The 50886-nt window shown below is 44.2% G+C and carries 48 protein-coding genes; 14 read left to right on the top strand and 34 right to left on the bottom strand.

Translation table 11 applies throughout. The features are described 5' to 3' along the window. The first annotated feature begins 121 nt into the window (after window positions 1–121). A complete protein-coding gene (locus HW45_RS22990; protein ID WP_038230058.1) occupies window positions 122–529 on the top strand; it encodes an H-NS family histone-like protein in 408 nt (135 codons plus the stop codon). Between the two features lie 53 nt (window positions 530–582). Here the strand turns inward: HW45_RS22990 and HW45_RS22985 are convergent, their stop codons facing one another. Next, window positions 583–1887: an inosine/guanosine kinase gene (locus HW45_RS22985; protein ID WP_038230056.1), complete on the bottom strand. Its 1305-nt coding sequence runs from the start codon at window positions 1885–1887 to the stop codon at window positions 583–585. Between the two features lie 241 nt (window positions 1888–2128). On the opposite strand from HW45_RS22985, the gene mnmA reads away from it, so the two are divergent. The 3 genes from mnmA (at window position 2129) to purB (ending at window position 5401) form a co-directional block, all read left to right on the top strand. Then, the gene (gene mnmA / locus HW45_RS22980) at window positions 2129–3238 is read left to right on the top strand and encodes a tRNA 2-thiouridine(34) synthase MnmA (RefSeq protein ID WP_038230055.1); all 1110 of its coding nucleotides are present in this window, start codon (window positions 2129–2131) and stop codon (window positions 3236–3238) included. Between the two features lie 32 nt (window positions 3239–3270). After that, window positions 3271–3888 carry a high frequency lysogenization protein HflD gene (hflD, locus tag HW45_RS22975; RefSeq protein ID WP_006074097.1) on the top strand — a complete coding sequence of 206 codons (618 nt, stop codon included), beginning with the start codon at window positions 3271–3273 and terminating at the stop codon, window positions 3886–3888. A gap of 142 nt (window positions 3889–4030) precedes the next feature. Further along, the gene (gene purB / locus HW45_RS22970; protein WP_038230054.1) at window positions 4031–5401 is read left to right on the top strand and encodes an adenylosuccinate lyase; all 1371 of its coding nucleotides are present in this window, start codon (window positions 4031–4033) and stop codon (window positions 5399–5401) included. 98 nt (window positions 5402–5499) lie between these two features. Here purB and HW45_RS22965 read toward each other — a convergent pair whose 3' ends face one another. The 9 genes from HW45_RS22965 to htpX form a co-directional block, all read right to left on the bottom strand. Continuing rightward, the gene (locus tag HW45_RS22965; protein ID WP_038230053.1) at window positions 5500–6024 is read right to left on the bottom strand and encodes a DUF3833 domain-containing protein; all 525 of its coding nucleotides are present in this window, start codon (window positions 6022–6024) and stop codon (window positions 5500–5502) included. Next, the gene (locus HW45_RS22960) at window positions 6021–6578 is read right to left on the bottom strand and encodes a chalcone isomerase family protein (protein ID WP_038230051.1); all 558 of its coding nucleotides are present in this window, start codon (window positions 6576–6578) and stop codon (window positions 6021–6023) included. Before HW45_RS22960 ends, HW45_RS22965 begins: the two co-directional genes overlap by 4 nt. After that, complete coding sequence (locus HW45_RS22955) at window positions 6568–7083, bottom strand: DUF2878 domain-containing protein (RefSeq protein ID WP_038230049.1); 516 nt, start codon at window positions 7081–7083, stop codon at window positions 6568–6570. Before HW45_RS22955 ends, HW45_RS22960 begins: the two co-directional genes overlap by 11 nt. A 35-nt stretch (window positions 7084–7118) precedes the next feature. Further along, window positions 7119–8375 (bottom strand): SAM-dependent methyltransferase, encoded by a 1257-nt coding sequence (locus HW45_RS22950; protein WP_038230047.1) that lies wholly within the window; start codon window positions 8373–8375, stop codon window positions 7119–7121. 12 nt (window positions 8376–8387) lie between these two features. Continuing rightward, entirely contained in the window at window positions 8388–9185 is a 798-nt protein-coding gene (locus HW45_RS22945) for a DUF1365 domain-containing protein (RefSeq protein WP_038230046.1), read from the bottom strand. Next, complete coding sequence (locus HW45_RS22940; RefSeq protein WP_038230044.1) at window positions 9185–10477, bottom strand: NAD(P)/FAD-dependent oxidoreductase; 1293 nt, start codon at window positions 10475–10477, stop codon at window positions 9185–9187. Before HW45_RS22940 ends, HW45_RS22945 begins: the two co-directional genes overlap by 1 nt. A 20-nt stretch (window positions 10478–10497) precedes the next feature. Next, window positions 10498–11238: an SDR family NAD(P)-dependent oxidoreductase gene (locus HW45_RS22935; protein WP_038230043.1), complete on the bottom strand. Its 741-nt coding sequence runs from the start codon at window positions 11236–11238 to the stop codon at window positions 10498–10500. Beyond that, window positions 11238–11657: a nuclear transport factor 2 family protein gene (locus HW45_RS22930; RefSeq protein ID WP_038230041.1), complete on the bottom strand. Its 420-nt coding sequence runs from the start codon at window positions 11655–11657 to the stop codon at window positions 11238–11240. Before HW45_RS22930 ends, HW45_RS22935 begins: the two co-directional genes overlap by 1 nt. 177 nt (window positions 11658–11834) lie before the next feature. Next, window positions 11835–12707, bottom strand: coding sequence for a protease HtpX (gene htpX, locus HW45_RS22925; protein ID WP_038230039.1), 873 nt, complete (start codon window positions 12705–12707; stop codon window positions 11835–11837). A gap of 388 nt (window positions 12708–13095) precedes the next feature. On the opposite strand from htpX, the gene HW45_RS29780 reads away from it, so the two are divergent. Next, entirely contained in the window at window positions 13096–13263 is a 168-nt protein-coding gene (locus tag HW45_RS29780) for a hypothetical protein (protein ID WP_006074074.1), read from the top strand. Window positions 13264–13317: 54 nt separating this feature from the next. Here HW45_RS29780 and bioD read toward each other — a convergent pair whose 3' ends face one another. From bioD to bioB, 4 genes are read right to left on the bottom strand one after another with little or no spacing between them, the layout of a single operon-like run. Then, window positions 13318–14001, bottom strand: coding sequence for a dethiobiotin synthase (gene bioD, locus HW45_RS22920; RefSeq protein WP_038230037.1), 684 nt, complete (start codon window positions 13999–14001; stop codon window positions 13318–13320). Next, window positions 13998–14801: a malonyl-ACP O-methyltransferase BioC gene (gene bioC / locus HW45_RS22915; RefSeq protein WP_038230035.1), complete on the bottom strand. Its 804-nt coding sequence runs from the start codon at window positions 14799–14801 to the stop codon at window positions 13998–14000. Before bioC ends, bioD begins: the two co-directional genes overlap by 4 nt. Next, window positions 14802–15956 carry an 8-amino-7-oxononanoate synthase gene (locus tag HW45_RS22910; protein WP_038230033.1) on the bottom strand — a complete coding sequence of 385 codons (1155 nt, stop codon included), beginning with the start codon at window positions 15954–15956 and terminating at the stop codon, window positions 14802–14804. After that, window positions 15940–16992, bottom strand: a complete 1053-nt coding sequence (gene bioB / locus HW45_RS22905; protein ID WP_006074067.1) for a biotin synthase BioB — start codon at window positions 16990–16992, stop codon at window positions 15940–15942. Before bioB ends, HW45_RS22910 begins: the two co-directional genes overlap by 17 nt. Before the next feature lie 120 nt (window positions 16993–17112). Between bioB and bioA the strand changes: the two genes are divergently transcribed. Next, a complete protein-coding gene (gene bioA / locus HW45_RS22900) occupies window positions 17113–18405 on the top strand; it encodes an adenosylmethionine--8-amino-7-oxononanoate transaminase (RefSeq protein ID WP_038230031.1) in 1293 nt (430 codons plus the stop codon). 58 nt (window positions 18406–18463) lie between these two features. Here bioA and HW45_RS22895 read toward each other — a convergent pair whose 3' ends face one another. The 6 genes from HW45_RS22895 to lrp form a co-directional block, all read right to left on the bottom strand. Beyond that, entirely contained in the window at window positions 18464–18730 is a 267-nt protein-coding gene (locus HW45_RS22895) for a DksA/TraR family C4-type zinc finger protein (protein WP_038230029.1), read from the bottom strand. Window positions 18731–18945: 215 nt separating this feature from the next. Further along, window positions 18946–20253, bottom strand: a complete 1308-nt coding sequence (gene serS / locus HW45_RS22890; RefSeq protein WP_038230028.1) for a serine--tRNA ligase — start codon at window positions 20251–20253, stop codon at window positions 18946–18948. A gap of 103 nt (window positions 20254–20356) precedes the next feature. Beyond that, a complete protein-coding gene (locus HW45_RS22885; protein ID WP_327196427.1) occupies window positions 20357–21646 on the bottom strand; it encodes a replication-associated recombination protein A in 1290 nt (429 codons plus the stop codon). Between the two features lie 68 nt (window positions 21647–21714). Next, window positions 21715–22332 carry an outer membrane lipoprotein chaperone LolA gene (lolA, locus tag HW45_RS22880; protein ID WP_038230024.1) on the bottom strand — a complete coding sequence of 206 codons (618 nt, stop codon included), beginning with the start codon at window positions 22330–22332 and terminating at the stop codon, window positions 21715–21717. 29 nt (window positions 22333–22361) lie between these two features. After that, window positions 22362–25481, bottom strand: a complete 3120-nt coding sequence (locus HW45_RS22875) for a DNA translocase FtsK 4TM domain-containing protein (RefSeq protein WP_038230023.1) — start codon at window positions 25479–25481, stop codon at window positions 22362–22364. Window positions 25482–25642: 161 nt separating this feature from the next. Further along, complete coding sequence (gene lrp / locus HW45_RS22870; protein ID WP_004734558.1) at window positions 25643–26137, bottom strand: leucine-responsive transcriptional regulator Lrp; 495 nt, start codon at window positions 26135–26137, stop codon at window positions 25643–25645. Window positions 26138–26293: 156 nt separating this feature from the next. Between lrp and ald the strand changes: the two genes are divergently transcribed. Beyond that, the gene (gene ald / locus HW45_RS22865; RefSeq protein WP_006075567.1) at window positions 26294–27418 is read left to right on the top strand and encodes an alanine dehydrogenase; all 1125 of its coding nucleotides are present in this window, start codon (window positions 26294–26296) and stop codon (window positions 27416–27418) included. A 68-nt stretch (window positions 27419–27486) separates the two neighbouring features. Here ald and HW45_RS22860 read toward each other — a convergent pair whose 3' ends face one another. Both HW45_RS22860 and cysB read right to left on the bottom strand, forming a co-directional pair. Then, a complete protein-coding gene (locus HW45_RS22860) occupies window positions 27487–28686 on the bottom strand; it encodes a methyltransferase (protein WP_038230022.1) in 1200 nt (399 codons plus the stop codon). A gap of 80 nt (window positions 28687–28766) precedes the next feature. Then, window positions 28767–29741 (bottom strand): HTH-type transcriptional regulator CysB, encoded by a 975-nt coding sequence (cysB, locus tag HW45_RS22855; RefSeq protein WP_006075565.1) that lies wholly within the window; start codon window positions 29739–29741, stop codon window positions 28767–28769. A gap of 261 nt (window positions 29742–30002) precedes the next feature. Between cysB and HW45_RS22850 the strand changes: the two genes are divergently transcribed. Beyond that, a complete protein-coding gene (locus HW45_RS22850; RefSeq protein ID WP_038230020.1) occupies window positions 30003–30764 on the top strand; it encodes a hypothetical protein in 762 nt (253 codons plus the stop codon). Between the two features lie 63 nt (window positions 30765–30827). Further along, complete coding sequence (gene miaE, locus HW45_RS22845) at window positions 30828–31598, top strand: tRNA isopentenyl-2-thiomethyl-A-37 hydroxylase MiaE (RefSeq protein ID WP_038230018.1); 771 nt, start codon at window positions 30828–30830, stop codon at window positions 31596–31598. Between the two features lie 82 nt (window positions 31599–31680). Here miaE and pyrF read toward each other — a convergent pair whose 3' ends face one another. From pyrF to sohB, 7 genes are all read right to left on the bottom strand, one after another. Beyond that, window positions 31681–32376, bottom strand: a complete 696-nt coding sequence (pyrF, locus tag HW45_RS22840; protein ID WP_038230016.1) for an orotidine-5'-phosphate decarboxylase — start codon at window positions 32374–32376, stop codon at window positions 31681–31683. 79 nt (window positions 32377–32455) lie between these two features. Then, window positions 32456–33625, bottom strand: coding sequence for a lipopolysaccharide assembly protein LapB (gene lapB, locus HW45_RS22835; RefSeq protein ID WP_038230014.1), 1170 nt, complete (start codon window positions 33623–33625; stop codon window positions 32456–32458). Between the two features lie 32 nt (window positions 33626–33657). Continuing rightward, a complete protein-coding gene (locus tag HW45_RS22830; RefSeq protein WP_038230012.1) occupies window positions 33658–33939 on the bottom strand; it encodes a LapA family protein in 282 nt (93 codons plus the stop codon). A gap of 215 nt (window positions 33940–34154) precedes the next feature. Continuing rightward, window positions 34155–34439: an integration host factor subunit beta gene (gene ihfB / locus HW45_RS22825; protein WP_038230010.1), complete on the bottom strand. Its 285-nt coding sequence runs from the start codon at window positions 34437–34439 to the stop codon at window positions 34155–34157. A 181-nt stretch (window positions 34440–34620) separates the two neighbouring features. Beyond that, a complete protein-coding gene (gene rpsA / locus HW45_RS22820; protein ID WP_038230008.1) occupies window positions 34621–36291 on the bottom strand; it encodes a 30S ribosomal protein S1 in 1671 nt (556 codons plus the stop codon). A gap of 120 nt (window positions 36292–36411) precedes the next feature. Next, window positions 36412–37092 carry a (d)CMP kinase gene (gene cmk / locus HW45_RS22815; protein WP_031496510.1) on the bottom strand — a complete coding sequence of 227 codons (681 nt, stop codon included), beginning with the start codon at window positions 37090–37092 and terminating at the stop codon, window positions 36412–36414. A gap of 177 nt (window positions 37093–37269) precedes the next feature. After that, complete coding sequence (gene sohB, locus HW45_RS22810; protein ID WP_038230006.1) at window positions 37270–38331, bottom strand: protease SohB; 1062 nt, start codon at window positions 38329–38331, stop codon at window positions 37270–37272. An 87-nt stretch (window positions 38332–38418) separates the two neighbouring features. On the opposite strand from sohB, the gene HW45_RS22805 reads away from it, so the two are divergent. Continuing rightward, complete coding sequence (locus HW45_RS22805; protein ID WP_038230004.1) at window positions 38419–39171, top strand: YciK family oxidoreductase; 753 nt, start codon at window positions 38419–38421, stop codon at window positions 39169–39171. 62 nt (window positions 39172–39233) lie between these two features. On the opposite strand, the gene HW45_RS22800 is transcribed toward HW45_RS22805, so the two are convergent. Beyond that, the gene (locus HW45_RS22800) at window positions 39234–40379 is read right to left on the bottom strand and encodes a patatin-like phospholipase family protein (RefSeq protein ID WP_038230002.1); all 1146 of its coding nucleotides are present in this window, start codon (window positions 40377–40379) and stop codon (window positions 39234–39236) included. A 223-nt stretch (window positions 40380–40602) separates the two neighbouring features. Here HW45_RS22800 and imuA point away from each other — a divergent pair, with 223 nt between their 5' ends. The 3 genes from imuA to HW45_RS22785 are packed head-to-tail and all read left to right on the top strand — an operon-like array spanning window position 40603 to window position 45826. Continuing rightward, window positions 40603–41298 (top strand): translesion DNA synthesis-associated protein ImuA, encoded by a 696-nt coding sequence (imuA, locus tag HW45_RS22795; RefSeq protein ID WP_038230000.1) that lies wholly within the window; start codon window positions 40603–40605, stop codon window positions 41296–41298. A gap of 11 nt (window positions 41299–41309) precedes the next feature. Then, window positions 41310–42734, top strand: a complete 1425-nt coding sequence (locus HW45_RS22790; protein ID WP_038229998.1) for a Y-family DNA polymerase — start codon at window positions 41310–41312, stop codon at window positions 42732–42734. 20 nt (window positions 42735–42754) lie between these two features. Continuing rightward, window positions 42755–45826 carry an error-prone DNA polymerase gene (locus tag HW45_RS22785; RefSeq protein ID WP_038229997.1) on the top strand — a complete coding sequence of 1024 codons (3072 nt, stop codon included), beginning with the start codon at window positions 42755–42757 and terminating at the stop codon, window positions 45824–45826. A 287-nt stretch (window positions 45827–46113) separates the two neighbouring features. Here the strand turns inward: HW45_RS22785 and HW45_RS22780 are convergent, their stop codons facing one another. The 4 genes from HW45_RS22780 to cydH form a co-directional block, all read right to left on the bottom strand. Then, on the bottom strand, window positions 46114–47052 hold the full coding sequence (locus HW45_RS22780) for a chemotaxis protein CheV (protein WP_038229995.1): 939 nt from the start codon (window positions 47050–47052) through the stop codon (window positions 46114–46116). Between the two features lie 119 nt (window positions 47053–47171). Continuing rightward, complete coding sequence (gene mlc / locus HW45_RS22775) at window positions 47172–48389, bottom strand: sugar metabolism global transcriptional regulator Mlc (RefSeq protein ID WP_038229993.1); 1218 nt, start codon at window positions 48387–48389, stop codon at window positions 47172–47174. A gap of 234 nt (window positions 48390–48623) precedes the next feature. Next, entirely contained in the window at window positions 48624–49811 is a 1188-nt protein-coding gene (locus HW45_RS22770; protein ID WP_038229991.1) for a patatin-like phospholipase family protein, read from the bottom strand. Window positions 49812–49818: 7 nt separating this feature from the next. Then, entirely contained in the window at window positions 49819–49911 is a 93-nt protein-coding gene (gene cydH, locus HW45_RS29385; protein WP_096441502.1) for a cytochrome bd-I oxidase subunit CydH, read from the bottom strand. 161 nt (window positions 49912–50072) lie between these two features. Between cydH and HW45_RS22765 the strand changes: the two genes are divergently transcribed. Continuing rightward, window positions 50073–50660 carry an outer membrane protein gene (locus tag HW45_RS22765; protein ID WP_038229988.1) on the top strand — a complete coding sequence of 196 codons (588 nt, stop codon included), beginning with the start codon at window positions 50073–50075 and terminating at the stop codon, window positions 50658–50660. Window positions 50661–50886 lie beyond the last annotated feature (226 nt).

The following is a 50886-nucleotide window of genomic DNA, read 5'->3' as shown; positions in this document are numbered from 1 at the left end:
ATTATCAGGTTTTTGTAAGAATTATTATATTTCTTCTCTTATCCACTAAGAAAATATTGTCAATTCAATATTTGCTGTTTATTATTAATCCGAACCAAATAATAATCTCATGGGAACTGTCATGTCTGAATTAACCAAAACTCTACTAAATATTCGTAGCCTACGTGCATTTGCTCGTGAGCTAACTATAGAACAACTAGAAGAAGCACTAGAAAAGCTAACTACTGTTGTTGGTGAAAGACAAGAAGCGGAAGCAGAAGAAAGAGCAGCGAAAGAAGCACGCGAAGCTAAATTAAGCGAGTACGCTCAAATGATTGCTCAAGACGGTATTGACGTTGAAGATCTTATCGCTGCACTATCTGGTGAATCTAAAGGTAAAGCAAAGAGTAAACGTGCTCCTCGTCCAGCAAAATACAAATATGTAGACGCTAGTGGCGCTGAAAAGACTTGGACTGGTCAAGGTCGTACGCCTTCTGCAATCCAAACTGCTCTAGATGCAGGTAAATCTCTAGAAGAATTCGAAATCTAATATCTTTAAGTAATATTAGATTTATAAAAAAAGCGCCTTTCGGCGCTTTTTTATTATCGTTCCCAATATGCCTCTTCAAGGCTATCTTCTTTCTCTGGCAGACCACGAGAAAGACGTGGAGAATGTTGAACCAGCACTTCATAGCTTGCTCGATTTGAGTATTTACATACTTGTGAGAAAGAAGAGTAAGTAAGGTATGGGTGTTGGTGCTTACTTGAGTTTGGCACATTTTCTTTATGGTATTTATTCGCTGCCATATCATGCAGTAATGCAGATAAAGCTGCGTCGCCCGCACCATTGGTATTCTTGATTTTTTCTGGCCCACCCATATAAGGAGCAATATGTGAATAAACTTTTGTAGGATTTTCACATGCAGACTTTATAGCAGGTCGGCTAAATTCATATCGGTTAAATTCAGCAATACACCCTGGTAATAATGGTAACGAAGTTTCTCTTTTGGCAGCATCCTCTGTATAACCAGCCATAAATAAACCGATTGGTCCAGCAGTACATAAAACAAGATCAACCCAATCAAGTGCTTTATCCGCAGCAGCCAATGGATCTTTTTCACCTGTTAATGCTTCAGCTTCATCCTCATTCATAGCAACAACCGAAACATGCTGTTTCAAAAAGTCTTGCCAATATTCCGGATCATCTTGAATAACGAAGCGAGTTCCCAACGTTAATACCACAGGTACGTCGTATTTCTTCGCATATTCTATTGCCTGCATGGTTGCTTCCGGCATTGGGTCACCATCTTTGCAACGAACTAAATAGGCTGTTAATACCAACGCCGAGGCTTTCTTAAAAATTTTCTCAGGAATACTCTCAGCACGAAGTTGGTTCATTTGACCTTCGCTAATTGCAAAAGTTCGCTCGCCGTCTTCAGTAATTAACGTAAAACAACGTCCAATTGCACCATCGACGCCTTGTAAATAGTTTAAGTCCATACGGCTAGAAGTATTACATAGATATCGATAGCCATAACTACCGATTCGGATATCAGCACTCATTACACCTAACAATACCGATTTGTCATCTGCCAACACGGAAAAGTTATGTAATGTATTCCCTATTGTGCCCCCAGCAAATTCATTGGTAATTAGCTCTTGCTGTTTCAGTTCGTTATACAGATTTTCAGCTGCTTGGTCATCAATAACCAGAGAGTGCCCTTTGCTCAGCCCAAATTTCTCAATAACACTACTATCCACTCGCGCTTCTATATCAACTAGTGTTTGGTCAATACCGATAATATGGGTTCTCGACATTTTTTTACTAGTTTGAGATTGGCTGACTAATGGGTCACGAGCGTGAACCGGAAAGTAATGCTTCGATTTTCTTTGGCCGGGGAATTTCATAAGGATATCTTCGTAACAGGAATGTAAGGGCGACAATTCTAACTCTGTATAGTTTACCTCGGCAACATAGGCAACCTTAGCAAACGTTTACGCTACAATTTTTTTTATCACTGGCCTTGTTTTTCACTCTATTTGTACACACATTCATGCTCTTAGAAAGTGTGATTTAGTTCGCGGATCTGTATTGCGCCTTCGGTTTCTGCTAGAATCTGCGTCCAATTGATATAGGTGGTATTTTAACATGTCTGATAACAGCCAAAAGAAAGTGATTGTCGGTATGTCCGGCGGTGTAGACTCCTCTGTTTCTGCCTACCTTCTGAAACAGCAAGGCTACCAAGTAGAAGGCCTGTTCATGAAGAACTGGGAAGAAGATGATAACGAGGAATATTGTACTGCAGCGGAAGACTTAGCCGACGCACAAGCGGTCTGTGATAAGTTAGGTATCCACCTACATACGATCAACTTTGCTGCGGAATACTGGGATAATGTATTCGAATATTTCTTGGCAGAATACAAAGCAGGTCGTACGCCAAACCCAGATATTCTTTGTAACAAAGAAATCAAATTCAAAGCATTTTTAGAATTTGCAGACGAAGTTCTCGACGCAGACTATATCGCAATGGGTCACTACGTTAGCCGTACCTTCCCTGAAAACGGTGAAAAACCACAAATGCTTCGTGGTTTGGACAGCAACAAAGACCAGAGTTATTTCCTCTATACATTAAGCCATGACCAGGTAGCTCGTAGCTTGTTCCCTGTAGGCGAGTTAGAGAAACCAGAAGTACGTCGCATTGCTGAAGAACAAGGCTTAATTACCGCGAAGAAAAAGGACTCGACAGGTATTTGTTTTATTGGTGAGCGCAAATTTACAGACTTCTTGTCTCGCTATTTGCCAGCACAACCGGGTAAAATTGAAACACCGGAAGGTAAAGTCATTGGTGAACACCAAGGTCTGATGTACCACACATTGGGTCAACGTAAAGGGTTACATATTGGGGGCCAAAAAGGTGGCGGCGGTAACGAAGATCCATGGTATGTTGCTGAAAAAGATCTTGAGCGTAATGTATTGATTGCGGTTCAAGGTGCTGATCATCCGTTACTTAAATCAAACGGACTGCGTGCATCTCAACTTCATTGGGTGAGTCGTGAAGCGATTAAAGAACCAATGCAATGCACAGTGAAAACGCGCTACCGTCAACAAGATATCCCTTGTACGATTATCCCAATTGACGATGACAACATTAAGGTGATCTTTGATGAACCACAAGTAGCTGTCACTCCGGGACAGTCTGCTGTCTTCTATAGCGACAATGTTTGCTTGGGCGGCGGCATCATCGAAGAGCGTATCTAACATTTATTCGTTTATTATCTTAGGAGAGCTACGTGGCTAATACACTTTATGACCGTACAATAGCATTTGCAGGAATTTGCCAAGCCGTTGCCCTTGTTCAACGAGTTGCTAAAGACGGTTACTGTGATTCAGACGCGTTCGAAACTTCTATCAAAGCCATTACCAATATGAACCCATCCAGTACTTTAGATGTATTTGGTGTTGAATCCGACCTTAAAGTTGGACTCGAGTGTTTGGTAAAAGGTATTGATAGCACACCAAGCGGAAGTGAGATTACTCGTTACATCATCAGCTTAATGGCACTAGAGCGTAAGCTAAATGGGCGTAATGATGCCATGTCTCAACTTGGTGACCGATTACAAATGGTCAGTCGTCAACTTGAACACTATGAGCTTCTTGACGAACAGATGATCAGTAATTTAGCTAGCGTGTATTTAGATGTCATTAGTCCGATTGGCCCTAGAATTCAAGTCACAGGCACACCGGCAGTACTTCAACAAACTGGCACCCAACAAAAGGTGCGCGCGCTTCTGTTGTCAGGTATCCGCAGCGCAGTGCTTTGGCGACAGGTAGGTGGCAAACGACGTCACCTCGTGTTCGGTCGTAAGAAAATGATCGAACAAGCTCAGATTCTACTCGCTAGAATGTAATCATCGACTCGCGACCTTGTCGCGAGTTATTTTTTCCTACCAAAATAAATTTAGCGCAAACGTTTGCGCAATATTCGTGACAAATGCCGCAGTTATTGGTATAAAGCTCACGAAATTTAGAAACCCAATTCAGGAGAACATCATGGAACTGTCAGCATTGACTGCTGTTTCACCAGTAGACGGCCGTTACGGTAGTAAGACAACTGCACTTCGCAGCATCTTTAGTGAGTTTGGCCTACTAAAGTACCGCTCTATCGTTGAAATTCGTTGGTTGCAAAAACTAGCAGCAACGGATGCAATCAAAGAAGTTCCAGCATTCAGTGCCGAAGCTAACCAGTTTCTTGACGAGCTAGCCGCTAACTTTAGCGAAGAAGATGCGGCGCGTATTAAAGAGATCGAGCGCACTACTAACCACGATGTAAAAGCGGTTGAGTACTTCCTAAAAGAGAAAGTCGCTGACGTTCCTGAACTGCACGCAGTAAATGAGTTCATCCACTTTGCATGTACTTCTGAAGATATCAACAACACGTCTCATGCTCTTATGCTTAAAGAAGCGCGTGATACTGTGGTTCTTCCTGAAATCCGCAACATCATCGATGCGATCGGCAAACTAGCTGAAGAGTACCGTGACATTCCTTTGCTTTCACGCACGCACGGCCAACCAGCCTCACCTACTACTATGGGTAAAGAGATGGCTAACGTTGCATACCGTATGGAACGTCAATACAAGCAAATCGAAGCGGTAGAAATCTTAGGTAAGATCAATGGTGCAGTGGGTAACTACAACGCACACCTATCTGCTTATCCTGAGTTGGATTGGCACAAATTTAGTGAAGAGTTCATTACTGAATCTCTAGGTGTGACTTGGAACCCTTACACGACTCAGATTGAACCACACGATTACATTGCAGAGTTGTTTGACGCTATCGCTCGTTTCAATACTATCCTAATTGACTTCGACCGTGACGTATGGGGTTACATCGCTCTTGGTCACTTCAAGCAAAAAACTGTTGCTGGTGAAATCGGCTCTTCAACTATGCCTCACAAAGTTAACCCGATCGACTTTGAAAACTCGGAAGGTAACCTAGGCCTAGCCAATGCAGTGTTCGCTCACCTAGCACAGAAACTACCAGTTTCTCGCTGGCAACGTGACCTTACTGACTCAACGGTACTTCGTAACCTAGGTGTTGGTTGTGGTTACGCGATTATCGCTTATACGTCGACATTAAAAGGCATCAGCAAACTTGAAGTTAACCGTGAAGCACTTCTTGCTGAGCTAGACAAAAACTGGGAAGTACTTGCAGAGCCAGTACAAACCGTTATGCGTCGTTACGGTATCGAAAAGCCTTACGAGAAACTTAAAGAGTTAACTCGTGGTAAACGTGTAGATGGCGAAGCAATGCGCAGCTTCATCGATGGCCTGGAATTGCCAGAAGAAGAGAAAGCACGCTTGAAGTTAATGACGCCAGCTAACTACATCGGTCAAGCAATCGAGCTCACCGATAAGCTGTAATCATTAATCAGTACATAAACTCAAAAAGGCTGCTTATATTGCAGCCTTTTTTGTGGATATCATCAACGATAAATGTTCTGGACCAACTCTATCAAATCCTACTGTTTTTGAAAAAACAGTGTGATCTTTCCTACCTCGATACCAAACTTGCGGATACTCGTTAGGTTAAATACGTGTTTATCATCTTGTCGATACAACCAATCATCGAAAGCCACAGTGTAGGTTGAGCCATCAACCTTGAGTTCGAAGTCGTACTGCCATTGCAAAGCGTTGCCTTCTTCCTTACCGGTTGCCGCGCCAATGATGTCGTCAGCTACCCCACGATAAGAGCCATCTTGGAGCTTCTCAATGGTCCAAATCCTTTGGTCTATTTCTCCGTCATCAAAAACAAAGTCTTCAACGAGGACAAGCTTGTTGTCCTGCACTGTGCCGATAATAGTGACGTCAAAGCGTCGGTTCTGTTTGTTGGTGTAGTCTTGAACCATTCCCCAAGCTTTTGTCTCTCCTTCAAAGTACCCGAACAAGTCAAATCTGGGTTCACTGTTTTTATAATCAGACAGGTCTGCACTGCACGCACCTAAAATGAGTACGAGAGGCAGTATAAGCCAACGAAATAACGTCATCTATTCATCCCTATAAGTTGGGCTCTGAGTTTCGGATACTGGCTATTTGGAGCTAGCCAAATACCAAGGAAGGCGTCGTTTAACGACTCATCATCAATGGAGCCAACCAGTTGGAGCGGCTTCTGATTCGTAAGATAATAGAATTTACCCGATTTTCCATCACTGACATAAATGAGCTGCTGTCCATCTGAGACACTTGGAAAAATATCGTATAACTTGGCAATCCATTGATTTCTTGTCGCTTTATCAACACCCATTTTTCGCCATTGGTCTAGCGTCGCATCTAAAAGTTGTTGTCTACTGATGTCTCTTTGATACTGAATTCTTAATGCTATGGGATGAGGAGAAATGTCCTCTGACACTTCGTAAACGCCTTGGGGTGCGAGCAATTGGGAACGATAAACGTCAAAAAACAACCAACTGAGTTGCGCCTCCCCTACGACTTGCCACTGGCCCCACGCTTGATAACTGACTGGGGAATCCTTTGAGGCGACTGCGTTGTGAGAACTCAGTAACAAGCTCAGCACTGCCGCCAAAATCATCTTATGTTTCATGAGTCCAACTTCTCTCGTTTGGTCTTGGATATCGCACGATTAAGTAAACGATTAAGACCCATTCAATAAAAAGGATTCCGAGAGTGACCAGCATCGAGTACTGCGTGGTTACAGCTCCAAGCTTAAAACCCGCTAAGTAACTAATCGCACCACCGAATCCGCCAATTATTGATACGAGGAGAATTGGGTAAGACGTCAAAAAAGTTTTCAAATAAAACGCATACCAAGAGAAAATTAACCAAAGCGCCATAAGCCATACTGGCAAAACGTGAGTGTCGAACACAAGTAGACTAGCGAACATGTTCAGACTATCAATTACTAAGCCAGCGACAACCAACATCAACAGTTGCATCAACCGAAGGTTTAACATTCGATACGAAACCAAAATGGTGACAATACTCAATATCAGCGCTAGCCACTGAAACCTTGTTTGACCAATGACTGACAGTAACCAGATCACCTGAAACCAACTACTGATAATGAGAAGTTTCCACCCTGGCGACATATTGTGACCTCCCCTATTTAGCCTCAAACGTTTTATTAACGACCACGCTGGAATGTAATATGAACGGTACTGATACTTTTTGCCCTAAACCCACCTTCGCAATAACAAAAATAGTAGCGCCACATACGAATAAATCGCTCGTCGTAACCCAAGGTTCTGACTCTCTCTAATGATGCTTCAAACCTTAGACGCCAATCCACCAATGTCTTTGCGTAATCCAAACCAATATCAAACAGATCTCTCACGATGAGATCCGTGTGCTTGGTACTATTAGTGGTGAGGGCTGTGATGGAAGGCAAGAAGCCCCCTGGGAAAATGTACTTCTGAATAAAATCGACATTATCGGCATAGTAATCGTATCGCTGGTCAGCAATAGTAATAGCCTGAATCGCCATCAAACCTTGAGGTCTCAGTAAAGACTGGCACTTCTGCAGATAGGAAACTAAGTATTGCTTACCAACTGCTTCGATCATTTCGATCGAAACAAGCTTATCGAATTCTCCCTCGAGTAAGCGATAGTCTTGCTTCAACAGAGTAATCTTATCTTCGAGTCCTGCTTTTTCGACCTGCTGTTTTGCATAATCAAACTGCTCATCAGAGATAGTGGTTGTGGTGACGTGACATCCATAGTTTTTGGCCATATAAATCGCCATACCGCCCCACCCTGTGCCTATTTCTATTACGTGATCTTCCGGTACCAATTGCAATTGTTGACAAAGCCGCTCCATTTTATTGAGTTGGGCTTGCTCTAGCGTGTCTGTCGGACTTACATAAATGCCCGAAGAGTAGAGCATTCTCTCATCGAGAAATGTCTCATAAAGACTGTTACCCAAATCATAATGAGCCTGAATATTCTCTTTTGATTTAGTAACCGTATTACGGTTCACCCAGTGTCCAAGTTTATACATCACTTTCGTGAGTAGACTTGATTGATCTTCAATAGAATCAAGAGCGGCGAGGTTGACTGCCATCAACTCCATTAACGCGGACAAATCAGGGCTATCCCACCAATCATCCATGTACGCTTCACCCGCAGCAATACTGCCTCCTTGGATTAGTCGACGGTAAAACTCAGGGTGTTTCACTTCGATAATCGCTGTCGGTTCCCCATCTTTGGGTTTACCAAAGCGTTCACCAACATGTTTGCCGACGCTTCCTTCTTCTTGAAAGCTCTCTATGATGGTTAAACAACCAATCTCTAGTTTGTATAAACATTTGAATGCAATACTTTTCGCGGTTTTTTGTAAACCAGTTAGGGCTCTAGGCGCCTCTATTGAGGTCGTATTTAACATGTTGAATTCTCCCTAATTCTTTGAGTTCGTATGCTGCGAAAATTCGTCAGAAGGTGCTGGATGAGCCGAAGCCTTCTTGGGTTTAGAATGGTCATAGATAGGTGTTCCTTTAAGCCATAGCTTTAAGGCATGCCAATAAATCCCAACCACGACTTTCACCGTCATAATTGGGGTTGTAACCAGTTGTCCGATTAAATTCTTCGAGGTAAACGCACGCCCTTTCATTGATAAGGTGGCATCAAATACTTTTTCTGACTTGTGACACGCTAAGTATACAAACAGGCGCTGCCCGAGCGGCTTTAGACGCCACTGATACTGCTGATCCAGAGGATTAAACGGCGAGACGTGGAAGGCCTTGTCATGTCGCCAGTTTTGATGGTCTACGCCTTTGTCAGCCTCTATAACGTAATAATGTCTTTCATTCCAAGGGGTGTTACTTACTTCTGCCAACAGATAACGCCAGTTACCCTCTTCATCATAAAGGTAATAGAAGTTGACCGGACTGAAATACAGACCTAGGTACCTCAGATGGCAAACCGCAACCACTCTACCCTCGATTCTTTTACCAGTGAGCGCTTCAACTTTATCCTGCACCGCCAACTTCAAATCGCCTTCACCTAGGTAGTCTTCTCGACGAAATCGAGCCCAATGCCACCAATGTTCCCCAAAACCCCAAACTTTTTGCTGCAAGGAATCGAGCTCATCTAAATCGATAGCAGGCATAAATAATGGATAATCTAAATGGTGCTTGGTAGGCGTATAACGGCGATGCGCTACGTGCCCAACCATAAGTTGGCTGTTGGAAACCATCACGCAGCTCCTCTTACGAAGCCGGAATCATCGTCATCACTGGCTAAAATACCTTCAACAATATCTAACGCACTCCTCACTCCATCTTCATGAAATCCGTTATACCAGTAGGCTCCGCAGAACCACGTGTTATTTTGACCCCACAGTTTTTCTCTATGTTGCTGTGCCTCGATACTTTGGGTCGAGAACACCGGGTGGCTATAGTTGAAGGTCCTGAGTATTTTAGAGCGGTCAATCACGTTAGATGAATTGAGCGACACGCAAAATGTCGTATCAGATTCAATATGCTGAAGTATATTCATGTCATAGGTCAATGTCGGCAATCGAGATTGTTCATCTTCCGAGCCATCTAACGCATAGTTCCACGACGCCCATGCAGACTTTCTCATTGGAAGTAGACTTTCATCGCAATGTAACACTACTTCATTTGATTGATACTCCATGGCACCAAGAATCGATAATTCGGATTGTGTCGGCTCAGCAAGCATCGCTAATGCTTGGTCGCTATGACAAGCAAAAATCACTCTGTCAAAACGCTCTGAGTTGCCATTAGACGTTACTGTTACGCCAGCGGAATCGCGAGATACCGAGGTGACAGGAGAGTTCAGCCGAATTTGATCTGCAAAGCCCTGCGTCAGCGGACCGATATAACTGCGTGACCCACCTTCAATCACATACCACTGCGGTCTATTAACCACATCAAGCAAACCATGATTGAGGAAAAAGCGCAGAAAGAAACCAAGCGGGAATGCTCGCATATCGGCCAGAGTCGAAGACCAAATTGCTGCGCCCATTGGTAGAATGTAGTTTTGAGTGAAATAATCAGAGAAACGATGGTGACTTAAAAAGTCACCTAGCGTTTGAGTTGCTAGCAGGGATGTGTCTGACTCCGCAGACGATTTAGCAAGCTTATTAAATCTCAAAATTTCAAAGATAAAGCGGTAAAAGGTTGGATTGAGTAGATTGCGTTTTTGGGCGAACAAAGTTGATAGCGTGTGACCGTTGTACTCTAAGCCCGTGGCCGCGTTCTTTACACTAAAACTCATTTGTGTAGGAACGCCCTTTACTCCAACCTCTTCCATCATGCTCATGAAATTGGGATAAGTTCTATCGTTATAAACGATAAATCCAGTATCGATGGCATAGGACTTTCCCTGTACCTCAACATCCACTGTGGCAGTATGACCACCAATATAATCATTGGCCTCAAACAGAGTTACATCGTGATGCTTGTGTAAATAGTAACCACACGTTAAGCCTGAAATTCCTGTACCGATAATTGCTATTTTCATAGAAGAATGTCCTATACCTATCACGATTGATTTAGTAGGCGTGTTACTAATTTAGTTTGTAAGCCATAAGGCATGATACCGACGAGGCGAAGAATCCATGTGAAGCGCTTGGGGAAATAGATGTAAGCAGACCGTTTGTCTATTCCCGTTTGAATCGCATTTGAAGCTTCTTCTACCGATACCATCATCGGCATATCAAAATCGTTTTTATCAGTAAGTGGGGTTTTCACAAATCCAGGGAAAACACAGCTGATGGCAACCCCTTTGTTTTTCCAATCTAGCTGAAGAGTGCGCACCAAATAGGTAATAGCGGCTTTCGAGGCACCGTAAGCTTCAGCGCGAGGCAGAGCCAACTCACCCGCTATTGAACTGACGACCACAACATGATGCCCCGATTTCAATCTTGTCTGCATTTGTTCCAATACATTGACCGTCCCCATCACATTGACTGCCATCACTCGCTCTATCAACGCTGCGTCGATCAGCCCTTCATCGATGTATTCGCAATCACCAGCATTGACTATCCACAGCGTTGGATGTTGTTCCATCTTGCTAAATGCTTGCGCTACCGCCTCCCTATCTGTTACGTCAAACGACAGTGGGACAATGTTCTCCCTACCCGCTTGCAACGACTGAAGTTTCTCCTTTGAGCGTCCACAGGCGTAAACGAGATAACCTTGTTCAGCGTAATCATTAGCCAGCTGCCATCCAATGCCCGATGACGCGCCGGTAATGAATACGGATTGATGCGAGTGCGCCATTACTTACCCAACCTCTGTTTGATGTTCTTAATCACAAAACCGAGCAACGGTATGTTTTCGTACAGCATTTCCCCTAGGTCGAAGTAATCTCGATGATAGATGACTCGATCGCCACTAAACCGGATATGACTAACTCCATTTACGTTTACGGCTTCCCCACCATTAAGCTTGGGGTGCTGTAGTTGCATGGTCCAAGTAAGAAAACCTGAGTCTTCCACCTGTTGATGATGGCGAATGTCAAAATCACATTTGATGACGTTGGTATACAAAGAGTCAAAGTAAGCGGAAAGCTGATCCCACCCCTCTAAGCGATGAGCTGAGTCCTCAAACACCACATCCTTGTGATAAATCTGTTCAAGAAGATGTAGGTTGTTCTTGTTTAGCTTCTGATACACCTCGCTAACCATTTCTATATTCATAACAACCCTTAATTCGTTTTTTCAAAAGTCTCTAAAGTACAAGCTAGTACAGTCTGAAAGTTATACAAGATTTGGAAAGTACAACTTTTTGTATAAGTGTTACGGTGGGGAGGTTTGAAAGGATCAAAAAAAAAGCTTGGAAATTTTTCCAAGCTTTTTAACAAGTTCTAAGAATTATTACTGCTGATTTCGTAACGCATCAATACGCTTTTCTAAAGGCGGGTGGCTCATTAGAAGTTCGGTCATCGATCGCTTACCGTTGATACCAAATGCCATCATTGAACCTTCAAGATGAGACTCTTGGCTCATTTTCAATCTTTCTAATGCTGCAATCATCTTCTGCTTGCCAACAAGACTTGCCGCACCCGCATCCGCATGGAACTCACGATGGCGGCTATACCACATAGTGATAAAGCTCGCTAGGAAGCCAAACACCAGTTCAAGCACCATAGAAACACCGAAGTACACCATCATGTTAGTGCCGCCTTCGCCTTCATCGCTGTTATTGTTTGACGCAACAATATTGGCGATAAAGCGAGACAGGAAGATTACGAACGTATTCACGACGCCTTGCATTAACGTCATAGTAACCATGTCGCCGTTCGCGATATGGCTAACTTCATGGGCAAGTACCGCTTCTGCTTCGTCTCGAGTCATATTATGTAATAGGCCGCTAGACACAGCCACCAACGAGTCATCTCTCTTTGCACCCGTCGCAAATGCGTTTATATCTGGAGAATCATAAATCGCAACGGTTGGCATACCGATGCCCGCCTGCTGAGATTGTCGACTGACTGTTTCTAGTAACCAATGCTCTGTTTCATTACGAGGGCTTTCGATCACCATTCCACCAACTGAACGTAGCGCCATTTTCTTTGACATCATCAAAGAGATGAATGAACCGCCAAATCCAAATACTGCCGCCATGACTAATAAACCAGACAAACTGCCTGGTTGCATGCCAGTAACTGCATAGACAATGTTAAGGACAACACTTAACACTAGAACCACAGCAAGGTTAGTTGCTAGGAAGAGTAATACTCGCTTCATTCACATTTCTCCAAATTAAGAAGCTTGATTATGACGAAAATGCCATTTTGCTTATAGTTTTAGTCAAAGTTTTACGGCCCAAGTTTGAGATCCGTGTGGCATTTTTCGATTTCACTATATACATATAGTCTTAGATTTAAAAATCAAGGTTAAGCTTTAAATTGAAACAAACAGTTAATATCTTGATTACTTCATAAACTATAAGCCCATGAAATAACAGAAAAGCACATTAAACATTGAAAAATGCAATCGTGTGCATATTAAATGTTGAGCTAAGATTTCATTGTGATTGATGAAAAGGTCTTAGACTTTGGTCGTATTGTGAGTGATAAGTGTGCGAGTTAAAGTCCAATGAGATTGAACACTCCATGTCGAAAAGGAAAATACCATGGTAGAGAACAACAACTTTCAGATGGCAATTGATTTGCTTTGCTGCCACCTCGGTATCAGCGAAGACGAAGCTCGTGAGCAATTAGGTATTCAAGACACTACTGAGCTAGACATTCATCTTATGGAGACTCAGTCTGCACTTATGGGCCTATCGGAAGATAAGTAACTTCCTACACGTTATCCAATTAAAAAGGGCTGTCATAATGACAGCCCTTTGCATTTATATACTTTCGAGTACATCTAACTTGATGTATTTGCCTAAGTCTCGCTTCTTACAGCCAGGAACATAAGGCACCTCGCCTAACTTGGGCGCATCAATTTTATTTTCTAGCATCTCTATAATTTCAGCGTAATGCTCAACGCCTGGGTTTACGCGGTTAGCTACCCATCCGACTAATTCAAGACCATCCGCTTTAATCGCCTCAGCAGTAAGCATAGCGTGGCTCAAACAGCCCAATTTAATACCCACGACCAAGACAACTGGCAACTTTTCTTGTTGAACCCAAGTCGATAGACAATCGTCTTTCGAAACGGGTACACGCCAACCACCAGCGCCTTCAACTAACACAAAGTCACTGTTTTCTTTATGTTGGTGTAAGGTTGTAGAGAGCTTGTCGTAATTAATTACTTCATCATCGGCTATCGCAGCAATATGCGGCGACGCAGGTAACGAAAGCGCATAAGGATTGACTAAGTCGTAGTCGATATCTTGATTCGCAGCCGCTTGAAGATGTAACGCGTCTGAATTTCTCAGACCGTGTTCTGTAATTTCGCATCCTGCTGCGACAGGCTTATACCCTATCGTTGATTTTCCTTGTGCACCTACAGCACTTAATATCGCTTTTGATACAACGGTTTTCCCAACTTCAGTATCCGTACCGGCAATAAATAGTGCTTTCATCATAATGCAACTGACCCCAAACAAATTTGATAACTAGCAGGTAGCAACCCATCTTGGTTTGCGTATTTTTGATATTCCATTTCAAGTGCCTTTAGAGCCTGTTTACCAGTAAACCCTTTAGAGCGACCTTCTACGTGATTGGCTCCTATGCCTTTCAAGTCCTTCATCAAACCAAGTGCGGTGCGATACCACATAACCATTTCCGGCAAGTCTAGTTGATGGTCACGACATCCAGATTGCGCTAACGCAATTTTTACCTGATTCAACGTCGTAAAGTCGTTTACATGTTGATATGCATCAATTTTACCCCATGACCTCTTGAGTTCTTTAAGAGAGCCATCGACAAGAGATGAGAAGAATACAGCGCCTCCAGTTTTGGTCACGCGTTTCATCTCTCGCAGTGGTATCGACAAATCCGCACACCACTGTAATGCCAAGCTGGAGACTACATAGTCAAATTCAGCTGACGTAAAAGGTAGCTGCTCAGCGTCTGCCAATTGATAAGTCACATTTTCGATACCACAACGACGTTGAGCCTCTGCTAACATCTCAGCAGAGAGATCAGCGCAAACTACGTCAGCGCCTCTAAGCAGTAACTCCTGTGCGCAGTATCCCGTTCCACAACCAAGATCGAGTACTCGGCATCCAGATAAGTCATTGGGCAGTTTGTCCAACAAACGGTCCGCTACTTTTCGTTGCAGTTCAGCATGCTGGTCATAATGCTCTGCAGCACGTCCAAACGCGGCGGAAATTGCATCTTTATTTGGTAATGGAGCATGCAAATGAGCTAACACTTCGGTCATTTATCCTGCCTCCGAAAAACGTGTCAAATAGGTGGCAAGCATTAGCACATCTTGATGCTGATGCGACGCAGAGAGAGTAATACGCAGCCTTGCACTTTCTCTGGGTACCGTTGGAGGACGAATAGCCGTGGTCCACACACCTTTTTCTTTTAAAGAAGAACAAAGCGCTAAAGCGCGAGCTGAGTCACCGACAACCCAAGGCTTAATTGGCGTAGAGGTGGAAACATATTCTGGGCAATCGCTTAACAGCTCCTCAAACATGGTAGACAATTCCATCCATTTCTCTCTGCGCCAATGTTGCGTTTGAATCATTGACAGAGCCTTTAACAGAGCACGGGCATGAGCTGCTGAAAATGCCGTTGAATAAATGTAGTGACGAGCAAATTGGGTTAGATATTGGCCCATTTCTTCTGAGCAAAGTATTGCAGCACCATTAAGACCAAACGCTTTGCCAAACGTCACGACTAATATCTCTGGCTTGAGTTCACTGATCCCACAGGCTCCCAATCCATTGTCGCCAATTACCCCAATGCCATGAGCATCGTCGACCATCGACAACATACCGCGCGTTTGGCAAATTCCGACAAACGCTTCGATATCGGATAGATCGCCATCCATACTAAACACACTTTCGGTGACCGCGAGTGTTGAACGCTCGGCTCTAGCCAATGACTCCAGATGGGCAAGATCGTTATGACGAAAGCGCTTCATATCTGCGCCACAAAGCATACCCGCTTCCATCAGTGAGGCATGATTGAGTCTATCTTGAAGTAACAAATCCCCCTTAGTTAATAGCGTGAGCAGCAGCGCTTGATTGGCAGCATAACCTGACGAAAAAAACAGTGCAGTATCAAAACCCAACCATTCAGTAAGCGCAGATTTCAATGACTCATGCTGTGCGGAATAACCCGTCACTAAAGGAGAGGCTCCACTACCCACTCCAAGCTCTGAGATGGCTTGCTGATAGCTGTCTTTTAGCTCAGAACTTGACGCTAGACCTAAGTAGTCATTGGAAGAGAAGCTAAGGAATGACTGACCGTCTTTATGAAAAACAGATTGATTCCCTGACTCCAATGTTTGGACAGAGCGAAGCAAGTTGCTCCGCTCCCTTTCCATTAGAGCATCCGAGATGCGCTGGTTAAACACTCGCGTCATAGAACAAATCGTCTTTTGTTGGACGTGCAGCAACACGCTCTACTACTCTATCTAGTAACTCGCTTTCTTGGATTTCATCTGGCTTTTGCGATGTCTCTTCGCGATTAATACCCAACTTCTTAAACAATTGAAGATCGGTATCTTCATCTGGATTAGGGGTCGTCAGCAACTTACAACCATAGAACACTGAGTTTGCTCCGGCCATGAAACACAGGGCCTGCATTTGCTCATTCATGTTTTCTCGCCCAGCAGACAAGCGCACTGCTGACTTTGGCATCATAATACGGGCAATCGCAATTAGACGGATGAAGTCGAACGGTTCTACATCATCCACTTCTTCTAACGGCGTGCCTTTTACTTTGACCAACATATTGATAGGCACGCTTTCTGGTTGCACTGGTAAGTTGGCTAACTCCATCAGCAGACCGGCGCGGTCATTAGCACTCTCACCCATGCCAATAATGCCACCTGAGCAAATCTTCATACCAGCATCACGAACATGGCTAAGAGTGTCTAAGCGGTCTTGGTAAGTTCTTGTGGTAATGATGTTGCCGTAAAATTCAGGTGAGGTATCAAGGTTGTGGTTATAGTAGTCAAGTCCAGCCTCAGCTAAGTGACTTGCTTGATCTGGCGTTAGCATGCCTAAGGTCATACAGGTTTCTAAACCCATATCTTTCACGCCTTTAATCATATCAGTTAGCAAAGGCATATCGCGCTCTTTGGGGTTTTTCCATGCAGCCCCCATACAGAATCGCGTTGAGCCTGCATTTTTCGCTTTTTTAGCAGCATCTAGCACACGCTCCACTTCCATCAAGCGTTCAGATTCTACGTCTGTTTTATAACGTGCACTTTGGGGGCAGTATTTACAGTCCTCTGGGCACGCACCGGTTTTAATCGACAGCAAAGTGCTAACTTGGACGTGATTTGTTTGTTGAAACTGCCTGTGCACCAACTGCGCCTCAAACAGCAGATCCATAAAGGGTTTGTTCATCAACGCTTGCACTTCGGCATGGGTCCAATCGTGTCGTACTTCCACTGGTTTATCCTTTGCTCACTTATAATTAGTCTTGGCTAGTGTACTGACAAGCGGTACACTGTCAACACCGACCACATCAACAAGTTTACACTTGGTTAATTTTTAATCAGAGCTTATTTCATGGATTTAGAGTTTGATAAACAGCATATCTGGCACCCTTACACTTCTACCCTTAACCCATTAACTTGTTATCCCGTCATCTCTGCTAATGACGTACTTCTTAAACTAGAAAATGGTCTTGAACTCGTAGATGGCATGTCTTCTTGGTGGTCTGCGATACATGGGTATAACCACCCAAAACTAAACCAAGCCTTGACTCAACAAAGTGAAAAGATGGCTCACGTCATGTTTGGTGGCATTACTCACCAACCGGCAATCGACGTCAGCAAAAGGCTGTTAGCACTGGCACCTGATAATCTGGAACACATTTTCTTAGCTGACTCTGGTTCGGTCTCTGTTGAAGTAAGTCTAAAGATGGCTCTGCAATATTGGCATGCAAAGGGAGAGAGCCGACCTAAGTTCCTGACATTAAGTCACGGTTATCATGGTGACACCTTTGCGGCTATGTCGGTAACTGATCCCAACAACTCGATGCACAGTTTGTATAAAGGGTTTCTTCCGGAGCATATTTTTGCGAAATCGCCAACGATCAGTTTTGACGAAGAGTGGGATGAGGCCGATATTGCCGACTTTAAAGCAAAGATTGACCTACACCACCGCGAGATCGCCGCAGTAATCCTTGAACCTATTGTTCAAGGCGCTGGTGGGATGCGAATTTACCACCCCAAATTTCTTTCCCGAGTGCGTGAGCTTTGCGACCAATACGGTATTTTGCTGATTTTGGATGAAATCGCTACGGGCTTTGGAAGAACAGGAAAGCTGTTTGCTTGCGAGCACGCCAATGTCCAGCCAGACATTATGTGCGTTGGCAAAGCATTAACTGGCGGCTATATGACTTTGTCCGCTACACTCACGTCGAAGCATGTGGCTGATACTGTATGTGGCGGGGAAGCTGGCTGTTTTATGCACGGGCCTACTTTTATGGGGAACCCTTTAGCTTGCGCTGTTGCTTCAGCCAGCTTAGAACTCATTGCCGAGAACCACTGGCAGCAACAAGTCAGCAGTATCGAAGCACTGTTTGCTGAGCTGCTCCCTTCCTTAACTCGCCACCAACAAGTTGAGAACGTGCGTTGGCTTGGCGCAATTGGTGTGGTTGAAACCAAACACCCCGTAAATATGGAAGTGATTCAGAAGCATTTCGTCGAACAAGGGGTTTGGATTCGACCTTTCGGCAAGTTGATCTATATGATGCCACCTTACATAAGCCAGCCGGAACATATTGACGCCTTAGTTAAAGCGATTGATTTAGCGTTGGAAAATGAAGCTTGCTTCGTTGAATCAAGCGCAGGATAACGTGTACTGAAAAGCGGTTTGACGCTTGGTTTCAAACCGCTTTGTATATCGATGATAATTAACGTAGTTGGCTATCTTTACTCGCCCGACGATTAAACAAGCCCTGACGTTGAGTTAAGTGCTCTAGCGATTGCTGACATTGAATACAAAATCTCACACCCTTTATCGCTATGCGTCTCGCTTCAGGAATCAACTCCCCACACTCATCACAATAAAGCGCACTTTCTCCGCGAGTCGCCGCGCTTCTTACCCGTGAAATCTCATCGTCAATGGTATTTTGAATTTGTTGGCTGACACTATCGTCATTTGCCCACCCTACGGCCATATGCCCTCCTCAGTTAGGTCGAGAAATGAATACTTACCGTGGTAAGGCGGACATTATAACTATTGGGCTTGAGTTAATAATCAGTCGAAATTAGGAAAGACTATTACATTGTTGTAATAGTTAAATAAGACGTCGCATACCTACACAAGGGGAAAGTTGACTTCTAGATATAAAAAAGCCCAGCAATGCTGGGCTTAATAATTAGTAGGTTATCATTAACCGATATGTGTTGCGCCACTCATGTACTTTTGAAGTACGGCTGGAATCGCGATACGACCATCTGCTTCTTGGTTGTTCTCTAGAATAGCAACCATAGTACGGCCAACCGCTAGGCCAGAACCGTTTAGAGTGTGCACCAGCTCAGGCTTCTTTTCACCTTTACGGCGGAAGCGAGCTTGCATGCGACGAGCTTGGAAGTCCCACATGTTTGAGCAAGAAGAGATCTCACGATACGTCTCTTGCGCAGGAACCCAAACTTCAAGATCGTAAGTTTTACGAGCACCAAAGCCCATATCACCAGTACAAAGTACCACTTTACGGTATGGAAGTTCTAGCAACTGAAGTACTTTCTCAGCATGACCTGTTAGCTCTTCAAGCGCGTTCATTGAATCTTCTGGCTTCGTGATTTGTACCAATTCAACTTTATCGAACTGGTGCATACGAATAAGACCACGAGTGTCACGACCATAAGAACCCGCTTCAGAGCGGAAACAAGGCGTGTGCGCCGTCATCTTAAGTGGCAAGTCCGCCTCTTCAGAAATAGTGTCACGAACTAAGTTCGTCACTGGCACTTCTGCTGTCGGGATAAGAGACAGTTTACGTGGCTCTTCATCGCTCGCTTTTTCAGTTAGTGGCTCAGTGTGGAAAAGATCTTTACCAAACTTAGGCAACTGACCAGTACCAAACAGGCTGTCCGCATTCACTAGATAAGGAACATACATTTCTGTATAGCCGTGTTCTTCCGTGTGAAGATCCAGCATAAACTGAGCGATTGCACGGTGAAGGCGAGCGAATTGGCCTTTCATAACGATAAAGCGTGCACCAGTAATCTTCGTTGCGCTAGCAAAGTCTAGACCATCACCCATCTCACCAAGATCAACGTGATCCTTAACTTCAAAGTCGTAAGACTTAGGCTCACCCCAACGTGAGATTTCTACGTTGTCGTTTTCATCTTTACCTTGAGGAACGTCGTCCGCTGGCAAGTTAGGAACAGACAGTGTGATGTCTTCAAGTTGAGCCATTACCGCAGTGAGCTCTTCTTTCTTCGCTTCAAGATCGCTACCTAGTGTACCGATCTGCTTTTTGATCTCTTCAGCGCCTTCTTTGTCGCCTACAGCCATTTTCTGGCCGATCTGCTTGGAAATGGAGTTACGCGTGGATTGTAAATTCTCAACTTCTACTTGAATGGACTTACGTTGTTCTTCAAGTTTACGGATAGTCTCTACGTCTAGCTTGAAGCCGCGACGTGCTAATTTTTCAGCTGTTTCATCCAGCTCTGTACGAAGTAATTTAGAATCCAGCATTGCCAATCCTATGCTTTTTAGTTGTGAATACCTCTACAACTGATTACTTTCCAACCAGTTGTAGATATTGATTTGTTAACCGGATAAAGATAACTAAAAGCCACTACTTTTCATAGCGCTTTTGTGGGCTTTTTGCGTCTAAATCCGCCAGATAATCTAACTTTTCGCCAATTTTGGTTTCGAGACCACGATTTGTTGGCTGATAATAGCGAGTTCCCTCCATTTCGGGCGGAAGATATCGTTCACCAGCCGCATACGCACCCGGCTCGTCGTGAGCGTAACGATACTCTGCTCCATACCCCATATCTTTCATCAGTGAAGTCGGTGCATTTCTAAGATGATGCGGGACTTCATATTCTGGTAGGTTATGGGCGTCAGTTAAAGCCTGTTTCCACGCGGTATACACAGCGTTACTTTTTGGAGCGCATGCCAAATAGACAATCGCTTGAGCGATGGCCCTTTCACCCTCTGCGGGTCCGACACGAGTGAAACAGTCCCATGCAGAAAGTGCAACTTGCATCGCTCTAGGATCAGCGTTGCCTACATCCTCTGACGCGATGGCTAACAGGCGGCGTGCGATATAGAGAGGATCACAACCTGCCGCTATCATGCGTGCAGACCAATATAGCGCCGCATCTGGGTTTGACCCCCTAATGGACTTATGTACCGCAGAAATCAAGTCGTACCAGATATCGCCTTTATTATCGAAGCGATTGACTTTCTCGCCTGCGACTTCCGCTAATAGAGCTAATGTAATGTCCTTCTCACCCTGTGCATTATCTTCGGCCATATCGTAGAGCAACTCTAGGTAGTTCAGCGACATACGCGCATCGCCATTGACCAGCTCCGCTAAACGCTCCAGAACGTTGTCATGGAAATTTGCCGTGATAGTTCCCAAGCCTCGCTTTTCATCATCTCTTGCTTGTTCCAATACCAGTAAAATATCGGCTTTGTCCAAAGACGTCAGCTTGTAGACTCGAGCTCGAGACAATAGTGCATTGTTAAGCTCAAATGACGGGTTTTCGGTAGTCGCGCCAATAAAGGTTACTGTGCCATCTTCAATATGAGGTAGAAACGCATCTTGCTGGCTTTTATTAAAACGATGGACCTCGTCCACAAACAGAATCGTTCGTTTACCAGCCAGCTTGTTCTCACGAGCTCTTTCGATAGCCGCACGGATATCTTTAACACCTGACGTCACTGCCGAGACTCTTTCTACCTCTGCATCCGCATAATTTGCAGCCACTTCAGCAAGCGTCGTTTTACCTGTACCTGGTGGGCCCCAGAGAATCATTGAGTGCAATTGACCCGCTTCAAGCGCACGTCGAAGCGGTTTTCCCACACCCAGAATGTGCTGCTGACCAATATATTGCTCAACATTTTCTGGGCGCATTCTAGCAGCAAGGGGACGAAAATCTTCGTCCCCTGAAAAGTCAAAACTGAAATTACTCACGCAATCTCCTAGTTCCTTTGGTCGTCCACTTCGACGCCATTAGGAATCACAAAGGTAAATCGATCGGCTGAAGGTTTGCCTACCTTAATGTTGTCAAACGCAAAGGTCCCTTTCTGACCATCTTGCTCAATAACATTAAAGCCATGCACAATACCTTTACTATCAATATTAATCTGGAACTGCCCTTGTGTTGAATCAACAGCAGTAGGAATCAGAGTAAATACATCGCCCTTTTGATTGACGTTGTAATTTTCCCAGTCACTGGCGCGATTACGAGTCAATAATACAAACGGGGTTTGCTCGGTCGCTTGCTCCTGATTGTAAATACTGACTTGCTCTATAAATGGGCTGTAGTACCACAAGTTGTTGCCATCTGATACCAAGACATTTTCGTCAGGCATGGTTGTCACCCAGCGGAACATGCTAGGACGTGATATTTCAACATTGCCCTCGCCTTCCATCACGACCTCACCTTCAGGGCTAGTGACTTTTTGAGTGAAGCTAGCACTAAATCCGTCGTTTAACTGTAGTCTGTCGCTTAACTCCTGCTGAGGCGTCGCAGTTGCTAGAGCAGAAAAACCTAGCGTGGAAAAGCTCAAAGCGGCGAGCGTTAACCATTTCTTCATGTAGTCTCCTCAGAGCTTATCAATCATCATTAATCTTTAGGTGGCGGCGGTGCGAGTACCTCGCGATTACCATTATGGCCTGGCGCACTAACAATACCTTGCGCCTCAAGTTGCTCTACGATGCGAGCGGCACGGTTGTAGCCAATCTTAAATCGTCTTTGTACGCCTGATACCGAGCCTCGACGAGACTGAACAACATGCTCGACTACTTGGTCGAACAACGGATCCATCTCTTCATCACCTTCCATTTTTTCACCTGGAAGTAGAGTTTCTGGTGATTGTTCACCGCTGGTAATCTCTTCAATGTAGTTAGGTTTACCACGAGCTTTCCAGTTATTCACCACCGCATGCACATCATCATCTGATGCAAATGCGCCGTGAACACGCGTGGTATGACTTGAACCAGGCGGCAAATACAACATGTCACCCATACCTAATAGCGATTCCGCGCCGCCTTGATCGAGAATGGTTCGTGAGTCTGTTTTTGTCGATACAGTAAAGGCCACACGTGTTGGGATGTTCGCCTTAATAAGACCAGTGATAACATCAACAGAAGGTCGCTGCGTCGCAAGAATAAGGTGTACACCTGCCGCACGTGCTTTTTGCGCCAAACGAGCAATCAATTCTTCAACCTTCTTGCCAACTACCATCATCAAGTCAGCAAATTCATCGACGATAACGACGATGTAAGGCAGTTTCTCGAGTAATGGCGGCTCAGGATCCATACTGTCCCCAGCTTGCCACAGTGGATCATGAATTGGATGCCCGGCTTCAGCAGCCATCTTGAGTTTGTCGTTAAAGCCTTTAATGTTACGCACGCCTAATGCCGACATTAACTTGTAGCGACGCTCCATTTCTCCTACACACCAACGTAGTGCATTGGAGGCGTCTTTCATATCCGTCACAACTTCAGATAATAGATGAGGGATACCCTCATAGACCGATAGCTCAAGCATTTTCGGGTCGATCATAATAAAGCGAACGTCTTCTGGTGTCGCTTTATATAGCATACTCAGAATCATAACGTTCACACCGACCGACTTACCCGAACCGGTTGTACCTGCCACCAGTACGTGAGGCATCTTCGACAAGTCTGCAACGACGGCATCACCTGCGATATCTTGACCAAGCACGACTGTAGTAGGAGATTTCGCTTCAATAAACGCTTGACTGCCCACTACGTCAGAGAAGAAGACAGTTTGACGAGACATGTTCGGCAGCTCTAGTCCAACATATGGTTTACCAGGGATAACCTCCACCACACGAACTGCCATTGCTGACAGTGAACGCGCTAAGTCCATCGACAGACCTGAAATACGACTCACTTTAACGCCCGGAGCAAGATCAAGCTCAAAACGGGTGATCACTGGACCAGGGAAGATATCCACCACTTCGGCTTTTATCTTGTAGTCAGCCAATTTCGATTCAACCAAACGAGCGATGTTTTCTAATGCCTCGCGGTCGATGAAATTCTCACGCTTCTCTGGATGGTAAAGAAGTTCCAAGGTCGGCATTGGCTCTACTGGCTTAGGAAGATTCTGCTCTTGCTGTACTAAGAACGGATTCATCTTAGCCACTTGTGCTTTTTGAGCGTCTGCGACTAAGTTCTGGAACGCAGCGGAATCTGGGTCAACGACTTCAGGTTCACGCTCATTACTTTCTTGAGGCACTGAAGCGTGCGACGTTTCCTCTTGCTCGAGCGCATCAATATCGAATGTAGGCTCTACATGGGTACGAGACGGTTCAACTTCAAGTTCCTCAAAATTCCCCAACTCGCTACTTGCTTTAGGCACCGGCTCTGATGGAGCAACGTTAGTCGCCTCATCAACACGATTTGTGTCCACCGATACAGCTTGCGTTGTCGGCTCACTCACTTCCCATGGCATGGTATCGATATTGACACTCTCAGTCGCCGTTTCAGCCTGAGCGGAGGTAGACGATAACGCTGCTGCTCCAATGGCCGTAGAGGTTAGTGGTATAGAGGCATCCAATTCCGGCTCATCATTATCTTGTGCAGCAAAGTCATCACTAGAGCGCGCCGCCATCTCGAGTTCTTCGATGGTAGCGCCCAATTGACGAGTTCGTTCAACCTGAGGTTCGTTGCTGGTCTCAGAATGAACCGATGGCTGCTCTTGTACTGGGGCCTCAAATACAGGCGTGAACGGCTCAATAGTCGGTGCTGCTGGATGATATTCTGGCTCTGGTTCAACTTCAGACTCAGGGATTGTCATCGTCGGCTCAACACGCTGTGTGTCCGTGTCTAGCTGTTGCCAATCCGAAGAGAACAGTGGGTCGAACTCTTCTTCTTTGTTTGATGCGGGTTGAGCCGCGACAGTGTTAACTGGTTCTGGTACATGGATGTTGTATTGTTTCTTCGCAACCGGCACCGTATCTACATTATCGGTTTCAGACTCATTCGCTTTTGCTGAGAAGTGTGGCATATCTTCAGCCGACTCTTCTCGCTCAGGCTGCGATAAAACAGGCTCATACACTTCTTCTTTGGTACCACGTGCTTTATTAACAACGTTGGAAGACATAGACAGCACAGAATCGCCAATCCATTCGACAATACTCAGCCATGAGACACCAGTTAGTAGCGTAAACCCAGCGCCCCAAAGAAATAATAGAACAATGGTTGTGCCAAGTACGTTAAGCGTAGGTAGAGAGAGGCTCGTCAGAACATCACCAATTACGCCGCCCGATGAAAAATACCAGATATCATCGAAGTTGATATCTGCAAGACCGCAACTGGTTAAGATGAGTATCACCAGACCGAGGATACGCGTTCCCCAGATCATCAAGTCAATTTCATCGTCTTCATCGCGATTGCGGAAAAAGACCCAGGCACTAAAAGCCACAATGAATGGTATTGGGTATGCCAAAGAGCCAAAGACAAAAAATAAGGTGTCCGCCAACCACGCTCCGACAATACCCCCAGCATTTTGAATGTCTCCTCCCCATGAGGTCTGTGACCATGAAGGATCAGCAGGGTTAAAGGTAAATAGCGCTACAGCGAGTAGGATGGACGTAAGCACAGCCAAGATAAAGCAACACTCTCTCAGCCGTTGAAATCCGTTTAGGCGAAGCGCGTCTTGCTCTTCGCTCGTCTTGATAATCGTTTCGACTCTTTTTTTGTCCTGTTTGAACATAACCAACATCTAATTATTGAAAACAGCCCGAGCGGCAAAAGCCGCTCGGTGTATTCATTGATTTAACCACATCAAGGATTAAAACCCAATCTAGGTAGAGAATAAAGCATGGATTTTCATTACTTTAGTCAGCTTCCTGTAAGACTTACTGTAACTACAGTTTAGCGGGTTTTAATCACAAGTTGGTTGGTTTGCTTCACTTCTTCCATTACAACGTAGGTACGAGTGTCATTGACGCCCGGTAGACGAAGTAAGGTATCCCCAAGAAGCTTACGATAAGCACCCATATCCGACACCCTTGTTTTCAAAAGATAGTCGAAATCACCAGAAACTAGGTGACACTCTTGAATGTCATCCAGCTTTTGTACTGCAGTATTAAACTGCTCGAACACATCCGGCGCACCACGGTTCAGTGTAATCTCCACGAAAACAAGTAGTGACGCATCTAAATATTGAGGGTTAAGAAGAGCAGTATAGCCCGTAATATATCCCTGTCTCTCAAGTCGACGTACACGCTCTAGACACGGAGTAGGAGAAAGTCCCACTCGTTTAGAGAGTTCGACGTTTGAGATTCGACCATCTTTCTGCAACTCATTTAGAATGTTGCGGTCAATTCGGTCTAGTTCCTTGGACGGCTTCTTATAGTTGTCTGCCATTTTTTATTCCACCTTGTTACTTCCTTGCAAAAAAATATACTACAACTCTGTAATATTCAGTATCAAATTTTGTTTATTAGCTTCTATACTAGTACGTAATTCGACAATAACACCCTACAAACAGTTAATACAACCACAATATAATGAGGAGTCAGGATGATAATTGGCGTACCTAAGGAAATTAAAAACCACGAATACCGTGTTGGTATGGTTCCAGCAAGCGTTCGAGAACTAATCTCAAACGGCCACGATGTTTACGTTGAAACTAACGCTGGCGTTGGTATCGGTTTTTCAGACGATGATTACATCGCTGTAGGCGCATCCATTCTTCCTACCGCTGCTGACGTTTTCGCGAAAGCAGAGATGATTGTAAAGGTCAAAGAACCTCAAGCTGTCGAGCGTGCTATGTTACGCGAAGGACAAATATTATTCACTTATCTTCACCTAGCACCAGATTTTCCACAAACTGAAGAGCTAATCAAGAGCAAAGCTGTCTGCATTGCTTATGAGACTGTAACAGATAATATGGGTCGCTTGCCACTATTAGCACCAATGTCTGAAGTCGCTGGGCGAATGTCTATACAGGCTGGTGCACAAACACTCGAAAAGTCCAATGGTGGACGTGGTCTACTCCTAGGTGGCGTACCTGGTGTAGAACCAGCGAAGGTCGTCGTCGTTGGCGGTGGCGTAGTGGGTTCTAACGCTGCTCGCATGGCTGTTGGTATGCGTGCAGACGTCACAATCCTCGACCGCAATATTGATACATTACGCGTTTTGGACGAAGAATTCCAGGGTCGCGCAAAAGTCGTTTATTCTACTGAAGATGCTTTAGAGAAGCATGTTCTAGAAGCTGATCTTGTCATTGGCGCTGTTTTAGTACCTGGTGCTGCTGCACCTAAGCTAGTCACCAAAGAACATATCGCTAAGATGAAGCCTGGTGCGGCAGTCGTTGACGTTGCTATCGACCAAGGTGGTTGTTTCGAGACATCGCACGCAACCACTCATGCGGACCCAACTTACATTGTTGATGATGTGGTTCACTACTGTGTAGCAAACATGCCTGGCGCAGTTGCACGTACATCAACCTTCGCACTGAATAACGCAACTCTGCCTTACATCATCAAATTGGCGAACAAAGGTTATCAACAAGCACTGACAGAAGACAAAGGCTTCCTAGACGGCTTGAACGTTATTCACGGTAAAGTGACTTGTAAAGAAGTAGCAGAGAGCTTCGATCTAGAATACGTTGAGCCAGCAACGGCTATTGCGATGTTTAACTAATCGCACATCTATTTTGAACGTTATGTTCTAAGCCTCAATAAGTTAAAAACGGGCGTCATGCCCGTTTTTTAATACGCTCTCTTCGCGTGAATCAGAATATTTCTTGGCGTCACACTGGGTTCACAAAATGTACTGAGTCCCACATTATACCCCTGCTCTTGTAAATATAAGGCTTTGTCCAAAGCCAGCCACACTTCCAATGGTCGCCTGAAAACGCCTTGTACTACGCTTAATGCTTCCATTTGCCAATATCGTTGGTGACCCATTTGTTCAAAATGACCAAAATCAACATCAGGTAAGTCGAGTTGCTTATTATTAGCCGCCCATTTGCACAATGCTTTAAAACCACTCGATAGCTGCGATTTTTTTATACTCGGTATAGGTAAGTAGCCTTCACTTAACTTATGACTCTGGCATAAAGCATCAAAGCCTAAACGAAACACCATCTCTTGTTCACGATGACGACGAACACGCTCTCCTCCTGTCACGGTTTCTTGAAGTGGGATTCGCAACTCATGTTTACTTAGTGACAGTTTTGCGGCCTTCCCCTCTTTGGACAATGGCGAGTAATTCTCTCCTTGGATAAGGTGATAACAACACGGTGATATCGTCAGTGCGGATAAATGCTGCTCTACGGCATGTTTAATAAGAGTAACGTGTAGATCGCCACATGCATGAAGCGCAACAGCATGTTGAGTTGGCTTAAAGACCAATTTAGATTGCGGAGAAAAAGCATCGCCTTGAACAAACCGCATGGGTAACGCGCGTTTATCGGCTTCTTCTTGCCCTGCTTTGCAAAGTGCTGATTGAAACTCAAAGCTTGTAACGGACTGCTTCGACTCTGAAGCCAATAACCGCCCTAAAAATCCTTTCCCTGAGCACCACTCTAGCCATTCATTGCCAGCATGGTCATTCAAACACGCCGTTGTCATCTGCTTTATTTGTTCTAGTTTACGGCCAGGAATCCCGGCATCGAGACCTCTTGGCAACACAAGCTCCTCCGCCGAATGCATTGAGCGAAGTTCAATTGCGATATGAGCAGTTCGAACATCGGAAATATGCGGTTCTAACGCTTCAATGGCGCACTCAGTCGATGATTTGAGTTCCAGTGTCTCTTGCGGGGACAGTGTTTGAAGCCATTCAAACAATTGAGGCGCTGACTCTCGCCATAATACTTGCTCAGAGATCACTTGATGAAAAGGATCATGACGCCAATAGTTTTGATGACGAAGAAGAAATGAAGTGATATCTGCAAACGACTGATGCATTTGCGTCCCCCTATTCCCGGTGCAATGCGTTAATCGCACCGATTGTAGGAGGAAGTCTTCAACAACGAAAGGAGTTTATGCTATCGAACGGGTAAGTCGATATCTTTAAACATTTCTTCAATCTCCACATTGGACTTGAGAGAGATGGCTTGTTCAACAACTGGGCGAGTCAAATGAGGAGCAAAACGCTCCATGAAATCATACATATACGAACGCAGGAACGTGCCTTTTCTAAAGCCAATACTGGTAGTACTAGCACCAAATATATGGCTTGCATCAATGGCGACAAGATCGGTGTCTTGCGATTCGTCCATGGCCATACTAGCAATAACACCTACACCAATCCCCATTCTTACGTACGTTTTAATGACATCAGCATCAGTTGCAGTAAAGACTACTTTAGGCGTCAATCCAACCTTGTTAAAAGCAGTATCAAGCTCTGAACGACCCGTAAAGCCAAATACATATGTTACCAATGAATACGCAGCTAAATCTTCAATGGTGATCTGTGGTTTCAGTGCCAAAGGATGGTCTTTTGGTACCACGATAGAGCGATTCCAGTGGTAGCAAGGCAACATGATGGCATCCTGATAGAGATGCAATGCTTCTGTCGCGATAGCAAAGTTAGCAGTACCTTTGGCAATCGCCTCTGACATTTGTGACGGTGTACCTTGGTGCATGTGCAGAGACACTTTAGGATAACGAGCCGTAAATCCTTTAATGACCTCAGGAAGCGCATAGCGAGCTTGCGTATGGGTAGTCGAGATATTAAGCGTTCCCATTTCAGGGTGAGTATGCTCACCGGCAACCGCTTTAATACTCTCAACTCGAGAAAGGATTTCTTGAGAGATACGAATGATGTCTTCACCAGCCGTAGTGACTTGCGTAAGATGTTTGCCACTGCGCTCAAAAATCTGAATACCCAATTCGTCTTCTAGTAAGCGAACCTGCTTACTAATACCCGGTTGAGAAGTATAAAGACTCTCTGCCGTGGCAGACACATTCAGGTTATGGTTCACTACTTCGACAATGTATTTTAACTGCTGTAACTTCATCGGCTTCTCATCATCCCTGTTGATATTGCATTGAGCCCATCACAACTCAAAACAAGCATATAATTATTAGTTATAACGAATTACTAGAAAGATTAACAGTTTTTTTGACTACAAAATGCTCATTTGCATTTTTGCTGGATGAAAAGCTATCGAATTCCTTGCTTTATGACCGAATCGACAACTTAGCAGTGTTGATGCTTTTGTCTTTGGTGTATCCTGTTTATCGAATTGTAGGGAAACTCATTGTAGATACAAAACGTTATGAATATTGGTTTAATCATCGCACTGGTTGCACTGTTGCTTGTCCTGATCCTTGGGTACAACATCATGCTGCAGTACAAATTAAAGGCGGAAGCGACACGACGTCAAGAATCCGCTCGCTACGTAGCCTTAATTGATGCTACTGAAGAACTGATAAGCGGTGCTAGTTACCTCCCTTACAGCAAAGAATTGATGCTGTGCCTTCATAATCGCATTCTCGATGCTCTAATGAATATGTATGAGCTCGATCCTAAGAATAAACACCTTGCCCAAAGAGTTGAGTCTGCCAAAGGTCAAGTTCAGCAGATTCAAGACAGTTATGAAGGTAACGACGCTACATCGTTTAAAGTACCAACGAGCGATAAGCAAGCCATTATCATGCTTAAACTGGTTAAACGCCTACGAGACACTGTTCGCACTGAACACAATAAAGGCCGGATGGATACACAGTCGTATATGGTTGAGAATGCTCGACTCGAAACCATTCAGATTCGAATCAATATCGAAAATGTGATTAAACGCGCTCACGAATCTATCGCAAAAGGTCAACCAGGTACCGCCGCTCAACTGCTTAAAAAAGGTATTGATGCGCTAAGCACAAAAAATGACAACTACTCGATGCAAGCCAAAGAGAAGCTGTCTGAAATGCTAGAGCAACTTCAAAATAGCCGACAAGCTAAAGCCGAAGAAAAACAGCAACAAACCAATAGGGAGCGTGATGACGACATCAACGCACTGTTTGGTGAAAAGAAAAAATGGTAATCTTTACCGGTTCATAAAAGGTCGCTTTGGCGGCCTTTTTCAATTAGCTCAACGAAAAGTATTATGATTACTTCATCTCAAATAGACGCGATTCTTTCTCCGATTAATCAGTTTCTACAATGTCCAACGCCTAACGAGTGGGTTGAAGAAGCAAAAAAGCCCGACAACCTACCTACCATACTTATCGACCACTTACTGTGTGAGTTGAAAGCTGGTCAGTCAGCAATGTTCCTGATTCGCAAATACGCGGTAGATAAACAAAGCGCCGCTGTGTTGTTTGATTGGTTTAAGCCTTATGAAGAGTTTGCATATCGCCGTATTGGTAATATGGAAACACTGCGTGGTAAGAGCAATATTTCTAAGTCCATTATCGCCAAGTCCGACTCACCTTATAGCCAAGACTTAATTGATAAAATGGTGCTACTGATTAAGGAAGAGCTGCATCACTTTTATCAGGTATTAGAAATCATGGAACAGCGTGGTATCGCTTATGAACCAATACCCGCAAGCAGATATGCGAAAGGATTACTGTCGAAAATGGCAACTTATGAGCCTAATACCCTAGTAGATAAGCTCATTATTGGTGCCTATATCGAAGCTCGATCGTGCGAACGTTTTGCTAAGTTGGCACCTCACATGGATGACGATATCGCAAAATTCTACATATCACTATTGCGTTCGGAAGCGCGCCACTACCAAGACTACTTAACGTTGGCAGAGCAGGTAGCCGGTGAAGATATCAGTGAACGAGTGGCTTACTTTGGGAAGATCGAGGCGGAGCTAATTTCGTCTCCAGATAATGACTTTAAGTTCCATAGCGGAATACCCTCTTAAGCCTATTTAGCAAGCAGCATAAAAAAGAGCCAACATCTTATCGACATTGGCTCTTTTCTTTTTAATGGCTTAGCAATTTGGTTTAACGCAAAGACGCATTGATGTCTGCTAGAACCTGAGCAGGGTTTTCTGCTTGAGTAATTGGGCGACCAATCACAAGATAATCAGAGCCCGCCTGAATCGCCATATCTGGTGTCATGATACGTTTTTGGTCACCAACTGCAGCACCTGCTGGACGAATACCTGGAGTAACTAGTTTAAACTCTTTGCCAAGTTGTGCTTTTAGCATGCTTGACTCTTGAGCAGAACAAACTACCCCATCCAAGCCAGCATCTTTGGTTAGGTTAGCCAAACGAAGAACGTGCTCCTGAGGCTCAACATTAATACCGATACCCGCGAGATCTGACTGCTCCATACTCGTCAGTACAGTCACACCAATAAGCAGCGGTCGGTCTTTACCATAAGGTTCTAGAATCTCACGTGATGCCGCCATCATACGCTCACCACCGCCAGCATGAACGTTTACCATCCAAACGCCCATTTCTGCTGCAGCTCGTACTGCTTTCGAGCAAGTATTAGGGATGTCATGAAACTTAAGATCTAGAAATACAGAGAAGCCTCGTTTATGAAGCTCTCGAACGAACTCAGGACCAAATAGTGTGAACATCTCTTTGCCCACTTTTAGTCGGCAAGAGCTTGGGTCAATTCTATCGACAAAAGCTAATGCATCGGCTTGGTTATCATAGTCCAGTGCAACAATCACTTTTTGGTCAATCATTTTCGCTCCTCGTTGAAAGTTGAGTTTTACTCAAAAAAAGCAGCACATAAGTGCTGCATTAAAAATTCTGTGTCGGAGGCTACTCGCCATCCAGTCCTCGTATAGGCTTGATCGTACCCCATCCTTTACATGAAGGACAATGCCAATATAACGAATGCGTTGAAAAGCCACATTTACGGCATCGATAGTGCGGCTTAGTTTTTAATTGCTCACCCACCAGTGATTGCAAGGTCGTTAAACTCTCCTTCGCTCGACCCTCTTCCGCATTCGCAAGATGATAGTCCATCAGGCGGTAGAAACCCTTCATGGTTGGGCTACGAACCAGCTGCCGAGTAAGCAACGCCTGTGCGGCCTCCGTTCCTTCGTGGTTTGCAACTAGCTGCGCCAACATCAACTCAGCAGAAACACCGGCACCTTTTTCAATACTGGCTCTCAGAAATTCAACCAAACCCTGTTCTTGCCCTAAGTGGTGATAACACTCAGCCAAGGTAGGGAGAACTTCACTGATAAAGTCTTTATCTTGTTCTAGCACTGACTCAAGGTAGGACACGGTTTTAGCGTAATCTTCATCTTCCAGATAAAGTTTACCTAATGAAATGCTGGCACGAGCACACCTAGGGTCAACGGCAAGGGCCTTTTTAAAGTTTTGGATCGCCTTATTAGTATTACCATCGGCTTTTTCGATCATAGCCAACTCACACCAAAAATGAGCGATGCTGTTCTTCACTCGCTTCTTGCCCATCTTTTGTAATGCTGTGGCGTACTCAATCGCTTTATACCACTCACTGGTTTGCTGATAGATTGCCAGCAGTTGCGTTAGAGCAGCTTCACGATGTTCAGGTTCATCAACCAATTGAACGAAGATCTTTTCTGCACGGTCAAGAAAACCTGACACCATATAGTCTTTGGCAAGCTGTTGCAGAGCGAGGTTTTTCTGATCGATGGTCAACCCAGAACGGGAGATAAGGTTTTGGTGAATTCGAATGGCCCGGTCTACTTCGCCGCGTGAGCGAAATAAGTTACCCAAAGCTAGGTGAGTATCAATAGTCTCATTATCGACTTGTAGCAGTTCGATAAAGTGATCAACCGCTTTATCTGATTGATCAGATAGCAATAGGTTAAGGCCCGTCATATATTGACGAGATATTTGATGCGATTGCTCCTGTCGATCATGCTTCACGCTGCGCTGACCCATGTACCAACCATAGGCTGCAGCTATCGGAAGAAGCAGGAATAATAGCTCAAGCATTTAGTAAATAGACCCTAACCCTTTGTGTTTGATTAGCTATTTGAGCTAACCACTTCTTTAGATTCTGATGGTTTTTGTTTCGCTAACTGTTTCTTTAACTTGCGTACCGTCAATTGAGACTTGAGGTGTAAGCTGCCAAAAATAACCCAAGAGATAACAAAACCTACGACAAAAACACTACCCAGCAAGGTCGATAGATGGAAATCACCTTGGGCCAGCAAATAATTAAAAGTCACCACTTCTTGGTTCTGTGAGCCAAGAGCTAAGGTCACTAAAAAAAGTACTATCAGTAAAACTATTTTTATAATCTTCATGCGTTTTTACCACAGTTATTGGATAGCTACGATTATGCAGGAAATTGGATTCACACACCATGCCCTCTAACAATAATCTTGTTAATCGTGGCTAAAATTAGAGTATATAGACTATTCCATAGGCACCTTTAGTGACAATTAAGCGACTATGCTCACTCGACCATAAAACAAAACGGCACACTAATAAGTATGCCGTTTTATCGATTAACGAGTATTTACAGACTTTCGTTCACGCGCTCACGTAACTCTTTACCTGGTTTGAAGTGTGGTACGTATTTACCATCAAGTTCCACTTTATCACCAGTTTTAGGGTTGCGACCTACACGAGGTTCACGGTAGTGAAGAGAAAAGCTACCAAAACCGCGGATTTCAATACGGTCACCGCTCTCTAACGTATTGGCCATATGTTCTAGAATATCTTTTACCGCATCTTCAATTTCCTTTGCGGACAAATGAGTTTGCTCCGCGCAGAGTCTTTCTATCAGTTCAGACTTAGTCATAGGTAGGTACCCTCGTTACTCTTTATCTTTAGTATCTTTATATTCAGTGAATAGTGGTCTATTTGTCATTTTACAACAACAGTGCACTAACTGCCTGTATAAATTGATAATAGTCTATATTTTGAAAAGATAAAAACAAAAAAAAGGAGCCTTACGGCTCCTTTTTCACTAATGGCGTAAATTATTCGCCTTTAGCAGCTTTGAATGCATCAGCCATAGCATTACCGAACGCGCCTTCTTCTTGCTTGTTCAGTGAAGCCATTGCTTCTTGCTCTTCAGCTTCATCTTTAGCTTTAACAGATAGGTTGATTACGCGGTTCTTACGGTCAACACCTGTGAACTTCGCTTCAACGCTGTCGCCAACGCTTAGGATTAGAGACGCATCTTCAACGCGGTCACGTGATACTTCAGAAGCACGGATGTAGCCTTCTACACCTTCTTCTAGTTCGATAGTAGCACCTTTAGCGTCAACTGCAGTAACAGTACCGTTTACTAGAGTACCTTTCTTAGTGTCTGCAACGTAAGCATTGAATGGGTCATTTTCCATTTGCTTAACGCCTAGAGAGATACGCTCACGCTCAGCGTCTACTGCTAGAACAACTGCAGAGATCTCGTCACCTTTCTTGTACTCACGAACTGCTTCTTCACCAGCAACATTCCAAGAAATGTCAGATAGGTGAACTAGACCGTCGATGCCGCCTTCTAGACCGATGAAGATACCAAAGTCAGTGATAGACTTGATCTTACCAGTAACTTTGTCGCCCTTAGCTTGCATTTCAGCGAATGACTGCCATGGGTTAGCTTTACACTGTTTCAGACCTAGAGAGATACGACGACGTTCTTCGTCGATATCAAGAACCATAACCTCAACTTCGTCGCCAACATTAACAACTTTAGATGGGTGAATGTTCTTGTTAGTCCAATCCATTTCTGAAACGTGTACTAGACCTTCAACGCCTTCTTCGATTTCAACGAAGCAGCCGTAGTCAGTTAGGTTAGTAACACGACCAGTTAGCTTGTGACCTTCTGGGTAACGCTTAGCGATTGCTACCCATGGATCTTCGCCTAGCTGCTTAAGACCTAGTGATACGCGAGTACGCTCACGGTCGAACTTAAGAACTTTAACTAGGATCTCGTCACCAACGTTAACGATCTCAGATGGGTGCTTAACACGCTTCCACGCCATATCAGTGATGTGTAGAAGACCGTCAACACCGCCAAGGTCAACGAATGCACCGTAGTCAGTAAGGTTCTTAACGATACCTTTAACTTCAGTACCTTCTTGTAGAGTCTCAAGAAGTTCGTCACGCTCAACGCTGTTTTCAGATTCGATAACAGCACGACGAGAAACAACAACGTTGTTACGCTTCTGGTCTAGCTTGATAACTTTGAACTCTAGCTCTTTGTTTTCTAGGTGAGCAGTGTCACGGATTGGACGCACGTCAACAAGAGAACCAGGAAGGAAAGCACGGATACCGTTTAGTTCAACAGTGAAACCGCCTTTAACTTTACCGTTGATGATACCAACAACAGTTTCAGCTTCTTCGTAAGCTTTCTCAAGAACGATCCAAGCTTCGTGACGCTTCGCTTTCTCACGAGAAAGTTGAGTTTCACCGAAACCGTCTTCAACAGCGTCTAGAGCTACGTCTACTTCAGCACCAACTTCAACTTCAAGTTCGCCAGCAGCGTTCTTGAACTGTTCAGCAGGGATAGCAGACTCAGACTTAAGGCCAGCGTCAACAAGAACGAAACCGTTCTCGATAGCAACTACAGTACCTTTAACGATACTACCTTGTTGGAATTCTGTTTCGTTTAGAAACTCTTCAAAGAGTTGAGCAAAAGATTCAGTCATTATTTAATCTTCAATAAGTAAACGTCCATGGGCATCCTACCGCATGGGGTTGATAATTTAGTCGGTCATCATCCTTGCGACCAACGGCTCAAAGCTCACCAAGTCTATGCCTAATAGAGGCTACTTCGTGAGTTTAGATTCGATATATTGTAGCGCTTTTTCCAACACTTGCTCGATGTTTAGCGAAGTTGAATCTAGCACTAGAGCGTCATCTGCAGGACGAAGAGGTGCAACCGCACGGTTACGATCTCGGTAGTCTCGTTCTTCGATCTCGCTCAAAAGGTCGTCAAATCTAACATCTAAACCCTTTAGTTGCAACTGCTTAAAACGCCTTTGCGCTCTTTCTTCTGCACTTGCATCTAGAAAGATTTTTACTGGTGCTTCAGGGAAAACAACAGTTCCCATATCACGACCATCGGCAACCAAACCAGGCTCGACATTAAATGCTCTCTGACGACGTAGCAGAGCTTCTCTTACGCGAGGCAGCGCTGCGATTTTTGATGCCGCATTGCCAGTTTCTTCTTTACGAAGTTCACCTGACACATCTTCACCTTCAAGGATCACTTTAACCAGTTCTCCTTCAGCGACAAACTGCACATCTAAGTGCATCGCCAATGGGACTAGCGCGTCTTCAGACTCAAGATCCACGCCATGATGAATTGCAGCTAACGCTAAAACGCGGTAAATCGCCCCAGAATCCAGTAAGTGATAGCCTAATTTCTCAGCTAGCAACATACACAGTGTGCCTTTGCCAGCACCACTTGGTCCATCCACAGTAATCACTGGTGTGTTTGAGGACATGTTTTACTCCACGTAGTCTTTTCATAAGCTCGACTTTGAAGGTCCAACTCATTTTTGTTCTTAATTTTACGGCGCAGAATTATATACCCAATAGCCTCAAGATGCCATTTTCTTTACCTTCAAACATAAAAAAGCGCCAACAAATAACCTTGTTGGCGCTCTATTCACTTAATGTGTTTATACGATTGGTTTTTGGCCGCGGCTAATCAGTTTTAGTAGCACGTTATCGGCAGCCTCGCCTGCTACGCCTGCCAGTTTATCGGTGATCTTTTTCTTTTGAACATAGTGGATAGACAATACGGTTTTGTCCTTACACGCTTCGATAACAATATCATCCGATGCTTTAATTTCATCCACCAGCCCTAGCTCTTTGGCTTGAGTACCAAACCAGTGCTCACCCGTCGCAACTTTATCCAAGTCGAGAGCCGGACGATGTTCGCGAATAAAGTCTTTAAACAGACCGTGCGTTTCTTCTAGTTCTTGTTTGAACTTGTCACGAGCTTTATCCGTGTTTTCGCCAAACATTGTTAGCGTACGCTTGTACTCACCCGCTGTAAGCTGTTCAAATTCGATATCATTTTTCTTCAATAACTTATTGAAGTTCGGCAATTGTGCAATCACGCCAATAGAACCAACAACAGCAAATGGCGCTGAGACAATCTTGTCAGCAATACACGCCATCATATAACCACCACTTGCTGCCACCTTGTCTACAGCGATAGTCAAAGGTAATTTCGCGGCTTTAATACGGTCAAGCTGCGAAGATGCCAAACCATACGCATGAACCATACCGCCACCGGATTCAAGGCGTACTAATACTTCGTCACCATCACGCGCTACAGCCAGAATCGCGCTCACTTCTTCACGTAGCGATGCCACTTCTTTCGCATCAATGCTTCCGTTAAAGTCGAGAACGAATAGGTGTGGTTCGCGTTTGCTATCAAGCTCACCATCTTTTGACGCTTTCTTAATCTCTTTCTCGCGCTGCTTGGTTTTCTCTTTTTCCGCTTTCTTTTCTGCTTTATCACGAGCTTTGATGAACGCGTCATCGTGTAAGTGGTGTTCTAATTGCTCTACTGTTTGTTTACGTTGTTCAGTTAAGTTAGTGATTTCAAGTTCGCCTTTTGCGCCACCAGAGCGTCCACCAACTGACTTAGCAATAACCAACAACGCGACAATCGCTACGACAACAGTCACGATCTTGGCTAAAAATAATCCGTAGTCTAATAAAAATTCCAATGTGTTAATCCCCTGTACGACGAATTAGTGTATTGTAACCATCTTGTCACGATTACCAAGAATTATTCAAAACTAAGGAAGTGTTCAGTGGAATATTCAACCGCTCCTGAGGCGCTAAAAGGTAAAGTTATTCTAGTCACAGGCGCTGGTGCCGGCATTGGTCGCCAAGCTGCTTTGAGTTATGCCGAACATGGCGCAACAGTCATTTTATTGGGTCGTAATGTTAAGAATTTAGAGTACCTCTACGACGAAATTGAGAATGCAGGCTACCCACAACCCGCTATCATCCCGTTAGATCTAAAGGGTGCGACTAAGCAGAATTACATCGATATGGCGGAAACGATTGAAGAGCAATTTGGAAAACTCGATGGCATTCTCCACAACGCCAGCGTCTTGGGCACATTAAGCCCTTTCGATCAAATTGACGAAGAGACCTTCGACGACGTGATGAAAATTAACGTCAAGTCTGAGTTTCTGATGACGCAAGCCTTGCTGCCTGCACTGAAAAAAGCAGAGGCAGGACGAGTAATCTTCACTTCCTCTACCGTTGGCCATTCAGGTCGTGCTTTCTGGGGCACTTATGCGATCTCTAAGTTTGCAACAGAAGGCATGATGCAAATTTTAGCGGATGAACTTAGTGATACTGAAATTCGAGTCAATGCAATCAACCCTGGTGCTACACGTACTCGTATGCGTGAAAAAGCGTATCCAGGAGAAGATGCCAATACGCTAAAAACACCGAAAGATATTATGCCATTGTATCTACACCTGATGGACCCTAGTGTCACCGACGTTAATGGTCAGTGCATTGACGCTCAGCCAAAGCGAGTGGTTAGCTAATATTTTTCCATGAATCCGTCATTCTCAGTAGATCTAAGAATGACGGGTATTCACCATTTGCATCAGCGACTCACATTATGATGCTCAGACAGAAACTCCCCTGCCATTGCAAAACCGTGCTCATAATCTTCCATTATTTGGTCTTTCTGGCTCAGCAACCCTTTTGACGATAATTCATGTTTCGGTTGAATGTGCCATAGGTTTACATCCTCCGGTGGTGATAACAGAAACTGCTCCACTTCTGCATGATTAGCATAGTGAGACACCAACATATCCAAATGACTTGTACCGCTGCGACTGAAAGGTACACGCTTGTTTTGAATGTCGATCAGTCGGCTAAGCTTTTCTTTGTCTTGGATCCAATTAGATAACTTAAGTTTATCGGCCGCTTTGAGTTTGTTCTGCTCTCGGTAAGATTCCAAGCGTGGTCCTGTTAAGCGTTGATAATCCGCTTTAATGCTCTCTAACTTCTCAGAAAAGTTCTTATGGAACTCTGACAACTTTTCCTTGGTACCCGAGATTTTTAAGTGGTTGATGTGAATATCCAACCCAGCTTCAAGCTCTTTCTTCCACTTATCTAGTGAATCTTTTACTGACGCAGTCACCGCATGTTGCTGTTTCGGCTGCGGAATGGTACTGATGACTACCATGTTGTTTATCCCTCGACGGTAAGACTCTTCTACTGGAATAGTCGCAGATACACCACCATCGACCCATTTTTTGCCATCAAATTCAATGTCATGATAATAGAGCATTGGAATGGCACAGGTCGCTCTTAGTACATCAAACCAATTCTCCGCAAAAATCGGATAGTAGTAATCTTTAAGCTCTTCAACATCGGTAATACAAGCGAGTGCGATTCTATCCTCACCAAGGTACTGCTCACCCTTAGCAAGATCCAAAGGAAATTCACCACTGTTTACAAACTCAAACGCCCAGTCCAAATCCATTGGCTGCTGTTTTTGTAGGAACTTATTGAAGTCGAAAAATCGGTCTCGGGTAGTGTAATTCATAATAAAATCTAGCCCTAGACCACGTTGCTTAGTGACAAAAGAAGAGACATTCAATGCCCCTGCCGATGTGCCAATATAGAGTGAGAATGGGTCAAAATTCACATCGATAAATTTATCAAGTACACCTGCAGCAAACGCCCCTTTTTGGCCGCCTCCTTGTACAATCAACGAGTATTTTTCATTTTGTTTGAACACGACCACTTCTCCTATCCGAACCGACGATGGCGCAATCTTCCTTTGAGATTAAAATATTTGCTCTAGTCTGAACACTGCTTTTTTCGTGTTTTTTGTTACCACTAAATTCGGCTAACGCTTTGTTTATGTTAACTGTCTCCTAATATTCGTGTACCTCCTGATAATACAAGGCTTGCAGCGGTTAAGAATTATTATATACTGTATATATATACAGGTATTTATTATGCATGAATTGATTAGCGAATTACAAAGTAAACAATTGATTTGGAAAGGCGCAAGAGCCGAGTCTTTCAGTGAGTGTCATTCAACAGGGTTTGCTGAATTAGATCGTCGTTTAGGTGGAGGCTTCCCAACTTCTGGTGTTATTGATATTCAATCACCCCTTGGTATCGGTGAACTGAGACTATTGATGCCCTACGCACAAGCACAAACAACAGAACGACTTCTGGTGTTCATCAACCCGCCTGGTTATCTATGTGCGGAATACCTATACGCTCAAGGAATTGATCCTGCCAAGATCTTGTTGATTTACCCTGAGTCAGGGAAACACGCACTCTGGGCAGCAGAGCAATGCTTAAAGAGTGGCGCATGTTGTGGTGTCTGTTTATGGCAAGATGGACTCGAAATCCATCAAGCAAAGCGCTTACAAGTAGCTAGTGAAGTCGGACACTGCTTACAGTTCTTATTTAAGCCAGCCTTATCCGGAACCACATCACAAGTATTCTCACTACCCGTCTCCTTGAGTTTGAATTTGACTCCTCATGAAACAGGGCTTTCCATCTCTATCACTAAACGTAAAGGCGGCTTTGTTCGAGACAGTTTTGTTATTGATATGAGCACTTATTGGCCTGAGTTAACACTTTCTACAAAACCTCATACTTCTACCGTGATTCCTTTCCCAATGCAGCAACAAGGATAAGTGGAACAACGATGTTACTGTGGTTATATTTGCATTTCCCGACTCTGCAACTCGACACTCTATTTTATAATAAAGACAGCCACCATGATGCTGATGTCGCTGTTGCTATCGTCGATGGTCGCCGCCATGAAGTCATTCAAGCCAACCAGTATGCCTTTGAACAAGGTGTTAAATTAGGGATGGGGCTTGGTAGTGCAGCCGCACTTTGCCAGGATCTTCAAGTACACCCATACGACCCAGAAATGGAAGCTAACCGGTTGAATGATATCGCTCAATGGTTGTATATGATCACCTCTGATATTTGCCTATTTCCGCCTAATGGATTGTTAATCAAAGTAACTAATATGCTTTCACTCTATGATGGCATCGACAATTATTGGTCGACTCTATACGCACACCTTAGCCATCTTGAGGTTCAAACGTTTTACTCTACAGGCCAGTCACCTTTCAGTGCGATGTTAATGGCAAAGCAAGGTAAAAACTGGATTGAGCCACAGCTCACTCATCTGAAACAAGCCATCCTGAGCTACCCCTTAACATGTACTGAGCTACCTAATAAACAAGTAGAGAAACTACAACGAGTCGGCATTCAGACCATCGACGATTTACTAGTACTACCTTTACCTGAAGTAGCAAAACGTTTTGATATCGACCTCGTCAACTATGTAGGAAGACTGACTGGCCAATTTAAGCATCCTGTGGAGTTTTACCACCCTGCAGAGCACTTTAGCCAATATCTGGAGTTGCTGTTTGATATTGAAAATATCGACTGGCTGCAAAAACCATTGACGCGGTTATTCAAGCAATTAGAGGTATTTTTGAAGCTTCGTGACAAGGTCGCGTTTGAATTACAGCTCACGTTACATCAACGAGATCATGGCGATAAGCCTGTGACTTTTCATTCCGCTCAAGGCGATTACCTGGCCACGAAATGGCAAACACTTTCTAGGTTAACTTTGGAGAGTATCCAGCTTGATGGTCCCGTAAATGGCTTAACGCTTTCTATCGTTCGAGCTGAAGAAACTCAGGTGAATGAACACGATCTCTTTGATGGTGTGAAAGGAAGTCAAACTAGCCTTGAGCTCATATCGACCTTACAAGCCAAGCTTGGCTTACAAGCGGTCACATCCCTCAAGCTCACTGACGATCCAAGACCTGAATTTGCCACCCAACCTATGACGCCAACAGCCAATGATAAAGCCGAGGTAAATACCTACTTACTCAAAAAGCTCCGCCCTAGCTTGCTCTACCCTAAGCCAGTTTTATTAGAGCAGCGTGTTTCTGTCATTTTAGGGCCAGAGAGAATCATCAGCGGTTGGTGGGATGGTAATGACATTAAGCGTGATTACTACGTTGCTCGTAACGAACAAGGACAATGGTTGTGGTTGTTTCGAACCGAAGATAAACAGTGGTTTATTCATGGGTTATTCAGTTAGTCCGGAAAAGTAAAACAGATATGAAATACGCCGAATTATTTTGCCAAAGCAACTTTTCGTTTTTAACCGGTGCTTCTCATGCTGAAGAGCTAGTATTGCAAGCAGAGTTCTTACAGTATTCCGCTATTGCTATTACGGATGAATGCTCCGTCGCAGGTGTAGTGCGGGCTCATACCGCCATTAAGCAGCATGGTCTATCGCTAAAACAAATCGTCGGTAGCATGTTTTGGCTCAATGATGAGTGTCAGTTCATTTTGCTTAGTCCAACACGGGAAGCCTACGCTGAACTCTGCCGTATTATCACGAATGCTAGACGGCGCTGCGAGAAAGGCGATTACCAACTATCAGAATGGGACATCATGTCATTACGTCATTGTCTTATTCTATGGCTACCGACAGGCAGAGAGTCTGATGTGAGATGGGGTCGCTGGTTGGTACAGTATCACCACCAGCGTCTTTGGATTGGCTTACAACGTCACCTAACTTCCAATGAACATCGCTATATACAACATTGCGAGACACTGTCTGTTGATTTTCAGCTCCCCATTACCGCTTGTGGTGGCGTTTTGATGCACACCGCAACTCGGCTTCCGCTGCAACACACATTAACCGCGATAAAACTCAATACCTCTATCGAAAAAGTATGCAGTCACTTACTGGTTAATACCGAGCGAAGCTTAAGACCCAAAACTAAATTGGAGAAACTGTATCGCTCTGAGTGGTTAAACGAGAGTGTATATATTGCAAGCTTATGTGAGTTTAAGCTCAGCAAACTTCGTTACGAATATCCTAGTGAGCTTATCCCTAACGGCAAAACACCAATGGGGTATCTCAGAGAGTTAGTCGAGCGTGGTAAAGCACAGCGATTCCCCGAAGGACTGCCTTCACATGTGGAGCAAACTATTAATAAAGAATTAGCCTTGATTGAGGAACTGGATTATCCGTTTTTCTTTCTCACTATTCATGACATCGTCATGTTTGCCAAACAACAAGGCATTCTTTACCAAGGACGAGGTTCAGCGGCGAACTCTATCGTCTGTTACTGCTTAGAAATAACCGCTGTTGATCCGAGACAAATCTCGGTCCTGTTTGAGCGTTTCATTAGTAAAGAACGTAATGAGCCGCCCGATATCGACGTTGATTTTGAACATGAGCGCCGCGAGGAGGTAATACAGTACATCTATCAAAAGTATGGACGAGAGCGTGCTGCCCTTGCTGCAACCGTGATCTCTTATCGTTTTAAAAGTGCTGTACGTGATGTAGGTAAAGCCTTAGGGGTTAGCGACACTCAACTCGACTATTTCATCAAGAACATCAACCGCCGTGATCGCTCACAAGGTTGGCAAGCTCAACTTATCGAGCTAGGGCTGAAGCCTGACTCACTGAAAGGTCAGCAGTTTATTGAACTCGTCAATGAGATCACAGGTTTTCCACGGCACCTCTCGCAACATGTGGGTGGATTTGTCATTTCATCAGGGCCACTTTATGAATTGGTTCCAGTAGAAAATGCCGCCATGGCTGAACGTACTGTCATTCAATGGGATAAAGATGACCTTGAGAGCCTTGGTCTACTCAAAGTCGATGTCCTTGCCTTGGGAATGCTAACCGCAATCCGCAAATGTTTTCAGCTGATCAATAAACACTACGGTCGAACACTGACCATTGCAGACATCACTCGCCGACAAGATGATCCTAATGTGTATGCCATGATTCAACGCGCCGACACTATTGGCGTATTCCAAATCGAATCACGAGCACAAATGAGCATGTTGCCACGTTTAAAGCCCGCTACGTATTACGATTTGGTCATTCAAATTGCCATTGTGAGGCCCGGGCCGATACAAGGGGATATGGTTCATCCCTTTTTGAAACGTAGAAACGGAGAAGAAGCCATTTCTTACCCTTCCAAAGAAGTCGAATCTGTCCTTTCTCGCACCCTAGGGGTGCCTATTTTTCAAGAACAGGTCATCAAGCTTGCGATGGTTGCAGCAGGATTCACTGGCGGTGAAGCGGATCAACTACGCAGAGCCATGGCAGCTTGGAAGAAAAATGGCGATTTATTTAAGTTTCGCTCTAAATTGATTCAAGGTATGCAGGCCAAAGGCTATGAGACCGAATTTGCCGAGCGACTATTTGAGCAAATATGTGGATTCGGTGAGTATGGCTTTCCGGAAAGTCACTCAGCCTCTTTTGCTGTGCTTGCTTATTGCAGCGCTTGGCTTAAACACTATTACCCAGATGCTTTTTATACCGCGTTACTCAATAGTCTGCCTATGGGCTTTTACAGCTCATCACAACTGCTCCAAGACGCTAAACGACATCATGTTTCTATTGCCCCGGTGTGCGTCAATTACTCGCAATACCATCACTATTTAAGATCGACACCACAAGGCCTAGTACTACAACTTGGCTTTAGACAAGTTAACGGGCTCAGTGAATCGAGTATGCAACGCCTGCTACAACATAGGCCTCGCGAGGGCTTCACGACAGCCACGCAAATTAAACAGCTTGGCCTGAATCGTCGTGAGTTGGAAATACTCGCTTCAGCCAACGCCCTGAAAGCCATATCAGGGCATCGTTACGCTACACGATGGGCGATGATGGATAATTTACAGGATTTACCCTTGTTTAAAGCGGAGAAGAGTGATGATTCGTCACTCCCCCACCAGCCATCGCCAATTGAAGATATGTTAGAGGATTTCTCTGCAATGAACGTGTCCCTCAATCAACACCCCATCACCCTCTTAGACCAAGCAGGCAAATTAGGACGCTTTACTCGTATGCGGGATCTTACTTTGAAGCCACACAAGTCTTTGGTCACCGTAGTGGGTACTGTCACTGGAAAACAGTCACCAGGCACCGCAGCAGGCGTGACCTTTTTTACACTCGAAGATGATACCGGCAATATTAATGTTGTTGTTTGGCAAGCCACCGCAAGAGCTCAGAAAAAACAGTACCTCACCGCTAAAATCCTTAAGGTGAAAGGGATTTTAGAACGTGAGGGGCAAGTCATCCACGTAATAGCTGGACGCTTGATCGATATGACCGAGCAACTTTCTGATCTTAAGATACAGTCAAGAGAGTTCCACTGATTGCAAATCATAAAACGAAAAAACGGGAGCTATTGCTCCCGTTTTAAATCATATTGAATCATAGATCCGCTTCGACTGCCGCTTCCGTACGTCTTTTCTTCCATTCCTTGAAAATGAGTAAACTTAACGTCATTAAGACCTTAGAAGTTAACCAAATCATTCTGATGGAACAACCTTTAGCTGGTAGTTAAAATTTATTTATGACTCTTATGGCTTTTGACCATAATACAACCAAATTATAGCTTATTTTTAACGTACAGCGTAATTTATTTTGCGATGCGAAACAATTACAATGTCTCTCGCATACGGTCTTGCACAACTTCAACCAGTAAATCAGGTTGAAACTTAGAAATAAAACGGTCACAACCGACTTTCTCTACCATCGCATCATTAAAGCTACCACTGAGCGAGGTATTCAAAGTAATAAACAAATCTCGCATTCTAGGATCACTTCTAACTTCATGCGTTAGTTTGTAGCCGTCCATTTCCGGCATTTCTGCATCTGTAATCATCATCAACAGTTCATTACATACATCAACCCCCTCATCACACCATTGCTTGAGAAGGTTGAAAGCCATCGCGCCATCGAAGCACTCAATGATCTCGACGCCAAGCTGATCCAATGTGCCTTTCACTTGATTACGAGCCGTGGAAGAGTCATCAACGATAAGAATTTTTTTACCTGACAAGTGAGGTAATAAGCTGCGGTCAAGGGTATGCTCAGAAATCGACACATCGTAGTCGATGATCTCTGCTAGTACTTTTTCAACATCAATGATTTCAACTAGATTGACTTGCTGATTCTCTTCAACCTTAGTGATCGCAGTTAAGTAGTTTGCACGACCGACTGTACGAGGCGGAGGTTGAATCTCTGTCCAAGCAGTATTAACGATATTCTTCACTTCACCAACTAAAAAGCCCTGAACAGATCGATTGTACTCAGTGATAATCAGGTTTTGGTCACCATCGTCTTTAGCTGGTGGAAAACCGATAGCGCGACGTAAATCAATCACCGGAACGGACTCACCACGCAGAGAAGCCACACCGCGAATACTAGAATGAGAGCCAGGAAGTTGAGTTAATGCAGGAAGCTTTAGCACTTCCTTTACTTTGAATACGTTGATAGCGAAAGTTTGACGGCTGTTAAGCGTAAACATTAACAGCTCTAATCTATTTTCTCCCACTAACTGGGTACGCTGATCTACTGAACTTAAAACGCTCGACATGAGGCTTCCTTGGCAAAACACGAACTAAAACTCTTATCTCATGTAATCGGCAGGAAGCACAAGAAGTTTACTGACTTTGTATAGAAAAGTATGACCGTCTACAAAAATGGTGAAAAGCCTTATCCTTCAATCACTTTCATCAGCAGCAAGCCATCATATAGTGCTTGTTTCACCAAAGCGGCTCCCGGCATTGTTGCTTGTTTATAAAAACGAGACTCCACAAGTTGTAGATCTTGAGTATAAACAGGGAGGCTTTGCTCTGCGATACAACGCTCTATGGCGGGATATAAAATCGATTTCGCTTGATTGATAACGCCACCAATCAGTACCTTTTCAGGATTGAAGAGGTTGATGACAATAGCAATTGCAGAACCTAAATGTTCACCTAGTTTCTCTATCACCCCGATCGCTAAAGCGTCACCATTCGCCGCCGCTTCACAAATAGCTTCGACTGTAATGTCTTCGCATTCAGAAAGAACCGACGCTTCGCCTTTCGCTAATCTCTTAGAGACTTCATCCCTGATAGCTTGTGAACTAGCAACAGTTTCAAGGCAGCCTCTGTTGCCACAGTGACAAGGTGCGCCGTTGCGATCGATCTGGATATGCCCTAACTCACCAATATTACCGTGACGACCTTGTAATACACGACCATCTAATATGATTCCGGCACCTAGCCCGTGGTGAATTGAGATTAACACTGAGTTATCGCAATCTTGAGAGTGCCCAAAGAGGTTTTCCGCCAATGCCCACGCCCGGGTATCATTCGCTACGAAAACAGGCAATCCTGTTGCTTTAAAAATTTCCTCGCCAATGTTTAAGCTCTTTACATTGTAATGAGGCATTTGCAACACAATGCCTTGATCGGAATTCACCAAACCGGGCAACGTCAACGCAATACTGGTGACACGATCAAGTTGCTCATTGTAACTTTCAAAGAAGTCATCAATTTCATAAAGCAGTCTCGCAAGTACATCTTCCTGATCCACTTCATGAATTTCTATTTTGGTATCGATAAGAACGTCGCCGCCAAGCTCGTGCAACGCGATAGATAGGTAGCCTCGCCCCAACCGCATGGAAAGGAACTGCCAACCTTGATTGTTGGTTTGCAATCCAACAGCTGGACGACCTCGACTGGTCGCCTCCTGAACGGTGGTTTCGTGTATTAGGTGTGCATCAATAAGTTCACGAGTGATTTTAGTAATACTAGCCGGAGCCAAACTACTGAGTTTTGATAAATCGATTCGCGAAATAGGCCCAAATTGGTCTATCAGTTTATACACACGACCAGCATTGATCTGCTTGATATGATCAATGTGCCCGGGTTGAGCCATGTACATTTTGCACTCCAAAAAACAACAACCTATTAATTTTTTTACTTTGCGAAGTAATTGTGAAGTAGTTTAATGGATTGCCGTGACAAATATCACGCATATAGATGAATCTTTGGGGCTCAAATCACCATACGACATTGATTGGCAAAGGCATCAATAAAATCTGACGTATAAAAAACAATCAATAGATGATTAAAGAGCTGTTAACAATATCAGCGCTTTTTTCACGACGAACAATAACTAACCTGTTTGAGATGGCAGCCAAAGGTCAGACGTTTCTGAAGCGTTTACTTGAGTGATACTTGCAAGATTATAACGCTCGACAAAACGGAATCCAGCATCGAGCCCAAGTTGATAGTCATGTAGAATATCCTCAGGATCACTCATTAAAGAAGCGGTTTTTAAAGCAACTTCTGGAGCAATTTGTAGTACGTAGCAGTCATCAGGAGGGGTTTTCAAGAACTCTTGAGTTAACGCATATGTTTGGTAATGCACCATGAGCATATCGGCTAACCCAGAATCAAACTTTTCTCCGAATAAATGACTGAGACGGTAAATATCTGCAGCTCCGAACAGCCATCGACCACCGTTAATTAGGTTGAGATGTTGTGCATGCTTACTTTCCTGAGCTTTTAATATTTGGCTATCAAAAAAGCCATTCCAATCATTAGACCAACTTTGTATTTTTTCTTGCCACTGTAGCTGTAAGCCGTTAAGTGACTCCCTGAACCAAGTTGGCGGTTCGGTAGCAACGGGTTGATCATCCACCACTGGAGTTTCTTCACCACCACACTCTTCTGTTCGAATCACAACTATCGTGCGGTTCTCTTGTCGCCACGCTTCTTGAACGGGTATTGACGCAGACACCCCTCCATCGATGAATGCTTGTCGATTCAATGTTACCGAACCCTCAAATAAATTGGGAATCGCACTTGTGGCCATCAGCACTTGATACCAATTATCTTGCAACATTGGGAAATAGTGATCTTTGAGAGTCGAAACATCGGTGACCGCTGCGAATGCTCTTCGCTGACCAATGACCCTTCGCCCCATGTCGATATCTAACTTATACGGATACTCACAAATTCTGTCGAGCGCCCATTCTAAGTTGAGATACTGTTTGCGACGAATAAAGCTAAACAGATTAAAAAACTGTGGATTGGTGGTAAGGTCGAGAATAAAAGATTTGCCAAGGCCGGCTTGTCTAGAAAGGTAAGCGCAAATGTTTAAAGCGCCAGCTGAAGTCCCGTAAAACTCATCAAATGGGTCAAAATTAGACAACAAAAAGGCGTCTAGCACACCAGATGTGAAGATACCTCGCTGGCCTCCTCCCTGTGCAACTAACGCCGTTTTACCGCCAATATATTTTTGTAACTGAGCATCATCTATGACGGTTCGGGTATTGGTAATTAACCCAAGATTCGCCATATAAATCTTATGCAGTTAGGATAGCGATAAGTCCAAACGCAACAATGGTGCTGAACGCAACCGTCGTGATCGTCAGAGCTAGTTTAAGATCGTATTCCATAACACCTCCAGTTGTAACATTTTAATTACTATTGTGACATACAATTACAATATACAGGTAACCACTTCAAATTTATGACGTTAATGTCACACTATAATTAAAACTAGTACATCCCAGACGTGAATTGTAGCCAATCAGTTCTTATTTATAGGAATGCAAAAATGACATACAGGTTCTTACTGCTCCCCCTTGCCACAACACTCTTAAGCTTTTCCAGTTGTGCCAATGTCATTGTGACACCGTTTATTGGCTACTCGATGGGAGGTGCTGCCGAAAACGGCAATGGTGAGAGTTATGATATTTCTCCATCGGCAAATGCAGCATTAGCAATTGAGTTTCCGTTCCGCAATGGACGAATGGGTGTCTTTTACTCTCAGCAAGACTCTTCATTAGATACCTTAAACTTGGACTCTCGAATTCAATACCTCCAGTTTCAAAGTAGCGCCGAGTATCGAGTTAACGACCAAACCTCTACATATATCGGAGCAGGGCTTGGTGCCTCTCATACTTCTGGGGAGTGGGCTAAGTCACACACTGGATTTGCGGCAAGTATATTTGGTGGAATGGAGTACCATCTAACCAAAAACCTCGCTTTAAACGGGCAGATTCGCTGGCAAGGCACCGTAGTGAGCAACGAAACTATATCTATTTGTAACTTGCCGACAGAAGATCAAAGCTGTCTTATCGGCTTTAAAACCAATTGGATGAATCAGTTTCAAACCAACTTTGGCATCAGTTTCAGATTTTAACTCAATCATTAACACCCTTGATACATTATGTGAACTATTATGCTACATCGCGATATATAGCTAGATAAAATCACAGGAAATTTTTAAGAATATTTCACTAAATTTTATTGAAGTAAAAAGAAGTAGAGAGAGTGACACCTCCAACACCTCAACATATAAAGCCAGCAAAAATATATATATCAGCATTAATCACTAATAGACCAATCAACCCCGCACAGTGAAATCT

The organism is Vibrio sp. ER1A, from assembly GCF_000733315.1.
Taxonomy (GTDB): Bacteria; Pseudomonadota; Gammaproteobacteria; order Enterobacterales; family Vibrionaceae; genus Vibrio; species Vibrio mediterranei.
This window is presented reverse-complemented; position numbering and strand designations above follow the sequence as displayed.

Coding starts and splice junctions, on each gene's coding strand:
- HW45_RS22990 (WP_038230058.1), top strand. CDS start 122: ATGTCTGAATTAACCAAAACTCTACTAAATATTCGTAGCCTACGTGCA.
- HW45_RS22985 (WP_038230056.1), bottom strand. CDS start 1,887: ATGAAATTCCCCGGCCAAAGAAAATCGAAGCATTACTTTCCGGTTCAC.
- mnmA (WP_038230055.1), top strand. CDS start 2,129: ATGTCTGATAACAGCCAAAAGAAAGTGATTGTCGGTATGTCCGGCGGT.
- purB (WP_038230054.1), top strand. CDS start 4,031: ATGGAACTGTCAGCATTGACTGCTGTTTCACCAGTAGACGGCCGTTAC.
- HW45_RS22965 (WP_038230053.1), bottom strand. CDS start 6,024: ATGACGTTATTTCGTTGGCTTATACTGCCTCTCGTACTCATTTTAGGT.
- HW45_RS22960 (WP_038230051.1), bottom strand. CDS start 6,578: ATGAAACATAAGATGATTTTGGCGGCAGTGCTGAGCTTGTTACTGAGT.
- HW45_RS22955 (WP_038230049.1), bottom strand. CDS start 7,083: ATGTCGCCAGGGTGGAAACTTCTCATTATCAGTAGTTGGTTTCAGGTG.
- HW45_RS22950 (WP_038230047.1), bottom strand. CDS start 8,375: ATGTTAAATACGACCTCAATAGAGGCGCCTAGAGCCCTAACTGGTTTA.
- HW45_RS22945 (WP_038230046.1), bottom strand. CDS start 9,185: ATGGTTTCCAACAGCCAACTTATGGTTGGGCACGTAGCGCATCGCCGT.
- HW45_RS22940 (WP_038230044.1), bottom strand. CDS start 10,477: ATGAAAATAGCAATTATCGGTACAGGAATTTCAGGCTTAACGTGTGGT.
- HW45_RS22935 (WP_038230043.1), bottom strand. CDS start 11,238: ATGGCGCACTCGCATCAATCCGTATTCATTACCGGCGCGTCATCGGGC.
- HW45_RS22930 (WP_038230041.1), bottom strand. CDS start 11,657: ATGAATATAGAAATGGTTAGCGAGGTGTATCAGAAGCTAAACAAGAAC.
- htpX (WP_038230039.1), bottom strand. CDS start 12,707: ATGAAGCGAGTATTACTCTTCCTAGCAACTAACCTTGCTGTGGTTCTA.
- HW45_RS29780 (WP_006074074.1), top strand. CDS start 13,096: ATGGTAGAGAACAACAACTTTCAGATGGCAATTGATTTGCTTTGCTGC.
- bioD (WP_038230037.1), bottom strand. CDS start 14,001: ATGATGAAAGCACTATTTATTGCCGGTACGGATACTGAAGTTGGGAAA.
- bioC (WP_038230035.1), bottom strand. CDS start 14,801: ATGACCGAAGTGTTAGCTCATTTGCATGCTCCATTACCAAATAAAGAT.
- HW45_RS22910 (WP_038230033.1), bottom strand. CDS start 15,956: ATGACGCGAGTGTTTAACCAGCGCATCTCGGATGCTCTAATGGAAAGG.
- bioA (WP_038230031.1), top strand. CDS start 17,113: ATGGATTTAGAGTTTGATAAACAGCATATCTGGCACCCTTACACTTCT.
- HW45_RS22895 (WP_038230029.1), bottom strand. CDS start 18,730: ATGGCCGTAGGGTGGGCAAATGACGATAGTGTCAGCCAACAAATTCAA.
- serS (WP_038230028.1), bottom strand. CDS start 20,253: ATGCTGGATTCTAAATTACTTCGTACAGAGCTGGATGAAACAGCTGAA.
- HW45_RS22885 (WP_327196427.1), bottom strand. CDS start 21,646: ATGCGCCCAGAAAATGTTGAGCAATATATTGGTCAGCAGCACATTCTG.
- lolA (WP_038230024.1), bottom strand. CDS start 22,332: ATGAAGAAATGGTTAACGCTCGCCGCTTTGAGCTTTTCCACGCTAGGT.
- HW45_RS22875 (WP_038230023.1), bottom strand. CDS start 25,481: ATGTTCAAACAGGACAAAAAAAGAGTCGAAACGATTATCAAGACGAGC.
- lrp (WP_004734558.1), bottom strand. CDS start 26,137: ATGGCAGACAACTATAAGAAGCCGTCCAAGGAACTAGACCGAATTGAC.
- ald (WP_006075567.1), top strand. CDS start 26,294: ATGATAATTGGCGTACCTAAGGAAATTAAAAACCACGAATACCGTGTT.
- HW45_RS22860 (WP_038230022.1), bottom strand. CDS start 28,686: ATGCATCAGTCGTTTGCAGATATCACTTCATTTCTTCTTCGTCATCAA.
- cysB (WP_006075565.1), bottom strand. CDS start 29,741: ATGAAGTTACAGCAGTTAAAATACATTGTCGAAGTAGTGAACCATAAC.
- HW45_RS22850 (WP_038230020.1), top strand. CDS start 30,003: ATGAATATTGGTTTAATCATCGCACTGGTTGCACTGTTGCTTGTCCTG.
- miaE (WP_038230018.1), top strand. CDS start 30,828: ATGATTACTTCATCTCAAATAGACGCGATTCTTTCTCCGATTAATCAG.
- pyrF (WP_038230016.1), bottom strand. CDS start 32,376: ATGATTGACCAAAAAGTGATTGTTGCACTGGACTATGATAACCAAGCC.
- lapB (WP_038230014.1), bottom strand. CDS start 33,625: ATGCTTGAGCTATTATTCCTGCTTCTTCCGATAGCTGCAGCCTATGGT.
- HW45_RS22830 (WP_038230012.1), bottom strand. CDS start 33,939: ATGAAGATTATAAAAATAGTTTTACTGATAGTACTTTTTTTAGTGACC.
- ihfB (WP_038230010.1), bottom strand. CDS start 34,439: ATGACTAAGTCTGAACTGATAGAAAGACTCTGCGCGGAGCAAACTCAT.
- rpsA (WP_038230008.1), bottom strand. CDS start 36,291: ATGACTGAATCTTTTGCTCAACTCTTTGAAGAGTTTCTAAACGAAACA.
- cmk (WP_031496510.1), bottom strand. CDS start 37,092: ATGTCCTCAAACACACCAGTGATTACTGTGGATGGACCAAGTGGTGCT.
- imuA (WP_038230000.1), top strand. CDS start 40,603: ATGCATGAATTGATTAGCGAATTACAAAGTAAACAATTGATTTGGAAA.
- HW45_RS22790 (WP_038229998.1), top strand. CDS start 41,310: ATGTTACTGTGGTTATATTTGCATTTCCCGACTCTGCAACTCGACACT.
- HW45_RS22785 (WP_038229997.1), top strand. CDS start 42,755: ATGAAATACGCCGAATTATTTTGCCAAAGCAACTTTTCGTTTTTAACC.
- HW45_RS22780 (WP_038229995.1), bottom strand. CDS start 47,052: ATGTCGAGCGTTTTAAGTTCAGTAGATCAGCGTACCCAGTTAGTGGGA.
- mlc (WP_038229993.1), bottom strand. CDS start 48,389: ATGTACATGGCTCAACCCGGGCACATTGATCATATCAAGCAGATCAAT.
- HW45_RS22770 (WP_038229991.1), bottom strand. CDS start 49,811: ATGGCGAATCTTGGGTTAATTACCAATACCCGAACCGTCATAGATGAT.
- cydH (WP_096441502.1), bottom strand. CDS start 49,911: ATGGAATACGATCTTAAACTAGCTCTGACGATCACGACGGTTGCGTTC.
- HW45_RS22765 (WP_038229988.1), top strand. CDS start 50,073: ATGACATACAGGTTCTTACTGCTCCCCCTTGCCACAACACTCTTAAGC.